The organism is Flavobacterium rakeshii, assembly GCF_009741375.1.
Lineage (GTDB): Bacteria > Bacteroidota > Bacteroidia > Flavobacteriales > Flavobacteriaceae > Flavobacterium > Flavobacterium rakeshii.
In genome coordinates, this window is record NZ_WOWP01000063.1 from 1 (window position 1) to 57671 (window position 57671).

Sequence of the window (57671 nt, forward strand, 5' to 3'; positions counted from 1 at the left end):
TTCATAGTATCTCCATTTGGAGAGATACCTTTAGGAATCATACAGGCAACATTATCAACAGTAAGTTCAAATGATGAAGAACAGATATCACCTCCGGCAGGAGTTACTATTACGGTGTAAACACCAATCTCTGTAGCTGTAGCTGTTAAACCTGTACCTACAGTAGCACCATTAGCATCAGTCCAGTCAATATTAACCGTACCTTCTGTGTAATTTGCATCAAGAGCAACTTCAAGAGTGTAAATTCCGCCTTCACAACCCTGGTTAACACTAATAATAGGTGTTGGAACAATACTAACTTCAAAGCTTGTCTCATCTGTACAATTTGTAGGTGCTGTAGCAGATTCTGCATAAATATATATTACCTGAGAAGTCGTTATCTCATCACCTGCAAGTAACATATCACCTGTAGCAGCCGTACCCGTATAATAATTATTATTAGCACTTAGTTCAGGAAGTACAAAAGCATCACACGATGTTACATTTTCCATTACATCTGCAACAGGGATAGGAGTTACAGTTAGATATACTGACTGCGTAGCCTCACAACCAGAGTTATTAATAGTTACCTCATAAGATCCCTCTTCACTAACCACGATACTTGAACCTGTCTCTGCAAGAGGAGCGTCATTAAATGTCCATGTATAAGTTACATCCGGAGAAGCAGGATCAAAGTTTATAGCAACAATATCTATAGTAGCATCCGTTGTTCCTTCACAAATATTAAAGTCTCCACCCATATCAAAATCAGGTGTAAGATCCTGAATAATTAAATTAAAGTTAAGAACACCTACACAACCTGTTGGTGTGTAAACAACTCTTACATATATTGGCTGAGATCCAGCTACTGTATTATCATATACAGGTCCTACAGGGTTATCACCACTTTCTGCATCAGCCTCATTTTCATGATATGAAATTACAAAATCAGCAACATCATATCCTTCAATTATACCAGCTTCTATTAAGTCAGTATTTGAAGTAAAGTCAAATGAAGCAAATCCACTTGCATCACAAGCTATAAGATCGATAGGAGCACCTACAGTTTCTTCCACAGGAAGATAGAACTCAACACGTTTAGTACCTTCAAGTATACAGTCGGTACCTTCATAGTTAACCACTACTGAGTAATCACCTGTTTGATTAACTACTAAGTCTGGACCGGTTTCATCTAATTGAGTAGTAACACCTTCGTCATCAGTAACAGACCAAACAAAATTGTATAATTCCGGATCTAAACCAGTTTGAATTACTGTTTCCTGCTGATCACAAATAGCATTTCCTCCAGGAACCGTAAGGTCAATACCTAAGTCAAGTCCGCCAATATCAAAACTACCACCTGCTAAGAATACAGCAGAGTTATAAATAGAGTCATTATAATCGGCAATTACAAGCTTAATGTGATAGTTACCACCAGGAACTACAGGACCTGCGGCTGTCATAACAACTGTTTGACCTCTATAACCTATAGCCGAACCATAAGGGTTATCCTGGTTGTAAGAACCAAAGTATTGTGGATTTTGAGAATCACAACCCGTATTATATTGACTATCCCTAATATTTACTACCGATACCGGAATTGTTGTACCAGGAATAACCGCAAGGTTAGTGGTATTAGTTTCAGGATCCGGGTTATCTAAATCTGTAAGTATAAACGCAAACGCATCAGAGAAGTTACACTGGAATGTACCGTACTCCTGAGAAGCAAACATGAAATCAAAAGTGATTTGGTTTGTAAGCGGAGTAAAGTCAAACTCAAGGATAGACGCATTGTTAAGCGTTCCTGTATTACCTCCTTCAGCAATAATAGCCGATAAGTCAGCATCACCTACCCATACATTAGACTGAGTACCTGTGTTATTGTTAGGGTAAGGTCCCGGAGCTTCCTGAACGCTACCTGTAGCAAGTATCACACCATCGGCAAATGGGAATGATGAGTTGTTCTGGCTAAAGTAAGATATACCATTCGCCTGACCAAAGTTAGTACCTGTTTGAGACGTTATATTAGACACAAGCGCACATTCAGAACTAATAAGTACGTTCTCTACTAACTGCTCTACAGTATAATCTTCATTTACAGCGATTGATCCTGCTGGAGTTCCCACACAAATATCAAATGTAGAGGTTTGGTTTGGAGTAGATGTAGACGAGTAAACTCTTACTTTATAAGTAGTACCAGGAGATAAGTTTTCTGCTAAGCTTTGGTTAGCTGTACTACAGTAAACCTGAGTTAAAGTTCCACACTCATCACCCTCATAAACTGCATGATATAGGAAAGTTGTACTACCCTGAACATTGCTTAAAGTAATAAAGTGTATAGTACTTGTAGCTGTAAATTCAAACCATACGTCATCATCTGCAGTACCGCCACATGTATTATCTTCTGCAGAAGCAGTGGCAGAGTAGATAGTACCTGATTCAAACTCTACACATTCAGAACTAGTGTTTACAGTCACCACAGTAGCATCTGCACACTCATCATTAACCGGTGGTGGTGGTGGTGTAGCCACACATACTTCAAATTCTGAAGTTTGAGCAGTTGACGACCAAGAATACACTCTTATCTTATAAGTATTTCCAATAGTTAAGCCGCTGGCAAAACTCTGGTTAGGATCACTACAATATAGTTGAGTTAAAGTACCACATTCATCACCTTCATAAAGTACGTGATATAAATCAGTTGTACCATTTGTAATATTTTGTAATGTAATTACGTGAGTATCGTTTGTAGCAACAAACTCAAACCATACGTCATCATCATCATTACCTCCACAAGTATTATCTTCTCCAGAAGCTGTTGCAGAGAATACAATACCAGGAACAACTTCAACACACTCCTGAGTTGGGTTTACAGGAACCACAGTAGCATCAGCACATTCGTCATTTGCCGGTGGTGGTGGTGGTGTACCTATACAAAGGTTAAAATCAACTAACTGACCTGGAGTAGACGTCCAAGTATAAATTCTTATTTTATAAGTGGTACCAGGGGTTAATCCTGTTACTGTTGTACTGTTTGAAGTTCCACAATACACATCAGTTAATGCTCCACACTCATCACCTTCATAAACCGCATGATATAGGAAAGTTGTACTACCTACAATATCAAGAATTTTAATTAGGTGAGTATCATTAGTAGCTACAAATTCAAACCATACATCATCATCATCTGTACCAAAACATGAGTTTGGTTCTGCAGAAGGAGTTGTCCATGATAAAGAACCAGGAACTACCTGATCACAAACCTGAGTTGGGTTAACCGGTACCGGAACAGCCTCAGCACACTCATCATTTGCCGGTGGCGGTGGCGGTGTACCAATACATAAATCAAACGTGGTAGTTTGAGGTACAACATTGGTTGAACTGTAAACTCTAATGTAATATGTATTACCTACTGTTAAACCACTTGCTAAACTATTATTAGCAGTAGCACAGTATAATTGTGTCATAGAACCACATGAATTACCTTCATAAAGAACATGGTATAGGAAAGTTGTACTACCTACAACATTTATGAAATCTATAGTATGAACATCATTTGTAGCAACAAACTGATACCATACATCATCGTCATCTGTACCGAAACATGAATTAGGCTCTCCAGATTCTGTAGCCCATGCAATAGTACCTGAAACTGTATTACCACACTCAAGATCAGGATTAGTAAACGCCTGCTGAGCATTAGCACAGTCGTCATTTGCCGGCGGCGGCGGCGGCGTACCAATACAAAGATCAAACGTAGTAGTTTGTCCGCTTAAATTCGTAGATGTATAAATTCTTACATAGTAAGTTTGTCCAACAGTTAAACCTCCTGCAATACTTACATTATTAGTAGAACAGTAAAGCTGAGTCATAGCACCACAACTATCTCCTTCGTAAATTGTATGATACATAAACGTTGTACTACCAACAAGGTTAGTAAGGCTAATTTGATGCGTTTCACTTGTTGCCTCAAACTGATACCACACATCGTCATCGGCAGTACCAAAACATGTATTACTTTCCAGGGAACCTGTAGCCCAGGCAATAGTACCCGAAGCAAAGTTACCGCAATCAAGATCAGGATTAGTTAAAACAACCTCAGCATTAGCACAGTCGTCATTTGCCGGTGGTGGTGGTGGTGTACCAATACATAAGTCAAACGCTGATGTTTGAGCCGGAGTAGAAGTCCAGGTATACACCCTTACATAATAGGTTTCACCAATGGTAAGCCCACCTACTATACTGTTATTAGGATCACTACAAACAAGGTTTGTTAACGAGCCACATGAACCAGAGTAAACAGCGTGAAATAAATCAGTTGTACTACCTGTTATATTATTTAAATTAACTGTATGGGTTGTACTTGTTGCAACAAATGAGAACCAAACATCATCATCATCTGTACCTCCGCAAGAGTTAGCATCTATTGACGGAGTAGCCCATGCAACAGTACCTGGTGTGAATGAAGTACAGTTTAAATCAGGATTAACTGTCACAGCAAAAGCATTAGCACAATCATCATTTGCCGGTGGTGGTGGTGGTGTACCAATACAAACATCAAACACAGAAGTTTGAGGAGTTGAAGATGTTGAATATACCCTTACATAATAAGTATTACCAATGGTTAAACCACCCGCAACACTGTTATTAGGGTTACTACAGTAAAGTTCTGTAAATGATCCGCAAGAACCAGAATAAACAACGTGATCAAGAGCAGTTGTACCACCGTTAATGTTGTTAAGGTTAATTGTATGAGAAGTACTTGTTGCTACAAATGAGAACCAAACATCATCATCAGCTGTACCCGAACACGTAAAACCTTCGGCAGAAGCTGTAGCAGAATAAATAGTACCGGTAACAAACTGAGCACAGTCTAAATCAGGGTTAACAGGAACCGAAATCGCATCTGCACACTCATCGTTTGCCGGTGGTGGCGGAGGTGTACCTATACAGATTTCAAAGTTTGAGGTTTGGTTTGAAGCAGATGTCCATGAGTAAACCCTTACATAATAAGTATTCCCTACAGTAAGCCCTGTAGCTGTACTGTTATTAGGATCACTACAATATAATTGTGTTAATGAAGAACAATCGTTACCCTCATAAACAACATGATACAAATCGGTAGTACCGTTTGTAATATTATTTAAGTTAACAAGATGAGTAGTGTTTGTCGCTACGAAAGAGAACCAAACATCATCATCAGCCGTACCAAAACATGTGTTGCCTTCAGAAGAGGCAGTAGCACCATTTATACTACCCGGAGTACTTACCGAACAAATGTTAGTTGGGTTCACCGTTAAAGCAACAGCATCTGCACAGGCATCATTACCCGGGGCAGTGCTAAAGTTAAATGGACCAACCCACTCACTAAAGTTACCATCACCACAAGCAGCTCTAACATAATATTTATAAGCTGTAGTTGGGTTTAAACCATTAATGGTTGTTGAGTTTCCGTCTACCAGATAATCTGCTGTACCATCCGGAGCATCAATAAACTCTACAACCTCAACCTCATACTGAGCAGCACCTCCGGTCCAGCTCAAATCAGCAGTTTCACCTGTAACACCCGTTACATTTAAGTCTGTAGGAGGCAAACATTGCTCAATAATGCTTACGTTATCAACCAACCAACGGTCAGCATTATCACCTTCCATAAGGAAACCAACAAAATAATCCTCTCCTGCTGTACCTGGTAAATCTACCAAAACCTCTACATATTCAGTTTGTGAAGGGTTAATTCCAGGCTCAGTCCATGACTGTACAACGGTATAAGCATCAAGATCATCAAGATCTGCACCAGCTGGCGCAATGATAATCCTGTACATACTACCCTGGTTACCTCCCAGGGTCAAGGCACAGTAAAAACGTAACTGCCCGTTTGCCGGCATTGTAAATTGTGGTGTAACCAGCCAGTCTTTAGCCGGATCTCCGTCATCTGAAACATTTTCACGATCCAGGAAAGCTGCATAATTCCCCTCGTAAGGAGGCTGATAATCATTCCCTAACTGAGATTGCTTCCAGGTTTGGATCGTACCTATCTCATTGTCATGTATTGTCCAGCCGGCCGGGGCAAACGCGCCCTCAAAGCCTTCCAACGGCAGCCCGTCCTGCGAATAACCGCAAAGACTTAACAATGCCATGAAAAATAACAAAGTAATTTTCTTCATAGATAATAAATTAGTAGTTTATGTTTAAGTTACCGAAAGTATAAAAAAAAACACAAGCTTAACCCTAATTAAATAACGAATAATTACATTTTAACCAAAAAAAACAAATTTATTTCGATTTGTTATGAATTTAAAAACATAACGTAATTATAACGCTGTAACACCTTTTTAAAATTGTCTTCATATCTTTGGCATATTATTTAAGAATTTAACATGTCCCAAAGACTCAAAATATACTTTGCTTCCGATCAACATTTAGGTGCTCCAACCCAAGAAAAAAGCTTCCCCAGAGAGAAAAAATTTGTAGCCTGGCTGGACGAGGTTAAGAAAGATGCCGATGCTATTTTTTTACTTGGAGATCTGTTTGATTTTTGGTTTGAATATAAAACAGTAGTACCAAAGGGATTTGTGAGAGTACTGGGAAAACTGGCAGAAATACGCGACTCTGGCACGCCTATATACTTTTTTGTAGGAAATCATGACTTATGGATGCATGATTATTTTGAAAAGGAACTAAACATACCTGTTTACCACAAACCAAAAGAATTTACTTTTAATGACAAAGTGTTCCTTATAGGACACGGTGACGGACTTGGACCCGGCGATAAAGGCTATAAAAGGATGAAAAAAGTATTTACCAATCCTTTTTCAAAATGGCTTTTCAGATGGTTTCATCCTGACCTTGGGGTTAAACTGGCACAATACCTATCGGTAAAAAACAAGCTTATATCGGGTGATGCTGATGTTAGGTTTTTAGGTGAAGATAACGAATGGCTTGTTTTATACTCCAAAAGAAAACTGGAAACAAAACACTACGACTATTTTGTTTTTGGTCACAGGCATTTACCTATGACCATTGATTTAGGACAAAACTCCACCTACATCAATCTGGGCGATTGGATTGGCTATTTTACCTATGGTGTTTTTGACGGAGAGAAATTTGAACTGAAAGAATACAAAAACTAATTTTTGCACACATTATTAATATACTCATTAAGGTTCACTGTAAAAAGCGTACCCTCAAGTAAATCTTTAATATCAACAAGCTCCTGAGCTGAGACAGCCAGTTCAATTTCATTAACCGGAGTTTTAAGTAAAAACCTGTGGCATTTGTTCCTAAAACCACAGCCACCGCAATGGTTTTTATCATACATTTCGTTTACAATACAGGCAAAACGCTGTATCTCTTCACGGGTAAAATAAAAGCCGGTTTCCTTAAATATAACCTGAATTCTGTCGGTTAAAAGAGTATCGTTTTTACGCCAGTAAAATGACACTCCAAAGTCGTTAAAGTAAATTTGTTCAATCTCTTTCATCGTCGTGGTTTTAAACAAAAATATAAATTATTTAAAACCATTCTAAATAAATAGATTGTTTTTAGTAAAAAAGTTTTCAACGGCTACTCTACGGTGCGTATATCGCGCAAACGAAGCTGAGTAGACACATTACCGTTCCACTCATTCTCCTCTATGGAGTACACCGCCTCAAAAGGCTTACCGCTACAGGCTATATTCATTTTTGATGCCAACCCGAAACCAACTGCCGCATAACCTTCGGCGTCACCTTGCTTTACAAAAAGCCTTAAATGGGTTTCATCGGCACCAATAGCCTTACCGTAACCTGTATCCATTAATCCGCGCGACAGGAATACCGGAGTCATATTGCCCGGACCAAATGGCTCAAACTGTTTTAATATCCTGAAGAATTTTGGGGTAATATCGCTGAAATCAATCTCGGCATCCACCTGCACTTCGGGCACTAAAAGTTCGGGAGCTATAGTTTGTCTAACCACCTCTTCAAAACGTTGTTTAAAGCCGGAATACTGCTCTTCTTTCAGCGTAAGCCCCGCTGCATACATATGTCCTCCAAACTGCTCTAAATGATCAGCACAGGCTTCGAGCGCATTATACACATCAAAATCTTTTACTGATCTTGCCGAAGCTGCCAGTTTATCTCCACTTTTTGTAAACACCAGCGTAGGCCTGTAATAGGTTTCCGTTAATCTTGAAGCCACAATACCAATAACCCCTTTGTGCCAGTTTTCATCATACACAACAGTAGTGAAACGCTCCTGCTCATTATTAGACACTATCTGCATTAGTGCTTCAGTAGTAATTTGCTTGTCAAGATCTTTTCTTTCTGCGTTGAGTCCTTCTATCATGGCAGCAAACTCCTGAGCCTGTTCCAAATTAAATTCGGTAAGCAATTCGACCGCTTTATTGCCGTGGTAAATACGCCCGGCAGCGTTAATACGCGGTGCTATCTGAAAGACAACATCACCTATGGTAAGTTTTTGTTTTTTTACGTTTTGGATAAGCGCCTGTATACCCGGCCTTGGGAATGTATTAATCACATCAAGCCCAAATGTTGCCAGTACCCTGTTCTCCCCTGTTATCGGGACAATATCGGCCGCTATGGCCGTGGCAACCAAATCAAGATAAGTAACCAAGTCGGTTATGGTTTGTCCGCGATTCCCTGCAAGTGCCTGTATCAGTTTAAAGCCTACACCACATCCGCAAAGTTCGTCATAAGGATAGGTACAGTCGGTTCGTTTTGGGTCCAGTACTGCTACAGCATCGGGCAGTTCATCACCGGGGCGGTGGTGATCGCAAATTATAAAATCGATACCCTTTTGTTTGGCATATTCAACTTTGTCAATCGATTTGATTCCGCAATCCAGCGCAATGATAAGCGTCATCCCGTTATCATCGGCAAAATCAATCCCCTGAAACGAAACTCCGTACCCCTCTGCATACCTGTCGGGTATATATGTCGCTACATTAGGGTAGTACGAATGCAGGTATGATGACATTAACGAAACAGCCGTAGTACCATCTACATCATAATCGCCAAAAACAAGTATGTTTTCGCCGTTTTCTATAGCTTGCTCAATACGTTTCACCGCCTTATCCATATCCTTCATCAGGTAGGGATTGTGCAAATCACTTAGTTTAGGACGGAAAAAATTCTTCGCTTCCTCAAAAGTTTCAATACCACGTTGTACCAGCAGTGAAGCTATAACTCCATCTACCTGAAGCGCTTGTGATAAATGTTTTATTTTTTGAAGATCGGGGGTTGGTTTTAATGTCCAGCGCATGAAGAATTTTAATTTCTCCAAATGTAATTAATGGCACGGGCTTTGACAACCAAAACGCAAATTTTACAATAAACAATTGCTATGAAAAACCACACCTTATACCTTTTACTGTTTTTTGTTTCGTTTAATACAATTGCACAAACCGCAGTTAAATCAAAACTAACCGATGTTAATAATAATCCGGTTGCGTTTGCTAATATTTATATTCCGGAGAGTAAAAAAACAACCCTGTCAAACGAATCGGGTGACTTTTATATGATGATTAATCCTGAGACAGATAAAACCATAATAATATCTCATCTTAGCTATCAACCTGTACAGATTAAAATAACAAGCAGCTTCCCGAAAAATATTGTTTTGGAAGAAGGATTACTGCAACTTAACGAAGTAGTGATAGGCAAACAAATAACAGGATATGATATTGCTTTAAAGGTTATAGAAAACCTTAAAGAAAACCACGATGTAGATCCGGCATATTACGAATATTTTACACGTGTAGTTCAATATGATGACAACTGGAAAGAAATTGATATGATACAGGAATATTATGGCAAGTTAAAACACAACGGCGAGCATAACACTAAAGCCTTAGTTTACAAAAGCAGGGTTGTACCTTACACAAAAAAGGGAGAAGAGAGATTACAAACTGACTCATCAATTGACTTATGGGGAATAAGAAACAACAACCTATTACTTTATAAGCCTGATTACCTGAAAAAATCCAAGCTAAAAAACTACAACATCTCCATTGAAGGCTCACTCACCATTAACGGACATGAATGTTATATTTTGAAATATGCTTCGGGCAAGGCAAGCTATGATGAATACAAAAAAGCCATGATCTACATTGACAAGAAAACTTTTGGAATAGTTAAACAAATTAGCGGTAGCCATAGTACACTAGCCGAAACATATACCGAAAGAAACTTTGTAAAAATCAATGATAAATGGGTAATGTCGGCAGCAACAAACAAACACCACCTACATAAAGTAATAACAACGTTATATACCTACCTAACAGATAAGAAAGACTATGAAGACATTAACTTTACAAAAACCCCTTTCTTCAAAAAACTAAAACGATTCAATAAAAACCCTAACGATAGTTTTTGGGATAATTACCAGCACATACCATTACCGGAAAATTAATTCAATTAACGTGCACTCTAACAAATTAGTTTTATTGTACTTTTGATAAAAAGTAAACCGCATTAACACCTTACCAAAAACAATTAAATGATAAAAAAAATAACGACTATATTTTTATTATTAGCATTATGTACATCCTGTGCTCCTGCCTATAGAACTTACAATAACACAAACAAAACAGTAAACTTTAAAAATAAAGAAGAAGCTGTTGATTATTTTTCCAAAAAATACAACTATATCAGAGAGAAGATATACTTTATAAATCCAGATGAAACAGGATCTTTCATGGAATATTTAGTATCCCAAAACACTTCTTATTTTTATGGTATAACAGTAAGCGACACCCTTAAAATAAACAGTCCTTCGCTTAAAGCTGACAATTCTTGTTCCGGCGTAGTTTCAAAAGTTATAAATTCAGAAAACATTGACTACAAAACCGAGCCTACCAAGATATCCACATTTGATTTAAAAAACGTTCAGAACAAGGCTATAGACTTTAAAAAAGGAAAGTCTGTTATTTTTATAATCTCAACAAAACTGGGAAACTCAATAAGTAAAACCATTAAGAAATTAAGCACTCAAGTAACTGAGCTGGAAGATCCAGAAACCGATTATTACCTTATATGTATAGATTATTATAACAACTAAATTATAGTTTCTTACTCTTCTTCACCTCGGGCTTTCCGCCCACAATAACCACAATTTCGCCTTTTGGGTCTTTTTTCGTAAAATGCTCCAGTACCTCGGTAGCTGTACCGCGCACGGTTTCCTCGTGCAGCTTACTCAGCTCACGCGATACCGAAACAGGACGGTCTTCCCCAAAATACTGTACAAACTCACCAAGAGTTTTAACCAGTTTGTGTGGCGACACATAAAATATCATGGTACGCGATTCTTCGGCAAGTGCTAAAAATCGGGTTTGCCTTCCCTTTTTATCCGGCAGGAAACCTTCAAACACAAACTTATCATTCGGGAGTCCGCTATTAACCAGGGCAGGCACAAAAGCCGTAGCACCCGGCAGACACTCCACCTCAATATTATTTTCCACGCAGGCGCGTGTAAGTAAAAATCCGGGATCGGATATGGCAGGCGTACCCGCATCAGATATCAGGGCAATAGTTTCGCCCGCCTGCAGGCGTTTCACAATATTCTCAACGGTTTTATGCTCGTTGTGCATATGGTGGCTCTGCATGTGGGTTGCAATTTCAAAATGCTTCATCAGTTTACCGCTGGTACGGGTATCTTCCGCCAGTATCAGGTCGGCTTCCTTAAGCACTTTAATCGCCCTGAAGGTCATATCCTCCAGGTTACCTATAGGTGTAGGTACTATATATAGTTTAGACATTAATCAAATCTTTTTTCAACCAGTTGGAAGAAACGCTCTTCATACTCCTCTTTTCCATCCCAATTGTTGTAATCAGGCTTAATAAGATCGTTTATAAACGATTTTGCCTCACCAAATGTATTAATAGTATTTAGTTGTGAAACCACACGGTTCAAATCATCTGCACTACCGCCAAAAAGATGCTTCTCAAAAGCGATACGGTCATTTAGTCCCAATGTAATGGTTTTAGAGAACTTATCGTTAAGCGACCTTGAACCTGTAGAAGCCGCAGGCGTCCATATCGGTTCTTCCTTTTTAGGTTCTTCTTTCTTCACTTCCTCAACAGGTTCGTTTTTCACCGGTTCAAAAACAGGCTGATTGCTGTAATCAAACTGAGGCTCTTCCTGTTTTGGTTCCTCTTTCGGTTCTTCCTTAACCTCATCTTTCACTTCCTCCTGAACAGGCGCAGCATCAAAATCAGATTTCTTTACAAACTCCGGATCCTTATAATCCCTAAAGTCGTCAATAGTAACCTCTTTCTTAGGTTCTTCCTTTGGCTCTTCGGGCGCTGCTTTTCTTTCAAAAGCAAATTCTATATCAATTTCCGATTCTTCAACTTCAACGGTAGCATCAGGCTCTATGGTAATCGTTTCGGCATCGGTAGCCTGTATCTCTTCCTCATCGCTACTCTCCTGCTCATTTTCATATACAGCCTCAACCGACTCTTCCATTGCCTTGATTTCCTCTTCCGGCTTTTCAAGCTCCGGTACACTTACAGGTTCTTCGGCTTTTTCCTCAACAGCTTCTTCAGCTACAGCCTCCTGTTCGGTCTCACCAAGTTCTTCTTTTGGTTCTCCGGCATCGGCAGGTGCTTCTTCTTCCACTACAGCTTCAGGCACTTCCTGCTCTTTGGTTTCTGCTACACCATAAATATCTTCCAGCTTTTCTTCTGCCGAAGAAAAACCAATTGTTGGCTTCACATCATTAAAGTTTTCCTCAACAAATCTAAGCACCGATAGTTTTTCGTACAGCTTGAGTGTTTCCTGCTGTAACTGCTCAATCTCTGCCTTATTCTTTAGCTTCAATATCCTGTGTGCAATACTTATCAGTTCGGCTTCTAATTTTTTCTTCATAACTTTTGGAATAATAAAGAGTGGCGCAATAGTTTTTTAATAAATTTGTTTCAATACAAAGTAACATAAAACATTTCTGTTTTACAGCCTGAAAAATACAAAATGTTTCTCGAAAATACAGTAAATCATAAAGAACAATTTGGGTGGATAGAGGTCATCTGCGGGTCGATGTTTTCGGGTAAAACCGAAGAACTTATACGTCGCCTTAAAAGGGCAAAGTTTGCCAAACAGCGTGTGGAAATTTTTAAACCTTCCATAGACACCCGCTATCATGATGATATGGTGGTATCGCACGACTCAAACGAAATACGCTCTACCCCGGTGGAATCGGCCTCCATGCTTCGCATCCTGGCACAGGGCTGTGACGTGATAGGTATAGACGAAGCTCAGTTTTTTGATGATGAGATTGTATCGGTTTGTAATGACCTTGCCAATAACGGCATAAGGGTTATTGTTGCCGGGCTGGATATGGATTTTAAAGGCAACCCCTTTGGTCCTATGCCGGCACTTATGGCTACAGCCGAATATGTTACCAAAGTACACGCGGTATGCACCCGAACGGGTAACTTAGCGAATTACAGTTTCCGTAAGGCACAAAACGATAAACTGGTACTACTGGGTGAAACCGAAGAATATGAACCGCTAAGCCGTGCCGCTTTTTTTAAGGCCATGAAAGAACAGGCCAACCCGAAAAAGAAAGATAAGGAAGACGACAGTCTCTTCTAAAAAAATTAAAAAACCTACATCTTGAGCATAAAAACAAACAATATCATTAAGGCCGTTAATCCTTCGTTTGAAGGTATACAGCCCGATATGGAAATTGATAACGTTTCTATAGACAGCCGTTCGCTGCAAAACAATATCGGAACACTGTTTTTTGCACTACCGGGAAAAAACCGTGACGGACACAATTATATTCCCGAACTGATTGAAAACGGCGTTTTAAATTTTGTTGTTACCCATATCCCTAACGGATGTAAAAACAGGGCTAACTTTTTTATTGTTAACGATACCCTGAAAGCATTACAGGATTTTGCTGCCTATTACAGAGGTCTGTTTAATTTCCCTGTTGTGGGTATAACCGGCAGTAACGGAAAAACCATAGTAAAGGAATGGCTTAACTATGCGTTGAGTCCTGATTATAATATCATCCGTAGTCCTAAAAGCTACAACTCTCAGGTAGGCGTACCCCTATCTGTAATCGCTATTAACGAAAAACACAACCTGGGATTGTTTGAAGCCGGAATCTCCACCACCGGGGAAATGGAAAAACTAGCCCAAATTATAAAACCCAACATAGGCATACTTACACATTTGGGTCCGGCGCATGACGAAGGCTTTACCGATATGCTCGAAAAAATTAAAGAGAAACTTAAACTCTTTAAAGATACCGATGTGGTAATACTTCAAAAAAACGCCATAGCCGAACTGGAACTGGAGGGCACAACTACCTTTACCTGGAGCTACAATGGTGATGCCGATGTAAACATTACCAAAACAATACATACCGACACCACCGAACTAACCGTTGATTACAACGGAGACAGTTTTAAAGTAGTTATTCCGTTTTTTGATGATGCCTCGGCAGAAAATGCCATAAGTTGCCTTATGCTGATGTTGCACTTAGGCTACAGCAGTGACTTTATTACCGAAAGGCTTGCAGGGGTATATCCTATTGAGATGCGCCTACAGGTAAAAAACGGCATTAACGGCTGCACCATTATTGACGACAGTTACAGCTCTGACTATCAGTCACTAAAAATAGCACTCGACTTTTTAGAACAGCACAAAACACATAAAAAGAAAACTATTATCCTTTCGGATGTTTTCCAGAGTGGTTTCACCGTAGAGGAACTTTACGAACATGTTACTCAGCTTTTAACTGCTAATAATATTAGCAGGGTTATAGGCATAGGCGAAACCATAAGCACCCAATTAAAGGATTTCCCTAATTTTATATCTTACAAAACCACACAGGAGTTTTTAACCCAATACAATGCTAATAGTTATAGCAACGAAACCATTTTGGTTAAAGGTGCCCGTAGTTTCCGCTTTGAGGAAATAGTGGTATTACTGGAAGAAAAGACACATGAAACAGTACTGGAAATCAACCTGAATTCCATTGCTCATAACCTTAAGTTTTACCGCTCGCGCATTAAGCCCGAAACCAAAATAATGGTAATGGTAAAGGCCTTTGGTTACGGTAGCGGGAGTTATGAAATTGCCAAACTGCTTTCACACCAAAAGGTAGATTACCTTGGTGTTGCCTTTGCCGATGAGGGTATAGCCCTTCGTAATGCAGGCATTAGCACCCCTATCATAGTAATGAATCCCGAAGCCAGTGCATTTAGTGCCATGACGGCCTATAAACTGGAACCCGAAATCTATTCGGTTAGGGAACTAAGGGCATTTATTGAAATTGCCAAACAGAAAAACCTGTCCGACTACCCTATTCACATTAAACTGGACACCGGTATGCACCGCCTTGGGTTTGAAAATTATCAGCTGGACGAACTTATCGAATTACTTAAGCACAACAACTTTGTATCGGTTAAAAGTATCTTTTCACACCTTTCCTCCAGTGATGTACCTCAATACAGAGACTTCACACTGGGACAGATAGATAAATTTACCCAATGGTCACAAAAAATCATCGATACCCTTAGCATAAACCCTATCCGCCATATATTAAACACATCGGGCATTTATCATTTCCCCGAGGCACAGTTTGATATGGTACGACTGGGCATAGGCCTGTATGGCGTGGGTAATGACGCACAGGAACGCAAATCACTGGAAAACGTAGGCACTCTTAAAACGGTTATTCTCCAGATAAAAGACATACAACCGGGAGAAAGCGTAGGCTACAGCCGTAAGTTCATGGCATCGGAGAAAGTCCGCACGGCTACCCTGCCCATAGGTTATGCCGATGGTATACCGAGGAGCTGGGGTAACGAAAAAGGCTATGTAATGATAAACGGTAAAAAAGCCGTAATTACCGGAACCATATCTATGGATATGATGATGGTAAACATTACAGGTATAGACTGTAAGGAAGGTGATAAAGCCGTAATATTTGGCACAGCACCAACCGTTGTGGAAATGGCCGAAGCACTGGGAACCATACCTTATGAAATTTTAACAAGTATTTCACAGCGTGTAAAACGCGTTTTTTATCAGGAATAATCAGTTTTTTGTACCTTAGCCTTAAACAGAAACAATCAATTATATATAACCTAAACTTTAGCCTATGGGATTTTTCAAGGATTTTAAAGCCTTTTTAATGAAAGGTGACATTGTAAATCTGGCAACAGCCGTTATTATTGGTGGCGCCTTTGGTAACATCGTAAAATCTTTTACAAACGACATTTTAATGCCGCCTATAGGCATGTTGCTTAATGGAGTCGATTTTAAAGATCTTAAGCTTACCCTTAAAGAAGCCGTACCCGAAACAGTGGTAGATGGGGTAACACAGCCAGCTATAGATGCCGTTACCATAAACTACGGTAACTTTGTACAAATAACACTTGACTTTGTAATTGTAGGGTTCTGTATTTTCCTTGCCCTTAAGATGTATGAAAGAACCAAGAAGAAAGAAGAAGCGGCTCCTGCAGCACCTCCTGCACCTACAAATGAGGAGAAACTGCTGGCAGAAATCCGTGACTTACTGAAAACTAAACAATAGAGTTACAGAAGTTTCCGCTACATTGCATATTCTTATATTTCTAACAAAACCGTCTCGAAAAGACGGTTTTTCTTTGTTATATTTTTTTATTTTGAAACGAATTTATAACTAATTTTGCCCAAAAATTTAAATAATTCAATAATTAATACACTATGAAAATTGCTGTTGTTGGCGCTACCGGAATGGTAGGCGAAGTGATGCTAAAAGTACTGGCGGAAAGAAATTTTCCGGTAACCGAATTAATTCCGGTAGCTTCAGAGAGATCTGTAGGTAAGGAAATAGAATTCAACGGTAAGAAGTACAAGGTTGTTGGTCTTGAAACCGCAGTTTCCATGAAGCCTGAAATAGCATTATTTTCTGCAGGTGGTGACACATCAAAAGAGTGGGCTCCTAAATTTGCCGAAGCAGGAACTACAGTAATTGACAATTCCAGCGCATGGAGAATGGACGCTACAAAAAAACTGGTTGTACCGGAAATCAATGCCAATGTGCTTACTAAAGAAGACAAGATTATAGCAAACCCAAACTGTTCTACCATACAAATGGTAATGGCTTTGGCTCCGCTACACCAAAAATATACTATTGAAAGAGTAATCGTTTCTACTTACCAGTCTATAACAGGTACGGGAGTTAAGGCTGTACAGCAGCTTGAAAACGAATACACAGGCACTAAGGGTGAAATGGCTTACCCATACCCTATTCACCGTAACGCTATCCCGCAGTGTGACGTGTTTGAAGACAACGGTTACACTAAAGAGGAAATGAAACTGGTACGTGAAACCAAAAAAATTATGGGCGACGACTCTATAAGGGTTACTGCTACTGCTATCCGTATCCCTGTAGTGGGCGGACACAGCGAGGCGGTAAACATTGAGTTTGCAAACGACTTTGATGTAAACCAGGTACGTGCTATACTTCACGACACTCCGGGTGTTACCGTACAGGACAATACTGATACCAAAACTTACCCAATGCCTATTTATGCCGAAGGTAAGGACGATGTATTTGTAGGCCGTATACGTCGTGATGAGAGTCAGCCAAACACACTTAACATGTGGATTGTAGCCGATAACCTTCGCAAAGGTGCAGCAACAAACACGGTACAAATTGCCGAATACCTTGTAGCAAACGGGTTAGTGTAATTCATTACAATATTTAATATATTTGAAAGGCTGCCAAATGGCAGCCTTTTATTTTATGAATAGCAAATCTCCCCTTATCACCCTCATTCTCGTATTTTTAAGCTATACCGGCTACAGCCAAACCTATGCTTTTTTCGGGTCTTTTAACCATAACAAAAATAAGGAAGGCCTATATATTTATGAGTTGGATACCATTAAAGGCAGCCTTAAAAAGGTTACGGTAGCCAAAATAAAGAACCCGTCATACCTTACCCTTTCCCCTGACGGGAATTTTATATACGCCTGTACCGATACCAAAACACCAAACACAGGCAGTGTAAGCAGTTTTGCTTTCAATCCGGCAAAGAAAACACTAACATTTCTAAACAGCCAGTCAAGCAGTGGCGAAAATCCGGTTTATTGTGACACACATCCTTTGGGCAAGTGGCTCATAAACGGTAATTATACTGAAAGTGGTATCTCACTTTACCCTTTAGGCAATGATGGCTTTATTGAGCCTACGACTCAGCATTTTGACTATTTTGAAGGAAGTATTAACCCAAACAGACGGAAAAACTCCCATATACATTCAACAGTATTTTCTCCGGATGGTCAATATCTGTTTGCTTCTGACTTAGGCAGTGATAAAATAAGATGCTTTGAGTTTGACACGCTAAGAAAACAACCCCTTATCGAAACAAACATTATAAAAACTACTCCCGGTAGCGGGCCCAGGCATTTTACTTTTCACCCTAACGGAAAACACGCCTATTGTATAGGGGAACTCTCCGGCACTGTAACAGTTTATGAATACAGCAGCGGTAACCTGAAAACCACTCAGGAGATTGCCACACATAACGATTCCCTTACCGAAGGCTTTGAAAGCTCTGACATCCATATCACACCAAACGGAAAGTTTTTATATACTACCAACAGGGGAAGCGAAAACAACATCGCTATTTTCTCGGTACAGGAAAACGGAACACTAAAAATCATAGGCTATCAGTCTACTCTGGGCAAACACCCCCGCACCTTTGCTATAGATCCAAGCGGTAAGTTTATCATTGTAACAAATGTTAACAGCAGTTTGGCAGTTGTATTCAGTATAAACCAAATAACCGGACAGCTAACCAAAACAAGCGAAACCTCAATAGAGCATGTTAGCTGTGTGAAGATAAAAACCTATTAATACATTTTTAACTGCAACCCTGTTGCAATTGTAAAATCTTTTTCCCTACCTTTGCGGTAATGAAAAGAAAGTTCGCATTATTTAATCTTGCACTTATGGCCCTTGTACTCCTTACAACGGGCTTTCAGTCTTTTCATGCCTTTAGCCATCAGCATCACGCTACGGCACATCACCACAATCATAACGAAGTAAAAAAAACTACTAAACAGTTTAGCGGCATTGAGCATCCACAAAGCCACGAAGACGACGATTGTAGCATTTGTAATTTCCACTTCGATTTCTTTGTAGCTCCGCCGCAGTTTTGCCTAAGGCTAGATTTCCCTTTTAAACAAATACACTACACTTTCAGCAGCATTGAAGGAAGCCCTTCATTTGCCGGAAGCCTTTTTGCCCATCGTGGCCCTCCTGCAGTACTATAAAACTGTTCCCTAATCCTTGCCCTATGGCAAAGGAACTATAACCGGATGTTATACCGGGGATTTCACTTTTATATTACCCAAAATAAATATCCATGCGATTTTACTTACTATTGCTTTTTGCTATTATAGCAACGGGCAACAGCGCCTATTCGCAAAGTACGCTTAGCGGCAAGGTGACTGATTCTAAAAGCCAGCCTCTGGACGGGGCGCATATACACATAGGCGAACTGCATGCCATAAGTACACCACTAGGCACTTATGAGCTACACAATATCCCTAACGGTCAGCAAAGGGTGGTGATATCCTACATTGGCTATACCACACTCGATACCATTATACACTTTAACGGCAGCACCGTTAGGCTAAACGCTACCCTAAAACCTGCAAGCACACAGCTACAGGAAGTGGTACTGAGTGAAAGCACCATAGTATCAAAAAGTACTGTCGTAAAGCAGGATGTAAAACTTATAACACTCGAAAAATACAGTAGTGGTACACTGGGTGATGCCTTAAAGGAAATCCCCGGAGTGTACTCGCTAAAAACAGGGAACAGTATTGTAAAACCGGTAATAAACGGACTGCACAGCAGCAGGGTTCCGGTACTGGTAAACAACGTTAGGCTGGAAGACCAGCAATGGGGCACCGAACATGCTCCTAACCTCGACATTAATTCGGCAGGGAAAGTATCGGTTATCAAAGGCGCTTCGGCATTGCAGTATGGCGGTGATGCCATTGGCGGACTAATATTGGTAGAACCTGTGTCGGTTTTAAAAGACACCCTGTACGGGCGGTCAATCCTGTCGCTTAACTCAAACGGACGTGGCGGCAGCTTTACCAGTAGCCTCCATAAAGGAGCCGAAAAAGGTTGGGCATGGAATGCCGGAGGGACGTTTAAATACTTTGGTGACCGCGAAGCACCAAACTATGTACTGTCAAACACCGGGAATCGTGAAGAGAATTTTTCGGGCGATGTAAAATACATTGGCGACACTTACGACCTTTCGGCAAGCTACAGTTTTTATAATGCTATCATAGGTATTGCATCGGCTACCCATATAGGCAGCACTGCCGATCTTGCCAACGCCATAAACAGCGGCACGCCATACATTACCAATCCGTTTACCTATACCATAGGCGCGCCTAAGCAGGAAATACAGCACCATTTAGGGAAACTTAATTTTAATACACAACTCAATCCGTTTTCTACACTGTCGTTACAATATGCTTTTCAGCTAAACCGCAGAAAAGAATTTGACATTCGTCGCGGGGACTTTAAAGACCAGGCAGCCCTGGACCTTACCCTTATTACCAATTCGCTTCAGGCCGACTGGAAATATGAAAAAGACAACAACACTCTTAAAAGCGGAATAAGTTTTTCCATGCAGGATAACGAGGCAAGTCCTGAAACGGGAATCCGCCCGCTTATTCCAAACTATACCCGCCAAGATGTGGGAGCATACGCCATAGCTGCCCACCGTTTTAGCAACAGCTTTAGCGCCGAAGCCGGACTGCGTTATGATTTTTCGCATATGGATGCCGACAAATTTTATCAGAAATCACGCTGGACAAGCCTGGGATATGAAGGGGAATTTGATAATTTTATAGTAGCTGATTACGGTTCGCAGTGGCTAACAAATCCAAAATTCACCTTCCATAACATATCGGCAAGTCTGGGTATTAAAAAAATACTTAGCACCAACTGGGAACTATTTGCCAATGCCGGACTGGCGATGCGAAACCCTAATCCATCGGAACTGTTTAGTGACGGACTGCACCATTCAAACGGAACTATAGAACTGGGTAGCCTGCGCACCAAAAAAGAAGAATCCTATAAGCTTTCTACAACACTGGTAAAGCACGGCAATACCTTTAGCTTTGAAGTTACTCCTTATGCTAATTTTATTAGCAATTTCATTTTCCTTAAACCTACAGGTGCCGAGTATACCATACGCGGATCGTTCCCTGTATACAATTATGTTCAGGCAGATGCTTTGCTTACAGGTATAGATTTTCATTCTGACCTGTATTTGGGTGAGCATTTAAAACACAGCCTTAACCTTGCTTATGTTCACGGCACTAACAGGGATACTGACGAACCGCTTATTGACATGCCACCGCTAAACATAACCAATACCATAAGGTACTCCTTTAATGACAGGCACAACTCGTTTGCCGAACTGAGAAGCGAAGCCGTATTTACACAAAACCGTTATCCTGATTATAACTTTTATGCCGATGTACCCCAAAACGGAGAACTTGTACCGGTACTCGTAAATGTTAGCACCCCGCCCCCAGGGTACCACCTGCTACATTTCAGTACAGGAACCGAGTTTGATTTAGGAAAAACCAAAGCTTCGGTTAACCTTTCGGTAAATAATATTTTCAATACGACGTACAGAGACTACCTAAACCGCCAGAGGTTATATACCGATGAGGCAGGCAGGAACTTTATGTTACAGATAAAACTCAATTATTAATCATTAAACATTTCAAAAATGAAAAATCTGAAAATTTCAGTATTGGCAATTATTGCCACAGTATCATTCACCTCATGCAGCAGCGACGACGATAATCTTGTTCCGGTAAATGAAGAGGAAGTAATTACAACACTTACAGCAACTTTCACTCCACAGGGAGGTGGTACTGCTATTGTTTTACAGTCTCAGGATTTAGATGGTGACGGGCCTGATGCTCCGGTTATAACCGTTTCGGGCGACTTTACTGCCGGCACTACCTACACAGGTACAGTAGCCTTTTTAAACGAACTGGCTAACCCTGTTGATATCATTAGTGAAGAGGTACTGGAAGAAGGTGATGAACACCAGATATTTTTCCTTCAAAATGGTCTTGGAACATTTACTTACAATGACCAGGATGTAAACGGAAACCCTATAGGGCTAAACTTTACTTATGAAGCAAGCGAAACAGCAACAAATGGCGATCTTACCATAGTACTTAGACACGAGCCTAACAAAACTGCCGATGGTGTAAGTAACGGAGACATTACAAACGCTGGTGGCGGTACCGATGCCTCAGCAACATTCAGCATAAATGTTAACTAGTTTGGGTTAATTTTGTAAACACCCCTTTTCTTTGGGGTGTTTACAAATAATTATTTTTTAGTTAATATTTTATATAATAATTCATTAATTTAGTTAAAACATCACCACAACATCAAAAACACTAAATTATGAATTCACAATTCACTAAAATTGTAAGAATACTTTTAGGTGTGATTCTAATAGTATTCGGATTAAACAAATTCCATCCTTTCATTCCCCTTCCACAACCACCCGAAGCAGCAGCAAACTTTTTAAACTCACTGGCCGATACCGGTTATATTTTAACTGTCGTTGCCATTTTTGAGGTATTTATAGGCTTTATGCTGCTAATTAAAAAATGGGTTCCGTTTGTAATATTGCTACTGGCTCCTATTTCACTAAACATATTGCTGTTCCATATGTTTTTAGACATACCCGCAATAGCAACAGCTATAGTAGTGGTAGCACTTAACGCGATGCTTATATACAAATACCGTCAAAATTACAGTGCTTTGTTTACCTGATAAGCCTATTTCCTTATTTTTGTGTATAATCAAATCAAGCCATAATGAATAAAACCGTTTTAAGCATGGCTTTGGCATGCAGTCTTACCATGAACGCACAATTGCACGAGAATAAGGAAATAAAATATCCGCAAACAAGAAAAGGAGACCAGACAGACAACTACTTCGGTACAAAAGTACCCGATCCCTACCGTTGGCTTGAAGATGACCGTTCGGCAGAAACCGCCGCATGGGTAAAAGCAGAAAACGAGGTTACGTTTAGCTATCTGGAGCAAATTCCTTTTAGAGAAGAAATCAAAAACCGCATGCAACAGCTGTGGAACTACGAGAGGATTTCGGCTCCGTTTAAAAGAGGTGAATACACCTACTATTATAAAAACGACGGACTGCAAAACCAGTCGGTGCTCTACCGCAGGAATGCTACAGGAGCTGAGGAAGTTTTCCTTGACCCTAACACCTTCTCTACCGATGGGACTACATCATTAGGCGGAGTTAGTTTCACTAAAAAAGGCGACCTGATGGCTTATTCCATATCAGAGGGAGGAAGCGACTGGCGTAAGGTTTTTGTAATGGATACCAAAACTAAAAAACTGGTAGGCGAAACACTGGTAGATGTAAAATTCAGTAACATTGCGTGGAAGGATAGCGAAGGCTTTTTCTATTCCAGTTACGACAAGCCTGAAGGTAGCGAGCTATCGGCAAAAACCGATCAGCACAAGCTATACTACCACAAACTGGGCACACCACAAAAATCAGACAAGGTTATTTTCGGAGATTCAGTTAAAAGAAGGTATGTTGGTGCCAGCGTTACCGAAGACCAAAAGTATCTAATTATAACCGCAGCAAATTCGACTTCCGGAAACGAGCTGTACATAAAAGACCTTAGCAACCCTAAAGGTGAAATTATCACGGTTGTAGATAATTTTGATACCGACTCCCATGTAATGGACAATGAAGGCTCAAAGCTTATCATTATGACCAACTATAATGCACCAAATAACAAAATTGTAACTACCGATGCTTCTAATCCGGTTCCGTCAAGATGGAAAGACCTTATTACCGAAACCGAAAATGTACTAAGCCCGTCAACAGGTGCAGGATATATTTTTGCCGAGTATATGAAAGATGCTATCTCGATAATAAAGCAATATGATTACAAGGGAAAATTAATTCGTGACATTGAACTTCCGGGCATTGGATCGGCAGGTGGCTTTGGCGGAAAAAAGGACGAAAAAACATTATACTATTCCTTTACCAACTATACCACTCCGGGAACGATTTACTCTTACAACCCTGAAACAGGAATATCTACCCTATACCAAAAACCTAAGGTAGATTTTAACAGCGAAGATTACATATCAAAACAGGTATTTTATGAGTCGAAAGACGGAACCAAAATACCAATGATTATCACTTACAGAAAAGACCTGAAGCTTAACGGTAAGAACCCTACAATACTTTACGGTTACGGCGGATTCAACATTAGCCTTACCCCGTCTTTCAGCATCACTAACGCTGTATGGATGGAAAACGGAGGTATTTATGCCGTTGCCAATCTTAGAGGCGGTGGCGAATATGGTAAAAAATGGCATGATGCCGGAACCAAACAACAAAAACAAAATGTATTTGACGACTTTATCGCTGCTGGCGAATACTTAATAGCTAACAACTACACCTCGTCTGACTACCTTGCCATAAGCGGAGGTTCTAACGGAGGTCTGCTTGTAGGAGCAACCATGACACAGCGCCCTGACCTGATGAAGGTAGCCCTTCCGGCTGTAGGTGTACTGGACATGCTGCGTTACCATACCTTTACCGCAGGTGCAGGATGGGCTTATGACTATGGTACTGCCGAAGACAGTAAAGAAATGTTTGAATACCTTAAAGGATATTCCCCTGTACATAACGTAAAAGAAGGAGAGAAATACCCTGCAACACTGGTTACAACAGGAGATCATGATGACCGCGTTGTACCGGCACACAGCTTTAAGTTTGCTGCCGAACTACAGGCCAAACACAAAGGTACTAACCCGGTATTAATACGCATTGGTGTTAATGCCGGTCACGGTGCAGGAAAATCGACCACACAGGTTATTGAAGAGTATTCCGATATTCAGGCTTTTGCCCTTTACAATATGGGAGCAAAACCAAACAGAAAGAAATAAAAATAACAGCTCAATAAAAAAGGCTGTCTCAATCGTAATTATCGATTACGATTTGTCATTTTGACGTTAGGAAAAATCTCTTATAAATTTTATGAGATTCTTCACTTCACTACGTTACACTCAGAATGACAAACTTTGAGACAGCCTTTATATTATAATAAATATCCTATACCTATACGACCATAGTAATACCCCTGTATTACATTATTGGTAAGTTCTTTACCCTGATAATTAAACGAGAAAGAAAGGTTCCAGTTATTTTTGCGGTACATTACACCTGTTTCGGCAACAAAACGCCACGGTATAAGTGGAAACGTTACCGGACTGTCATCATTAAACAGACTCCCCTCTATGGTAGCATCATATACCTGATAGTTTAACTTAGGATTTATGAAGAAGAAAAACTCACGGCTTTCATCTCCCTGCTTTTTATCGTGACTCAATGTTGCCCCGTGCAATATAGATTCGTAAACCGGTTTTAAAAGCCGTTTAAAGCTGATACGCATCATAGGCCCGAAAGTAACTCCCGTAAAAATGGTTCCTGCCTGCCCTTTAGCCTGCAGGTGTAAATCAACCTTTTCATGAAACTGCTTAGCCAGTATTTTTTTAGAATAAAAAGCACCAATTTGTACTCCTACAGTAGTAGGTATTTGGTACTGCCACCCTCTTACCTTAGGATAATGAAAAATATGATGCAGTCCTTTCTGTAAATCTTCGGCAAGCGACTCTTTACCCACTATACCCACCTGAAAGTTCAGCTTTAAAACACTCTCACTCTTGTAAAAGGTATTAGTGCCAACTTCTCCAAAAAGGTATCCGGCAAAAGGCCTGTCGTGTACGTTGATATCCTCAGCTTTTACACTTTGTGGATTATACATGTACTGACCCGCTTTTACTTCGGCAATCAGTTTGGCTACCTTTCCGTTATCGGTATCAGCAAGCCAGCGGTAGTAAAATTCAATTCCGTTTGTATAGTAGCGGTCGTGTTTAAAGGAAGTATAAAGGTCGTTATCAGATATTAGCCCGATTTCTGCAGGAGCCTGAGCCCTGATGAAACCGCAACTTAACAGCATTACTGCTGCCAGTAATTTATTTCTTTTTCTCATTTGCGTTATAATCGAGTTGCACGTAGCGCATAAGCCTCACTATTTTCGCCTTTCTTCTGTTTATATACGCCGATGAATTTGTTGCTCTGTATTTTAGGGGGTTGGGTAATATTGCTGCGATTCCGGCAGCCTCATAAGCCGTTAGGTTTTTAGCATCTTTGCCATACCAGTGCTGTGCTGCAGCCTGCACGCCATACACACCGTCGCCCATTTCAATACTGTTAAGGTACACCTCCATAATGCGTTCTTTACTCCACAGAAGCTCTATAAGCATGGTAAAATAAGCTTCGAGCCCTTTCCTGAAATAGCTCCTGCCCTGCCATAAAAAAACGTTTTTGGCAGTTTGCTGGCTAATGGTACTTCCGCCTTTTAGCTTTTTGCCTTTTTTGTTACTTTCATAGGCCTTTTGCATAGCTTCAAAGTTAAAGCCGTTGTGATCTAAAAAGGTATCGTCTTCACTGGCTATAACTGCCTTTTGCATGTTTACCGAAATCTCATCGATAGAAACCCAGTCGTGACTGGAGTGCATTTCGTTACCGTTTGCCTTTTGCTCAAAAGCACGTATAACCATTAATGGGGTACACGGCACCGGAACAAAACGGAACAGTAAAACAGATAATACTGATATAGCGACAAACCAAAGACATAATTTAAAAAGGAAGCGGAATATTTTTCGCATCATGTAGGTAATAGTAAGTTTGATTGATATAGCGAAATTACAAATTAGTTAGATACTAAAACAAACATGCTAAACGAATTACAAAACAAATAACACTAATTGACTATATTTGAAGAAACACACCTGAAATGAAAAAACTATTGTTCTTTATACTATTTATTACCGCCTGCTCAAAAACAAAAAATACAACTGAAGGTTTTTCAAACCTTGATCTTCCCAAATATTCAAAAACAGCTCTTGAAAAAGACTTTCTTCTTTTAATAAACAGTCTAAAAGAAGCACATACCGGTCTTTACTGGTACAACACTCCCATAAAGTTTGACAGTATTGTACAACTACAACAATCTAAGCTAAAAGACAGTCTTAACAGTTTGGAGTTTTACAATATTATAGCACCTATAATTGCGTACACAAAAGAAGATCATTGCGATATCAGTCTTCCTCCGGATGCATCTACTTATCTGACAGAAAAAGGAAAATTCATTCCAATAAATGTAATAGTACTCAATAAAAAAACATTTATACTTAATAATCCTCATGCAAAAACAAATATTAAAGGTTGGCAATTACTCGAAATAAACGGATTAAAAACAGAAGCTATTTATAGGAAAATTTTTCAAACCTTTGCTTCAGACGGTTTTATAGAAATCTCAAAATACCGATTCATGGATATGTATCGCCTAAGTTTAGAATATGCAAAAACCATATCCCAGCCAGACTACTTTAACATTAAAGTAAAAAACCCTGACACAGGCCAGGAAAAACAACTGGTTTTAAAAGCCTGTAACTACAAAAAGCTGGCAGAAATAAGAAAAAAACTAAAACAGGAAAGCATTCTCAAAATACCCCAAGAACCGGCTTCTATATCTATAAATAACAATACAGCTTTACTCACCGTAAACAGCTTTAGCTCTGACAATTTTGAGGAAGCAGGTATAAGCTTTGAAACATTTATTAAAGATGCCTTTTTAAAAATTGAAAAGTCGGGAGTTAAGAACCTTATTATAGATATGAGGGAAAATGGCGGCGGAACAGAAGGTAATGAAGACTTTCTTTTCTCTTTTCTTACTAACAAGCCTTATAACAAATATAAATATGTACAAGCCTCTGCTTTCTCTTATTCTTTTTATCAATACACAGATTATAACTTAGAGGACGATTACAAAGAACTTGAAGCCGATTTAAAGGAAGAACATTATAAAGCTGAAGATGGTAGGATTTTAAGAAAACCAGGAATACAAGCTATTGAACCTCTTAAAAAAAATGCTTTTCACGGAAACATTTTTATTCTAACAAGCGGGTGGACCTACTCGGGTGGAGCAGAATTTTCCAGTCTTATGCGTGAACATACCAACGCTATCTTTATAGGTGAAGAAACAGGCGGCTGTTTTTACGGAAATACAAGCGGATATATTTTCGAGTTAACACTGCCCAATACTAAAACATTAATCGACATACCTATTCTGAAATTTGTGCTCGATGTTAACAAAAACATTCCACAAGGAAGAGGAGTATTACCTGACTATGAGGTTGAGCCAACTATAAAAGAATTTTTAGAAGGAAAAGATATACCGATGGAGTTTACTAAAAAACTGATTTTAAAAACATCATGAAAAAAACAACTCTGCCTGATATCGTCTATTCTTTAAATAAAATCATTATGAAGAAAAAAATATTGCTCTTCATACTACTTACACAAAGTCTTTTATCGTTTGCTCAAATAGACCTTAAAAAAATATCTATTGTAGATAGTTTCAGATGTTACGATTTCTCTGAAGAGGCTCTTCACTTTTATTTTGACCTGACAGAGGTAAAAAACTCATAGTACACTTATCATTTTCGATATAAAAAAAGCACTCAAATAATAGACATTTACAGCAACGATACATTAAATTTTCAGGGTTTTGTAATGAATGTTGCTGCTCAGATTAAAAACAGGAAAGGTTATGATTACAATTATGACTACTGTTTTGAGAAACTACAGCTAAAAGACAGTATTGCTACAAGTGCAGGTAAACTTATATTAAACAAAATCTACAGCTCTCCAAACAGTAATGATATTGAGCAATGGGAGCACAATTGGCTTGATTGCGGAAGATCACATTTTAACCTAAAACAGGTAGACGAATATAAAACAAAAAAATATAGTTGTTACACACAACAACCTTCAACAGTTAAAGACATAGCTAACATAAAATCGGCCATAAGTCAGTTAGACAGCACAATTAATTCGCAGGAAGATTTTTTCAGCAATTTTAGAAACAAACTGGAAAAAGGTAAAAGCTATTATTTAGGTTTCTCGATAATGTACAAAATGTCTGAAAAAGAAACACAACAGCTTGAAGAAAATAAACCTCAAAGAGAGTATCTTTTTTCAATGAAAGAACAAATTGACAACTCCCTTAAAGAGCAGCTTTATGAAATATATGATGGAGCGTATTTTAATGAATGCTACTGTAATTATACTTTCTCTTTTTCAAAAAAAGGGAAACTAAAAAGCTTAAAAGCAAATCATGAAAACTTTATATCCCGCCTCTTCAATAAAGATAAAAGAAAACATTATAAAGAAGCCAAAAAATTGCTTAAGAAACTAAATCTTAGCGACTTAAAATTAAGACACGGATTTACAAGAAGTATACATTTCTATGAAAAAGGATACAACATCCATGATTACACTATATATTAAACCAAATCGGCCAGTTCTGTACCAATCATACTGCCTATAGCCACACCCATACCGCTAAGCCTCACGCCACAGTATACATGTTGTGACACCTGCTCTACTATTGGTTTTTTATGGCTGCCCATTCCCATAATACCACTCCAGCGATGAGCAATTTTAAAATCGGTTTCAGGCAAAATAACCTCACGAAGCAGTTGTTCCAGCCTGTTTTGTATCAGTTCGGTTTCACCAAATTCTATAGTGGTTTCCCCTTCAAAGTCAAGGTTACGGGCCCCGCCAAAAAGAATTCGGTTTTCAATATTCCTAAAATAATAATACCCTTTATCCATATGGAAAGTACCGCGAATATCCAGGTTAGGGATAGGCTCTGTAATAAGTACCTGTGCCCTTGCCGGCCTTACGGCTTTATTGGTAAGCTCTTCGGCAAAACCATTGGTAGCAAAAAGAAGTTTTTTAGTATTGAATGCAAACCCGCCAATATTTACCTGGACATGGTCGGTTTGCTCATGCCATCCGGTTACAGCATGGCTGTTAAGCACATGAATATTGTGGGCAGTAGCCTGCTTTAGTAAAGCCTGCATCATATTACCCGTATCCACCTGTCCTTCAAACGGATTAAAAACAAGATATTCCTGTACCCCTTTAAAGGCAAAACGATCTATCTCTTTATTAAATACTTCCGACTTAAATAACGGACGAAGTACATCGTTCACAAACGGCAGTTTGCGAAGACATTCTTCATAACCATCACTATTATCTTCCAGGAAAAGCTCATACCCGCCAAAAGGTTTATAATCCAAAACATTATCCCCAAGTCGCCTTCTAAGCAGTTTGAGTCCGTTCCAGCGTTTATGGACCAGGTTTATAACCTCCTCTTCGGTATGTGTATTGAGATCTTCAATAATTTCGGATATACTGCCAAAGCAGGCAAATCCGGCATTTTTAGTACTAGCCCCCTGTGGCAAAGGCCCTTTTTCCAGCACCAGTATCTTGCTGTCGGGAAAACGTTCACGAAGACGAAGTGCAGTGTGTAGCCCAACAAGGCCACTTCCCACCACGGTATAGTCTACACCCGTGTACCAGTTTTTAATTTCCCAATAGCTAAGATTCATATTTTAAAAATGCCCGTGCTTTTCGGCCTCCTCTTTAGCTTCTTCTTCGGTAACCTTTTTACCTTTAAGAGCGTTAAGGATTAACGGCACCGTAGTCACGGCAACTATAATTAATATAATATATTCAATATACAATTTAAGATCAATACCCAGTTTACTAAGGAAAAGCTCATACAGGTAGTGCCCTGCGAATATAAGCGTAAACGCCCAAAGTATAGAACTTATGATATTGTACAGCATAAATTTTTTATGCTCCATTTTCACTATACCTGCAATGATAGGTGCAAACGTCCTGATGATAGGGAAGAAACGGGCAAAGATAATAGCCCTTCCGCCGTGCTTTTCAAAAAAGTCGTGCGACTGGATAAGGTATTTCTTTTTAAACCAGAAAGTATCTTTCTTATTGTACAGGAAGTTTCCGCTTTTAGCACCAAACCAGTACCCAAAGGTATTTCCTACAATACCGGCACAGGCTACTAATAATGCTAAAACTAAAACATTTAAAAAATCACCTTCTAAATAAACCAGCGAACGCATAAGTTCTGTACTGTAAATACCGGCAAGGAACAAAAGGCTGTCCCCCGGAAGGAAGAACCCGGCAAAAAGTCCGGTTTCGGCAAAAATGATAAACAATACAACGTAAATACCTACGGCAACACCGCCAACTTCAAGGTTAATGTAAAATTCCGGGTTTAATAACTGCGTCCAGTGGAAACTGTCCATATCTCTTTTTAATTAAATATCGTGTTGGTAAAATAAGCACTAAAAAGTGCCTCTATGCAAAGGCAAAAAACAGCAGATTATTTATCAAAAATCATACCCTGGCATGCCTTTAATTTTAAGTTTGTGAAATTAGCTATATTTTTTTAATCATTGGTTCTCTTATTGTTTTTAAATAGTTCTTTTACGCTTTTTTCAAACATTTAACAGCAACTGGTATTCTTTATTGTTTCCCTAACAAAAAAACAGCTGTTTTTATAAATTTTTGCTATTAAATAAATTCACTACTTTTAAGGCCGTTTAACATAGATTTTAGATGAAAAAGCTACTTATTTTAACCTTGAGTATTATGGGATTATCTGCTTCGGCACAACACATGACTCCCGAACTGCTTTGGAAACTGGGAAGGGTTAGCGCCCTTGGCATTACCAAAGACGGAAAAAACATAGTTTATAAAGTAACCGTACCATCGGTTGAGGAAAACAAGTTTGACTCCAAGTTTTACAGTATACCTGTAAACGGAGGCAATGCTACCGAAGTGGAAGATTACAAAAACCTGCTTAAAGACCGTAACCTGTCGCCAGACGGAAAGTACCTTTTAAGCAGCCAGGAAATTAAGGTTGAAAAAGTTAACGGAGGCGACTACTACCCTGAACTGGACAAGTCTACCGTACAAATATATGACGGACTGGATTACCGCCACTGGGATACCTGGAACGAAGGAAAACACAACCATGTAGGCTACAGCCCGGTAAATGACACTGACAATTTTACCGACATCATGAAAGATGAGCCCTATGATTCTCCTCAAAAACCATTTGGTGGCGAGGAAGATTACACATGGACTCCGGAGGGTAACATTGTTTATGTCTCTAAAAAGAAAGCAGGTACAGCTTATGCTACCAGTACAAATACTGATTTGTATGAGTACAACCTTTCTTCAAAAACCACAAAGAACTTAACTCCTAATAATCCGGGCTATGATACTCAGCCGGCATTTTCACCACAGGGCGACCTTACCTGGTTACAAATGAAGCGTGACGGTTATGAAGCCGATAAGAACGACATTATTGTTCGCCATAAAGGAATGGACATTAACCTTACTGCCGGATGGGACGGAACTGTAGATTCGTTTACCTGGAGTGAAGACGGTAAAAAGGTTTATTTCCTTGCTCCTATTGACGGAACAAAACAATTATTTGAGGTTAACTTCCCGGGGCTTACTAAAATAGCTATCAGAGTAACTCAGTTAACAGACGGGTATTGGGATGTAAACAGCGTTGTAGGTTTTTCCGGCAGAAACATTATCGTAATGCGATCTGACATGAACCATGCAAACGAGATTTACAGCTTTGACCTTAAAAAAGAAAACTGGAATCAGCTTTCTCACGTTAACGATGCTGCTTACGCCACAATTAAACTAAGCAAAACAGAAAAGAGATATGTTACCACTACCGATGGCAAAAAGATGTTGGTATGGGTAATACTTCCGCCTGATTTTGATGCTTCTAAAAAATACCCTACCCTACTTTACTGTCAGGGTGGTCCACAATCGGCACTATCACAGTTTTACTCTTTCCGTTGGAACTTCCAGGTTATGGCAGCACAGGGATACATCATTGTTGCTCCTAACAGAAGAGGTATGCCGGGTCATGGTGTAGAATGGAATGAAGCCATCAGTAAAGACTGGGGCGGACAGGTAATGAACGATTACCTTTCGGCTATTGACGATGTAGCTAAAGAATCTTATGTTGATAAAGCACGACTTGGAGCTATAGGTGCCAGCTATGGGGGATACTCTGTATTCTACCTTGCCGGAAACCATAACAAGCGCTTTAAAACCTTTATTGCACACGACGGTGTATTTAACCTTCAAAGCATGTATGGCACTACCGAAGAGGTATTTTTTACCAACTGGGACGGTGGCGGACCATACTGGGAAAAAGACAACGCTGTTGCTCAAAAAACTTATACTCAGTTTAACCCTATAAATTATGTGGATAAATGGGATACTCCAATTCTTATTTTCCAGGGTGATAAAGATTTCAGGGTTCCTATAGGGCAGGGTCAGGAAGCTTTCCAGGCAGCACAGCTACGCGGTATTAAAAGCCGTTTTGTAATGTTTCCGGATGAGAACCACTGGGTACTTAAACCTCAAAACGGAATGGTATGGCAAAGAGAGTTCTTTAAATGGCTTAAAGAAACTTTGTAATACCTGTAACATTTAAGTACTTTTAGCGACTATTTTGAAAACTATATAATTAATACTACTATGCATAAATTTTCAGTTAAACCATTTCTTGCAGCAACTATGCTGTTGGCAGGTGTTCATGCCGGTTTTGCACAAGACTACCTGGTTAACTCTTTAAAGAACAACCAGAGTGCAAACAGTAAGGATTCGTTTGAATTTACCGAAGTAATAAACATTGAAAACACTCCTGTAAAAAGTCAGGGGTCATCAGGTACCTGCTGGAGTTATTCGGCAAACTCATTCATCGAGTCAGAAATGATAAGAATGGGTAAAGAGCCTATCGAAATCTCTCAGATATATACAGCACGTAATGCTTATATCGAAAAAGGTAAAAACTATGTGCGCATGCACGGTGCTATCACTTTAGGTGACGGTGGTGCTTTACACGATGTAATAAACATGTACCGTCAGTATGGTGCTTTACCACAAAGCGAATATACAGGACTTAATTATGGTACAAAAAGTAACCGATTTGCAGAAATGCAAACAATGGCACAAGGTCTTCTTGAAGCTGTTGTAAAAAACCCTAACGGACAACTTACTCCAAACTGGATTAAAGCCTACACTGCTGTTATCGACTCTTACCTTGGTGAAGTTCCTGAAACATTTAAGTACAAAGGAAAAACCTACACTCCGCAAACTTTTGCTAAAGAAGTTGTAGGCATCAATGCCGATGATTATGTAGAGATCTCTTCTTTCAAAGAGCATCCTTACTACACTAAGTTCACGCTTATGGTACCGGATAACTGGTCTCTTGATCAGGTATACAACGTTAAGATGAATGAGCTTACAGACATTATTGACAATGCTCTTAAAAAAGGTTACTCTGTAGCTTGGGCCGGTGATGTTAGTGAAAAAGGATTTAGCTGGACTAACGGTGTAGCCTATATCCCTGCAAAAGACTACAAAGAAATGAACCCACAGGAAAAAGAGGCTATCTTTAAAGGTCCTCAACCTGAAATGGAAATCACTGAAGATCTTCGCCAGGAAGCTTTTGACAACTACAACACTACTGATGATCACGGTATGCACATTGTAGGTATTACTAAAGACCAAAACGGTAAAGAGTACTACATTATCAAAAACTCATGGGGTGCTACAAACGATTACCAGGGATATATGTACATGACTAAAAACTTTGTGAAGTACAAAACCACTGCTATTCTTTTACACAAAGGTGGTGTTCCTTCATCTATTGCTAAAAAATTAGACATCAAATAAACCTAACAGGTTTTTCTGCAATACAACCCCGAAGCTCATGGCTTCGGGGTTTTTGTTTATAATAAATTCAAATTAATAAAACCTAACAAATACAGGGCTTAAAGTTATATCTTTACTATGCTTAAAAAAGCAATTACTGCATTCAACTAAAAAAACATTATTATTTATGAGAAAGATATTTCTTATATTCTGCGTTACATCATTATCAATTATCGCCCTGCTTACCTACATTGAATGGAAATCCATTTTACTGCTGTTAATATTCCTTCCGTTAATATTTATGGGTTTATATGACATGTACCAATCAAAAAAAACCATTCGAAGAAACTTTCCGTTACTGGGCCGCCTTCGTTATGTACTGGAATCCATAGGACCAGAAATGCGTCAGTATTTTATAGAAACCGATCTTGAAGGAAAACCTTTTAACCGACTGCAACGCAGCCTGGTTTACCAACGCAGTAAAAAAGAACTGGACACCATGCCTTTTGGTACTCAGCTTAACATTTACGACGTAGGTTACCAATGGATAAACCACAGTATAAAAGCTATACCTTTTGCAGATATTAACTTTAATCCAAGAGTTATAATAGGTTCATCACAATGTGAGCAACCTTATTCGGCAAGTCTTTATAACATTAGCGCCATGAGTTATGGCTCTCTTAGCAAAAATGCTATACTTGCCCTTAATGCCGGAGCAAAAATTGGCGGATTTTACCACAATACAGGCGAAGGCGGATTATCACCTTACCACTTAAAGGAAGGCGGCGATTTGGTTTGGAATATCGGCACAGGATACTTTAGCTGTCGTGACCACGACGGTAAATTCAGTTATGATGAATATGCCAAACGAGCCGTTATGGATTCGGTTAAAATGATCGAGATAAAATTCTCTCAGGGCGCTAAGCCGGGACACGGTGGTATACTCCCTAAAGAAAAAGTTACCGATGAAATTGCAGCCATAAGGATTGTAAAAAAAGGACAGGACATTGTATCTCCACCCTACCATTCGGCTTTTACCAATCCGTTAGAACTTATGGACTTTGTAAAGTTGCTTCGTAAAGGTTCGGGTGGAAAACCGGTTGGGATGAAAATCTGTATAGGTAACAAATCAGAGTTTATAGCTATTTGTAAGGCTATGGTTGAAACCCAAACCTACCTTGACTTTATAACGGTTGATGGTGGCGAAGGCGGAACAGGTGCTGCTCCACAGGAATATTCTGACCATGTAGGAATGCCACTACGTGATGCCCTTGCTTTTGTTTATGACTGTCTTGTAGGCTTTGGTATTAAAGACGAGATAAAAATTATTTGCAGTGGAAAAATTGTAAGCGGATTTGATATTGTTAAAACACTGGCTACAGGAGCCGACCTTTGTAACTCTGCCCGAGGGATGATGTTTGCCCTTGGCTGTATACAGGCACTGGAATGCCATGCCAACACCTGCCCTACAGGTATTGCCACCCAAGATCCTACACTTGTTAAGGGACTTGTACCACAAGAGAAAAAAATACGTGTAGCACGCTTTCAGGAAGAAACCGTAAAAAGCGCCATGGAACTTATGGCATCTGCCGGATTAAGGCATCCTGACGAAGTAGGCAGAAGCGCCGTAAGTATGCGAGTAGACCGAATTAAGATAGAAACCTTTGAAGAAACCTACCCTGAGCTTAATAGAGGCTGTTTACTGGACGAATCTACCGTGCCGCAGTCATTTATACATTTTTGGAAAAGAGCATCAGCAGAAAGCTTTTAAACTAAAAAGCCCCTGAGAAAATTCAGGGGCTTTTTTATCTACTTTTATACCGTTAAGCAGCTTGTTTTACCACTTTAAGACTAGAACCTGAGCTTGAATACCTTGAATGCCTTTTTACAGACATTTCAACAAATTTCTTGGCATCCTTCTTATTATCTGAAGAAACCCTTAATTTAAGGTCTTCGCCATCTCTCATTTTTACAAGAACATAGTAGCTCTTTTCACTCATGGCAACTGTAAATACAGAAATACCAATAGCTACAAATGAAAGTAAAAAGAACATAGATGTATCAAGCATTTTACGCTGCATATACAACAAAACAAAAATACTTGTTGGCATCAATGCCCACATAATCGATTTTAAATCGGTGTTCATACCGAATTTAATTTTTTTCACTTCTTTAAATTCAATCTCATTCTCTCTGTGAGCAGAGGCAAGAACGATTTTGTCATTAAAGAGCTTGCCACAACTGTTATTAAACAAGGGCATCTCTAACTTTTTCATAGGTTTTTTTGGTTTTAATTTTTCTTTTTCGCCTACAAAATTAACACCTAATGGTCAAAAAACCCTAATAGATTCTTAAGGTTTATATAACATATAAAATAAAATTAAATAATAAATTACGCGAAGCCCTTATTTACCTTAGCTTCTCACTCTTTTCAATTAAATTTTAAATATGTTAAATTTTTGTTAAATTTATTATTTTAACGCCTCTTTGTACGCGCGTGCGTTGGCAGAACGGTTAGCAATATAAATTTTATACTGTGTCTCATTTAAAACCGACTTCAATTTTTTATCTCTGTCCTCATCATAAGACTTTTTTTTCTTAGCTCTCTGTACCGCAGTAGCACCCGGATTTTCATCTAGCTTTTTAAGATAATCTTTATTGATTGCTAACACCTGCGTGTATTGATTATCATTAAGTGATAACTGAGATTTCATGTGGGTAGTAACCTTAGTCGCTCCTTCAGCAACTTTATCCTGAGCATTAGCAGTTACACAAAACAGTAAAGCAAGAACTAGTGTACTAACAAGGTTTTTTACCCTGCCCGTTAATTTTTTAGTCATGGTTGGAGTATATTTATAGTTAATGATGCAACTAATATAATAAGAAAACATTCTTAAGAAAAAACCCCTCGATTAAGAGATTGATTTTCCCGATGAGTTGCTTTAAAAATAGATAAACATTAAATAAAAAAGCCCCGCTAATAAGCGGGGCTTGTAAAATATGGCTATAGCTTATTGCTTAGGCTCATTCATTTTAAAAGTCTCCATAAACTTAGTGGTATAATCACCTTCTACATAGGCTTGCTCATCCATAAGTTGTCTGTGGAAAGGAATGGTAGTTTTAATACCTTCGATTACGAACTCATCTAATGCACGCTTCATTTTGTTTATAGCTTCTTCCCTTGTTTGGGCAGTAGTTATAAGCTTAGCGATCATAGAGTCATAGTTTGGCGGAATAGTATACCCTGAGTAAACGTGAGTATCTAAACGTACACCGTGACCTCCAGGCATGTGCAGGGTAGTAATTTTACCCGGCGACGGCCTAAAGTCGTTATAAGGATCTTCTGCATTAATACGACACTCGATAGAGTGAAGTTGCGGAAGATAGTTTTTACCTGAAATTGGCACACCTGCAGCTACTAAAATCTGCTCACGGATAAGGTCATAATCAATAACCTGCTCTGTAATAGGGTGCTCTACCTGAATACGCGTGTTCATTTCCATGAAATAGAAATTCCTGTGCTTGTCCACAAGGAACTCAACCGTACCGGCACCTTCATATTTAATAAATTCGGCAGCTTTAACAGCAGCATCACCCATTGCCTGACGAAGCTCATCTGTCATAAATGGAGACGGAGTTTCTTCAGTAAGTTTCTGGTGACGTCTTTGTACTGAACAGTCTCTTTCAGAAAGGTGACACGCCTTTCCGTAAGAATCGCCCACTACCTGGATTTCAATGTGTCTTGGCTCTTCGATAAGTTTTTCCATGTACATACCGTCGTTACCAAAAGCAGCACCGGCTTCCTGCCTTGCGCTTTCCCATGCTTTCAACAGGTCTTCAGCTTTCCAAACAGCCCTCATACCTTTACCACCACCACCGGCAGTAGCTTTAAGCATTACCGGGTAACCAAATTCTTTGGCTAGCATATCTGCCTGCTCAAAAGACTCTAATAATCCGTCTGATCCCGGTACACAAGGTACACCTGCCGCTTTCATTGTAGCTTTTGCAGTAGCCTTATCTCCCATTTTTTCAATCATCTCAGGAGAGGCACCGATAAATTTAATACCGTGCTCCTGACATATTTTAGAGAACTTAGCATTCTCTGAAAGGAAACCGTATCCAGGGTGTATTGCATCTGCATTTGTAATTTCTGCAGCAGCAATAATATTAGACATTTTAAGATATGATAAATTACTTGGAGCCGGACCTATACATACAGCCTCATCAGCAAATTTTACGTGAAGGCTTTCTGCATCGGCAGTAGAATACACGGCCACAGTCTTGATCCCCATTTCCCTGCAGGTTCTAATTACACGTAGTGCAATCTCTCCCCTGTTTGCAATTAATATTTTTTTAAACATTGCTTGAGATTTTTTATTTGAACTGTATATTTTAAATAAAGCAAATGAGGATGTTACTCCTCATTTAGCAATAAGTATTTAAAATTCCTTATGACGGATCAACTAAGAATAATGGCTGATCAAACTCCACCGGAGAAGCATCGTCTACTAATACCTTAACGATTTTACCAGACACTTCAGATTCGATTTCGTTGAAAAGCTTCATTGCTTCAATTACACAAACCACATCTCCTTTAGAGATTGTGCTTCCCACCTCTACAAACGGAGCTTTGTCCGGAGATGGTTTTCTATATAAAGTACCTATTATAGGTGATTTTACAGTTACGTATTTAGAATCTTCTTCTGTAGCAGCAGCGGCAGGTGCAGCAGCAGCCGGAGCAGCAGCTACAGGAGCCTGTTGCGGAACTGCCTGTGGAGCCGGCTGGCTTACAGGAACGTGCTGAACGTAAGTAGTTGCAGCCTCTGTACCAGCTTCTGTAGTTTTGATGGTGATTTTAAAATCATCCATTTCTAATTTTACTTCGGTAGCACCGGATTTTGCTACAAACTTAATTAGGTTTTGAATTTCTCTAATATCCATAATTTCCGAATTTTGTTTAGTCTGTTCTATTTTTTATCGTATGCCCATTTAAGATATATCGATCCCCATGTAAATCCGCCTCCAAAAGAAGCAAACACAAGGTTATCACCTTTTTTGAACTGATGTTCATAATCGCTAAGCAATAATGGTAATGTTGCTGATGTAGTATTACCGTATTTCTCGATATTAACTAATACTTTAGAGTCATCAAGATTCATTCTTGACGCGGTAGCATCAATAATTCTCTTGTTAGCCTGGTGTGCAATTAACCAATCTACATCATCGTGCGAAAGGTTGTTGCGATTCATTATTTTTTCACTTACATCGGCCATGTTAGATACCGCATATTTAAATACGGTTTTACCGTCCTGGAAAACATAATGTTGTTTGTTTGCCACAGTTTCTTCTGAAGCAGGAAGTAGAGATCCGCCGGCATCTATTTTAAGATACTCACGACCAATACCGTCACTTCTTAAATACTCATCCTGAAGACCATAACCCTCTTCATTTGGTTCGAATAGTACAGCACCTGCACCATCGCCAAAAATAATACAGGTAGCCCTGTCAGTATAATCTATAATTGAAGACATTTTATCTGCCCCTACAAGAAGTACTTTTTTATATCGTCCGCTTTGAATATAAGCGGCTGCGGTAGACATACCGTATAAAAAACTGGAGCATGCAGCCTGCAAATCGTATGCAAAGGCGTTAACAGCGCCTATTTGTGTAGCCACATAAACTGCGGTGGCTGCCACAGGCATATCAGGAGTTGCGGTAGCCAGAAGCACCATATCGATATCTTCCGGTTTAGTTCCTGATTTTTGCAGCAAATCCTGTGCTGCTTTTATAGCTAAAAAGGAAGTTCCTTTATCTTTATCTTTAAGTATACGCCTTTCTTTGATTCCTGTACGGGAAGTAATCCATTCGTCATTTGTATCAACCATTGTTTCTAAAACCTGGTTTGACAGGACATAATCTGGCACGTAAGCCCCTACAGCAGTAATGGCGGCTGTTATTTTGTTCATAAGGATAAGTTATTTCTATTCAAATCCGGGAATTTGAAAAAGCGGTGGAAATTACAAAAAAAATACAAAACCCCTTGTAATATTCCTCCTTATTTTCAAATAGATTGCGTTTAACAAAAAAACTCTCACTATGTGAGAGTTTTTCTCTTATATCTTAACAATTAAGCAACCGCTTCCTGTTTGTCTATAACTACCTGTCCTCTGTAGTACATTTTACCTTCATGCCAGTAAGCTCTGTGGTATAAATGCGCTTCTCCGGTTACTGGACATGTAGCGATTTGAGGAACAGACGCCTTATAGTGCGTCCTTCTCTTGTCTCTTCTCGTTTTCGAGATCTTTCTCTTAGGATGTGCCATTTTACTATATTATTTATCCGTTAATAGTTTTTTTAATTCGTCCCATCGGGGATCTGTGTCTTCTTCTTTTTTATGTTCCACTTTAGGAGCCAGCTCCTCAAGTTTGTTTAATATTTCTGCATTCATAGTGCCGTCTTTAATACCCGGATGCACCCTTTTTGACGGAACCGAAAGCACAATCATTTCATATATATATTGCGCTACGTCCACTTGGTACTCTCCGTGTGGTAAAACCAGCATCTCCTCGTTTTCGTCATTAAATTCTTCACCAAATTTTACAATCAGGTCAAGCTTGCCTTTTATCGGCAAATCAAAATCTTCATTAGAAAGATCACAAGGTACATTTACCGTACCCTTATGCTTAAATGTTAACTCAAGCATGGTAAGCTTTTTATCCAAAACAAGGTTCACCTTAATATTGACATCATTATATTCATCAAAATTAAAATGATCAAAGAACGCTTTGTTTATTTCAAACTCAAACTGGTGCTTCCCCTGTTTTAACCCAGCAAACTGGATTAAAAATTCTTTATTAACTTTCATGTGGTGTGTTTTTTAAAAGTTCACATGATATTGCCGAACTGATTATTAAAACAGCCACAACTCACTTCATCACAACAGTTTTGAGCGTGCAAAGATATAAAATTATTGCAAATCCAAACCTGTTATCAACATTTTTTTGTTTATAACTGTTTTTCCTTAGTTTTTAAAGGATTTTGGGTTATTTCCCTATAATCGTTTCGGTTATTAAATATATCTAAAGCCAAATATACGGCTTCTTTAAAAGAATTAAAATCGGCTTCTCCTTTTCCTGCAATATCATAAGCAGTACCATGATCGGGAGATGTTCTTATACCATCCAGCCCTGCGGTGTAATTCACTCCGTTTCCAAACGAAAGTGTTTTAAACGGCACAAGCCCCTGGTCATGGTAAGCAGCAATTACGGCATCATATTTCTCATAGGCACTGCTTCCGAAAAACCCGTCGGCAGAAAACGGACCGAAAGCCAGTATACCTTCATCAAATAATTTCCTCAACGTTGGTTTAAGTACTGTATCATCTTCAGTACCTATTACTCCGTTATCTCCACAATGCGGATTAACACATAGCACGGCTATTTTAGGTCGGTTCACTCTAAAATCCTGTTTAAGTGCCTGATTAACGGTAGTTATTTTTTTTCTTATAAGCTCTTCGGTCAAATGCGAAGCCACCTCATTAACAGGAACATGATCTGTAAGTAAGCCTACTTTCAGGTCATCGTGCACCATTAACATAAGTGCATCACCTTCCAACTGCTCGTTAAGATAATCAGTATGACCCGGGAATTTAAATTCTTCCGACTGTATGTTATACTTATTAATAGGAGCTGTTACCAGCACATCAATCTCCTTATTCTTTAAAGCTTCGGTAGCAGCGGTGAACGACTTAATAGCATATTTACCCACATTTTCATCGTTTGTACCAAATTCAATATTTACACCCTCACGCCAAACATTAAGCACGTTAAACTTGCCATGCACCAACTGGTCAAGGCTGTCTATACCATGTATATGAATATCAACATGAAGTGACTTCCTAATAAAGGATATGATTTTTGCGTTAGCAAAAACCACCGGAGTACACATTTCCAGCATTCGGGCATCCTCAAAGGTTTTAAGTACTACTTCACTACCTATTCCGTTAAGGTCTCCTATAGATATACCTACAATTACATTTTCTGCTTTTTTGGTCATAATGGCGCTTTAATTTGCTACTTTTGAATTGCAAATTTATAAAATTAAATGAGGATGTTTACAGGAATTGTTGAAACACTTGGAACCATAAAAGAAATAAAAAAAGACAACGACAATCTTCACGTTACCATACTATCGGGATTAACACCCGAACTTAAAATAGACCAAAGCGTATCGCACAACGGCGTATGCCTTACTGTTGTTGCCCTAAGCGAAGACAGCTACACTGTAACCGCAATTAAGGAAACTCTTGAAAAAACAAATTTAAAAGACTGGAAAGAGGGTGATATGGTAAACCTTGAAAGAGGAATGAAACTGGGCGACAGGCTGGACGGACATATAGTACAGGGCCATATAGACCAAACTGGGGTTTGCAAAAGTGTTGAAGAAGCAAACGGAAGCTGGTACTATACTTTTGAATACGACAAAAACCTAAGCAACATTACCATAGAGAAAGGATCTATCACAGTAAACGGAGTTAGCCTTACCGTAGTAAATTCAAAACTTAATGAGTTTAGCGTTGCCATTATACCTTATACCCACGAACATACCAACTTTAAATACATACAACCAGGCACGGTTATCAATTTAGAGTTTGACGTTATAGGAAAATACGTTAGCCGTATACACGAGCTAAGAAATTAACTTTTGTTCAACGACCTCTGTTAGATTATTTTCATAGCTTTGTTGAAAATAATCTAACATGAGTGATCGCATACGTGAAAAGCTTTCCATATTAGCCGATGCTGCTAAATATGATGTATCCTGCTCATCCAGTGGCAGTACCCGAAAAAATGACAACAAAGGACTGGGCGACAGCAGCGCCTCAGGCATTTGTCACTCCTACACCGAAGACGGTCGCTGTGTATCGTTACTCAAAATATTACTTACTAACCATTGTATATACGATTGTGCTTTTTGTGTATCCCGCAAAAGCAATGATATAAAACGTGCTGCTTTTACTGTAGACGAGGTTGTTAACCTCACCATTAACTTTTACAGACGCAATTACATTGAAGGTCTGTTTTTAAGTTCGGGCATTTTTAAGGATGCCGATTTTACCATGGAACGGCTGTTGCGCATTGTAAAAAAACTAAGGCTTGAAGAACGTTTTAACGGTTACATACACCTTAAAACCATACCGGGCGCGAGTCCTGAACTATTATCTGAAGCCGGGCTTTATGCCGACAGGATGAGCATCAACCTGGAGATGCCCACCGAAAGAGGCCTGAAACTACTGGCCCCCGATAAATCACACGATGAAGTAAAAAAACCATTAGGTTTTATACAAAACACCATCACTAAGTTTAAAGACGAAAAGAAAACCGGACTCATAAAAAGCATCCCGAAATTTGTTCCTGCCGGACAAAGTACCCAAATGGTAATTGGTGCCACACCTGAAACCGACATGGAAATTATGTACAGCGCCAACCAATACTATAAAGACTACAAGCTAAAACGCGTATACTATTCGGGATACATACCTATAAGTTATGACGATCGTATGCCACAAATAGGCAGCCAACCACCGTTGCTTCGTGAAAACAGGCTGTATCAAACCGACTGGCTTATGCGATTTTATGGTTTTGAGGTACAGGAACTGCTTAACCCCAAAAATCCGCATCTGGATACCGATATTGACCCAAAACTGAGTTGGGCTTTACGCAACCCTGAACAGTTCCCTGTTGACATCAACACTGCCGACTACCGTATGATATTGCGCATACCGGGCATAGGCACACAATCGGCACTCAAAATAATCCAGGCTCGTAAATTCGGGAAACTGCGCAGCGACCAACTCAAAAAAATAGGGATTGCTTATAACAGGGCAAAATTCTTTATACGCTGTGCCGATAGTCCATACCAGCTTAACGACCCCGAACCTCAACATATAAAACATCTTATATTATCTGAAAGCAACAGTAAATACCTTAAAGTGCCCCAAAATCAATTAAGCCTGTTTTAGTATGGTTACCTATGTATTTGACGGATCGATGGAAGGATTGCTAACAGCAATCTTTGAATATTACGAGTACAAACCAGGCAAAATACAACTGGTTTGGAATAAGCATTACCAACCCACAATGCTTGGCGAAACACATACTATTATAAATGACAAAGCAAAAGGTGAAAGGGTTTGGAACGGACTCAAAAAAAAGATGAGTGCCGACTGGCTCATGAAGTTTTACAGAGCTTACCTTAGCGAAGTACCGCAAACCTTTCAGGATCTTTTTGATTTTGCCCGCTATATTTTTGACAATCCTAAGGGTGCCGAAAAAAACTTTGGCAACCCGCATGTAATGGCTGTATCAAAAATGAACCGCATGGTAGGGCGTGAAAGACATCGTTTCACAGCCTTTATACGTTTTCAGGAAACGGCAGACGGTATATTTTATGCACCCGCCGAACCCGATTTTAACGTACTCCCGTTAATAGCCAATTTTTACAAAAACCGCTTTGCCGACCAGAAGTGGATTATTTATGACATTAAAAGAAAATACGGGCTTTATTATGACCTCAACACGGTGCAAACCATATCTTTTGAGTTTATACAAAATATAGATACCTCAAAAAAGAGACTTTCAAACGACCTTGTTAGTAATAGCGAAGAGCTCACTTCCCTACTATGGAAAGACTATTTTAACAGCATTAATATACCCGCAAGAAAGAACATGAAACTCCACATTCAATACCTGCCTAAGCGTTATTGGAAATATTTGAATGAAAAAGACGACAAAAATTAAGTTAATTTTAATCAAATGTTAGGCAAATGCTTAACAAGTCATTAACAAGACTTAAAAACAACATTCAAAAAGTAACTATAACACATCCTTATATTTATTGACACCTGGTGTAATTTATTCAAATTTCAAATCTATTGTTACAAAAATAACATTTTTTACGCTTAATGTTATTTTTAACATTAAGCCCGTTGTTAAAGGATTCACAACAATATTATAAGTAAATCATAAATTTTTAGCTTTTTGTTAACATTTTAACGTCGTTTATACTGATTATCTTTAAATAGCTAAAAACAAGATGTTTAACAATTTAAAAACCATGCCTTATTATGAGGAACTTTTTATGGCCGCTAAAAACGCGGCATATACTGGCATTTGCAATATTTTTTATTGCATTTACACATACAGTAAATGCCCAAGAGGCAATTTCAATCCTTTGGGATAAAGAAACAGGATGTGTAGTATACGACGAGAAAAAACGTGAATACGTAGAAGACATTAACGACGGACCCTGCGTAAGGGTATGTGAAAACAGTACAGTTACCTATTCCTTAACAGGTAATAGCGCTAACTGGAATAATACACAATGGAATGTAGGCGGAGGCACAATTCAAAGCCAGAGCCTTACAGAGTGTGTAGTTGACTGGGGAACATCAGGTGCTGCTACAGTGTCTGCAGAAGTAACTAAAAATGACGGAACAGTACAGGTTGAAGAAATTTGCGTGGAAATTATTGTTTCACCAAAAGCCCTTTTTACTGTAGAGCCTTATAGTCCGGGGCAAACCGTTGAAGCCTGTATAGGTCAGGATTTGTATTTTACTAATCTATCAGACAATATGGGAGGCAGTGAGCTTATCTCTTATTTTTGGGAATTTGGCGACAATACTACTTCTACAGAATTTGAGCCGGTACACGCCTACCAGCATGACGGTTTACACAAGGTATATTTAACAGTAACAAATGCTTGTAACTGTACAAGTACCTTTGAAATAAAAGTTAATGTAGACAAATTTCCGGGCGTTGAAATTGTTTGTCCCGGAGTTGTTTGTGATGGAGGAACAGCTACATACAGTGTTAGCAATGAAGTAGGAGAATTATGTGCAAATGTTGGCTTTAATTGGCATGTAGATGGTGGCCATATTGTATCGCAACCCCCTTATGGACCATCAATTGATGTAGTATGGGATAACGTAGACGAAACAGGATTTGGCTATGTTAGTTTTGATGCCACAGGATGCGAAATTAAATGTGCAGGTGTAACTACCATTAAAGTTCCTGTAATGTTAAGCAACGGTACCATTTTAGGTGATTCTACAATATGTATTGGCGAACAAAACATATACAAATTACCACAATGGCCATCAACTAATTTCAATTGGACCCTCTCCTCAAACGGAACAGGCGCCTCATTAGTAAACACACCCCTAAGCAATGAAGTAGTCGTTTCTGCACCTAGTTCTCCCGGAACTATAATTTTAAGTGCAACTTACAACAACACATTACTAAACTGCGGAGGTACAGCTGAGATACAAATTACTGTTAAACCAAAGGCAGTAATAACAGGAGATACTACATTATGTGTAAATAGTAGTGAAACTTACCAGCTAAGCAATGGTTACACCGGCTCATGGACTCTTACAGGACCCGGCGGTACACAAACCGGAAGCGGAAATACATTCACAAAAACATTTACACAAGCCGGAAATTATACACTAAAAGTTAACGGAAGCACCTTTTGCAAACCAAGCCAGGTATCAATAGTAGTAAGAGACCAAGAGCAAATGCCAGCTTCTATCACAGGACCATCTACAGCATGTCCGGGTATAGCTGAAACTTATTCGGTATCAAACAACATTTCGGGCACAATAATAACATGGGAAGTTACAGGCGGCACAATTAACGGCAGCGATACAGGTAACAGCATAAATGTTACATTTACAGGAGCCGGGCCATATGAAGTAAGGGCCAGGAGAGAAAATTCTACCGATCCAAACTGCCCGTCAGATTATGTTATAAAAACAGTAACTGCACCAGTGGTTAATGCCCCTATATCAGGCGACAATGTTGTTTGTGGTAGTAGCTATGCCACATACCAAACCAGCTATACGGATGGTGAATTTTACTCATGGAGTATAAATCCTGCAAACAGAGGTAGTGTAAGCACAGGAAACGGAACTAATCAGGTAGATATCCTATGGAATCAGGAATCCGCAACTGGTGTGGAACTAAAATTAGTTGTTACAAAATGTGGTATACAACATGAAGAATTTTTCTATGTAGATATTGTACAAACACCACCAGTATCGTTAGTTAACCCTGTTACATCTATATGTGCCGGTGACAACTTCAGCTTAACACTAACAGGTGTAACAACAGGTACGGTTACGTGCGACTTTGGCGACGGATCTACTCCATACACCAACGCTAATCCTTTAGCACCTATACAACATTCTTATGACAATGTAAACAGTTTAAATACTGACTATACTGTACACATCACTATAAGCGATCCTAACGGCTGTCCAATGCCGGCAGAAATTTGGCACACTATTACAGTTATACCGGCACCGGTAGCAACCATTACTCCGGGGGGTAATTATTCTGTATGTCCGGAATCAGCTATAGACGATATACTAACTGTAAATATTCAGGGTGGCTTTGCAAGTGCCACCAGTGTAGTATGGTACCACAATGGCAACATTATAACTTCGGGCGTACCTAGTATTGACCTTGGTGCATTAGGCTTAGGTTACGGGCAGTATCATGCTGAAGTAAGCAATGGTTATTGTACAACTATTACCAACAAAGTAAACTACAACGGTAATTGTAATCCAAACCCTTGTATTATAACTCCGGAACCAACAGTAACAGTGTTAGGAACTAATAACTGTGGCGTTATCTCTGCAACCGCAAGTGCATCAGGAAGCCCTACAGGATATCAATGGTTTTCACAGCCGGCTGCATTATCGGTATCTTCTCCTACTGCAACATCGGCACAATTTACGTTTGCCGAATCAGGTACTTACAGAATATACTACAGAGCAATATACGGCAATTGTATTGTAGATAAATATGATGACGTATTGGTACCTTACATGCCTGATTTAAGATACAACATTACATGTGGTTCTGGCGGTAATTATAATGTTACATTATTAGACCACTCAAATTACCATCCGCTAACCCCTATACAAAACTACACATATACGGTAGATGGTACAGCGATAACTAATAACGTGAATAGCTATACAGTAAGTTTAGCTCCGGGTAATCACACTTTACAGCTTACTATACAAGGTAGCGGCCACCCTTCATGCAGTACAAGTCCTATAACCATAAATCTCCCGGATATGCCGGATGCTACTTTCACAATACCGACTCAAATATGTGAAGGCACACCGTTTGAATTAGAATTAGATAATCCTTTACAAACAGGACTGTCATACATATGGTATTTTGCAGACGGCTCTACAAACCTTCAGCCAAACCCTACCAAGGTTTATGCAGCAGCCGGAAATTATGACACTAAGATTAAGATAACTAATCAGTATGGATGTGAAGCTATATACTACCATCCTATAACTCATGTGATGCAAAATCAATTAGACGGAATTATTGTTGCTAATCCTCCGGTAGCATGCGAGGGAGGTACAAGTACCTTAACCTTTTCCTCAACATCTCCAATATTACCAACAAATTATGAGTGGATGAAAGGCAACCAGGTTATAGGTACTACAACAACAAATACATTTAATGTAACACAACCTGGTAGTTACTGGGTAAGAATAAGTGGTGATTATGACTGTTACAAAGAAATAGGACTTGATAACCCTGTAACCGTAACTTTTGTAGAACCAACACCTGCACATATTTCAGGACCAAGTGAAATTTGCTACAACGAAGGCTTTGGACTATCAAGTCCCGAAGGACCTGCAGGAACCCTGTACACATGGACCAAAAACGGAAATGTTGTAGGCTCAACAAACAGTATTACTGATTATGCAAGTGCTATAACAACCTATACTTACAGCCTTACAGTACAAACTCCTAACGGAGCAGGTGGTTATTGCACAACAACAGATACTCATACAGTAACCGTAAGACCTCTTCCTAGCACCCCGTCTATCACTATAGCAAATGTTGACTGTGACCCATATTCTATTAAACTTGTAGCTACTGCGGGTGAAACAGGTACATTTAACTGGAGTAATGGAGAGTATGCTTCTAACACGTCTTCTGATGTTATAACCGTACATCAGGGAGGTGCATATCAGGTACGCTTCACAAACCAATATGGTTGCTCTAGCACAACACAAATTGACGTACCTAAAGACCCTGCAATATATTTATGGAATGTTCCGGCAGGTTGTTATTCACTTTGTGATTTAGAAACATCTTACCTACAGGGTACTTCGCCTTATTCGTTCCCTGCATGGCAATGGCTACACAATGGTTCGGTAATAAATTCGGGATCAAATTCTCCAGCCGCTAACCAATATGTAGCAAATCCGGGAGCAGGTACTTATCAACTTGTTCTTAACAACGGATACTGTGACAGAGTTAGTAACGAAGTAAATATTGACAAGGAAAAATGTAGCGAATGTAAGTTTGAGATAAGAATAAAAGATCTTAAGCCGGTATATGATCATGGGTACTGTTACTACAATATCTTATTTGACATTAATAACACTTATGGTATGCCGGTTCAAACAACCTTAACTTTACCTGGTAACGAGGGTATATTTGTTCCTTCTTCATTAACCCTTAATCCGGGACCGGCAGTATACCCTGTACAGATGATACCGCTAAACGGATTCTCGGGCGGATATGTAACTGTGATGTTTGAAACTGTAGTAGAAGGCAAAACGTGCAGATTTAAAATGGGGCTTGAATTACCCGGGTGTAAAGCAGGAAGACCTGCCCAAGACTCTGATACTGATACAAACAGTTTAGCCGAAGTAACAGGTTATGATTTAGTTATTGCTCCTAACCCTGCTAAAGAAAATGTAGCGATGAACTACAGCTATGCTTTTGCAGATTCGGAAAAAACTATTCAGGTTTACAATCTTCTTGGAGTTCTTATAGAAACTTATACACCTAAAGAACAAAAAGGAACATGGAACTTTAACTTGGGTCGACTATCAGCAGGTCAATATATAGTAGTAATGAAAGAAGACGGTAATATGCTTATGCAGAAAAACCTTATAATACACTAATACTATTATAATGCAATGAGCCGGCAGTTTTTACTGCCGGCTTTTTGTCATTATATAAATTGCTTAACTAAAATTTATTTTTTATGAAAAAGAGCTACTTTACACTTAACACTTTATTGCTTATCTCTATTTTAAGCCTATCCTACTCTGCCCATTCGCAAAGCTGGCAATGGGGAATTTCCGGAGGTAGTTTTAACCAGATTCAGAATAATGAAAAAACAGAATCTATAGTTACTGATACTGATGGGAATGTATTTTTCCTGGCATCTGTAGGACGTAACGGATTACATCTTGAAGATATGGAACTCACCCCATATGATGCCGGAAGCAATCGAGATTATGTTATTGCAAGCTACACCTGTAGTGGTGATTTCCGCTGGTCTAAAGTCATTGGAGGAGGAGAAAAAGACTTTATCAAAAATATACAATCAGATGCTGAGGGTAATATCTATGTAGGAGGTACAGTATACCGTACTTCCCAAAATTATCCGGTTCATTTTGATACCGACACAATTTTACCTCAGGCTCAACCTAATAACTTAGACGAACACAAAAGAAACCTTTTCCTGCTGAAATACAACAATACAGGCGAGATGCAATGGTTAAAAATGCCACAGTCTGAAGATGTGACTTTAGTAGAAGCCGTGAGCCACAGTTTAGGGGCAGATATACAAACAGACGCTCAGGGTAATACTTATTGGCTATGTACACTACCACCCGGCACTTATGCTGACGGAAACTTTGTAAACACTACCGAGGGAGACAACCTTTTTATTTTAAAGTATGATACTAACGGTAACTTTACAGAAGCCATTACACCAGACATTCAATTCTCAGGCGTTTTTCCAACATATAAATTAGTACGAAACCACAACACCGGTAACTTTTACATCGCTGGACGAAAAGATTCTCAGGGAACGCTTACAGCCGGCGGAGAAACTATAACACATAATATGTATCTTATTGCTTTTAGCCCAGAAGGCGAAATGCTATGGAAAAAAGAAAATAGTAACGAAATAGGAGGCTACCTTAATGATATTGTTATTGACGACCAGAATAACATTTATATAGCAGGCTCAATATATGATGGAGACACCTTTGCAGGAATAACTTTTACCTATCCTAACCCTTCTTCTTCTCCGTTTTTAATGAAAATAAATCCTGAAGGTGTAGCGACTTGGGAAACCCATGCTGTAACAGAAAATTCAAATACCATGATATATGGTATAACAATAAATAATAATGAAGTAGCCGTTACCACGGGCTATGGAATTATAAGTTGGCAGGGCGAAGAGCTGGCCATTGAAACCAATCAAGGTTATGACGTGCTGTTTGCCCGATTTAACAAAAATGACGGAAATATTATAGAAATGACAAATATTCCCGGCAATTTAGGCTATTATGACTACGGGCAAAGCCTGGCGGCAGACGGTTTTAACAACTATTATGTAGGTGGCAGGTTTGGTAATTTCCTTTATGTTGGCGATGATACATTAATAAACGGATCATCAGGAACAGATTTCTTTTTAGCAAAATACGGTACAAACAATTGTAATTGCACACTGCCACAACCTAGTTTTGGGTTTGAGCCAGACACCGAAAACCAGCTCAGCTATACATTCACCTATTCAGGATCTCAACCCTACAATAGTATTGAATGGAATTTTGGTGATGAAAATACATCTAGCGACGAAAACCCAACCCATGTTTACACACAAGACAACACTTACAATGTATGTGTAACTGTAACCAATGATTGCGGAAGCGAAACCTATTGTGATGAAATTGAAGCCGTTTTAGATACTGACAACTATGCGCTAGCCAAAACATATATTTACCCAAACCCGGTGAAAGACATACTTAACATTACGGGCAATACCACGTTAAAGTACACTATCTATTCCATAACAGGTGCAATTGTAAAAACCGGAGAACTTGTTAATGGAGACAACAGCATCAATTTGTCGGGGTATCAGGCAGGTAGTTATATACTGGAATTACAAACAGAAAGTGGCAACAAAAAGACTGTTAAAATATTTAAAAAATAAATACCACTTAATATATTAACATTTAAGAAAACAACAAAAAGCCCAAAAATACTTAGATTTGTAGCGGCACACCTTGCCTCCGGCATCTGTGCCAAGAAACTACTTTTTAAATACAGCCCCTCCAAGGGCTGTATTTTGTTTTTAGGCAAATAGGTATATTTGTGTAAAAACACCATGCCATGCAAAACCGATATTTTATTGCGTTAATACCCCCGCAGGAAATTTGCGAACAGGTAACCGGCTTTAAAAAAGATATTGCTCAAAACTACAATAGCCATAAAGCCCTGCGTGTAATACCACATATCACACTAAAAACGCCTTTTCATCTTGAAGAGAAAGAGCACAGCCTATTAATACAATGGTTTCACAACATCAGTTTTAATATTAATAAATTCGAATTAGGATTAAATAGGTTTGGGTGTTTTAATAACAGTAAAGCTCCGGTTATATATGTACAGCCTGAATATTCTACTCAATTATTATCTGTTCAGCAAAGCATTATAAAACAGTTTAGCCAGGCATTCCCTAACACCCAAATACAGTTTCATGATAACGACTATCATCCGCATATGACTATTGGCTACCGTGACCTTATCTATCCCGAATTTGAAAAAGCATGGGCGGTGTATAAAAACAAACCTTACCGGGTACAGTTTGAAGTACAGGGAATTTACCTCCTGCAACACGACTCAAAACAATGGAATATCATTGCCGAGCACCTTTTAGAGGAATAAAAAAAGACAGCCAATCGGCTGCCCTTAGTGTTATTTAGATTTCAGATACAATCTTAATGCATTGAATCCATTTCTACATCTACTTTTGTTGAATCCTGATCAACATCTACGTCTACATCCACATCCATACTTTCGTCAGGAGCGTCCATAGTTTCAGTGTTTTCCATTTCAGCATCTTTGTTTTCTTTCTTCTCACCGCAAGAAGTTAAGCTTAATGCTGCTACAAATAAACCGGCAAAAAGCGTGTTTTTAAGCAATCTCATGTTCATAATGTTTAGTTTTAATTAGTAATGTGTTTAGTATTCAAATATAAAACTCTCAACATCAGGTTTTTCCCATAAAATTATTAAAAAAACATCTGTAAATGTTAAAATAAGCTACTGGTTTTTAACATATTCGCTTGGTTTCACCTTCTTATGCTTCTTAAAATAGTTGGTAAGATGGCTTTCATCGGTAAAACCAAACTCATAAGCAATTTGTTTGATGGGCATGTTTTTACCTGCTATCCTTTTCTCTATAAGTTGTACTTTAAGGTTATTTACATAATCCCTGTAGGTAATCCCGAAATTCCTTTTAAAATAAGCACTAAAGTAGGTTTGGGCAATATTAAAATGCTGAGCTATAGCTTTACTCTGTATACTTTTAGGACTGTATATATTTTCATGAATGTATGATATTACCTGATTATCATTAAAGGTACATCCGCGTATAGGCAACTCCATCCCCTTCACGGTTTCCCTTATAAGCCCGAAAATGGAAAGTATCTGATAAAAAACAATAGGCGAAGTAGAGACATCCTTACGGCAGTTATAGGCAGTAATATTATTAACCGTATTTTTGAGGATAGTGGCACAGGGCTCATCAAGCTTAAGCAATGTTTCCTTTAACATCTTTTCCCGCATAATGGACTGTGGCGTGTTTAGTACCAAATCATCGGTCACCAGGTTTTTCTTGGAACTGAAATAACTGTCGGTAAACTTAATATATACAAATCGGGTTCTGGATTTAATATCAAAATAGTGGTGATCTTCAGGTGCCAGGGCAAATAAATCGCCCGCCTTATACGGAATCATATTATTGTTAAGTTCGTGTATTCCGTGTCCGCTTACTATATAAATAAGTTCATAATAGGTATGGGTATGTGCCGGAAGATGAAATTTATCTTCCTCAAATTCATGTATTACCAACGTCTCAAACTGATTAAGCCTTTTCATATCACATTATTACAATTATGTATCACAAATTTACAATTTAATTGAGATATATCACCCGAAATTTGCACCTTCACTTTTAGAGAGATTAGCTATGAAAAAGAGTCTTTTCGCCTTATTGCTTGGCGGACTAACCATTGGTATTACCGAGTTTGTGATTATGGGGCTGTTGCCCGATATCGCTGCCGACCTTAAGGTATCCATACCAAAAGCCGGATATTTAATATCAGCTTATGCACTGGGAGTAGTAATTGGCGCCCCTATTTTAGTAATTGCCGGAAGAAACCTTCCGCCTAAAAAAATGCTGCTTATACTCGCAATAATGCTTGCCGTTTTTAATGCGCTTTCCATTTTTGCACCAAATTACAATATACTGTTAGCCTCCCGTTTACTGTCGGGCTTACCACACGGAGCGTTTTTTGGCGTAGGTGCCGTAGTAGCCAGTAAACTTGCCGATAAGGGTAAGGAAGCACAATCTATCGCCATTATGTTTTCGGGGTTAACCATTGCCAATGTTGTGGGCGTTCCGTTAGGGACATACATAGGGCAGCACTTTAGCTGGCGCTATACCTTTGTGATTATCGCCGCTATAGGGCTCATTACCTTTTTGGCACTACTATTATGGATGCCTCACATGGAAGCCAATAAAGACAACAGGATTAAACACCAGTTAAAATTCTTTGGTAAGCTGAATTCGTGGTTAATAATCCTGCTTACTGCTATTGGTTTTGGCGGACTGTTTAGCTGGATTAGCTACATTGCCCCGCTGCTTACTAACATCTCAGGATTTGCTGCCGAGAATATTCCGTACATCATGATACTTGCCGGACTGGGTATGGTTGCCGGAAACTTTTTAGGTGGTCGTCTTGCCGACCGCTTCTCTCCTGCCCCAACAGCCCTGGCACTTTTATTGGCAATGACAGCCGTGTTACTAACGGTTTATTTTGGATCGGCTAACCAGTACCTGTCGTTAACCTTGGTTTTCCTTACCGGATGTATATCATTTGCACTTATTGCCCCCATACAGATACTAATGATAAAAACGGCAAAGGATGCCGAAATGATAGCTTCTGCCACACTACAGGCCGGGTTTAATATTGGTAATGCCCTTGGTGCCTTTTTAGGAGGTTTACCGCTTGCTGCAGGTTTTAGTTATGCTTCGCCAAACCTTGTAGGTGCGGCTATGGCTACGGCAGGGATAATTATTATCCTGATTTTAATGAGCCGAACCAAAAACGAAGTACCGATGCAGGCAACCTGCTAATATTACCGTACAATAAAATTCACATTATCAGGAGGTAAAAAATTTATGACCGGTTTTATAAAATAATCCTGTAAAATTATTTGGTTTGAATTAAAAATAGTAGTAATATTGCAACCTCAAAACTGGTCCTATAGCTCAGTTGGTTAGAGCACCTGACTCATAATCAGGTGGTCCCTGGTTCGAGCCCAGGTGGGACCACAACTTGAAAATAAAGCGCTTACAAAGAAATTTGTAGGCGCTATTTTTTTGTTCATTGCACACAACTCACTAAAAAGCACAAAAAAAGCCGCTACAAAAATACTTTAACGGCTTTTTTTAATTAATATGGTTATTTTACATTAGACCGTTTTGTAAAAAACACTGTTTATTTAACATTTTTTTATATCAACATTAACTTTTGCCAATTAAGTTGTTTCTTACTTTTATTAAAACCTTTTTATAAACCTTAATTTTTAATAAACCTATAAAAAAACTAAAATTATTTTTAGGAGTATTCTTATTTACCCTAGGAGTATCCGCAGGTGAGAAAGACACAAAACTAACCACAACAACACATAAAGAAGGTGACGTTACCAGATGCTGCACAAGAACTGTAACCTCAGGAGAACCAAAAAGCCTTAGTTATGTTTCTGTAACAGTAACAAAATGCAATCAGTCTAGCGACACAAACACTGCTGCAGTAGCTACCTGTAACAATGCGCAAATTGCTGTAAATAATGCAGTCGCCGCTCTCAAAGATACTAGTGTTACTGTAAAACCAAATTAACTTTTTTATTATGAAAAAACTTATTTTAATATGTTTAGTTGCTGGCACTCAATTTTGTATTGCCGGTGAGAAGGAAAATGAAAACAAAACTTCTGAAAACAGCAAAAAAGAAACAAACCCTGTAATGTGCTATACAAGACGAGCAGCTTCGGGAACTTATGGCCAAGCTAACTACAATTCAGTTACTGTTACAAGATTTGCAACTTCTGATATTTCTTATCAGGATGCACAAGCTAGAGCTTGTGTTTTAGCAGATGCTTCAGCTGAAAAAGCTTTAAGCATATCACAATCAACCAATGAATCACTTACAATTGGGGGGTAAAAATTTATGAAAATACCTGTTTTTATTTATAGCGTATTAATTTGTTTAATTTCAAATACTATTTATTCTCAGGCCTACCAAGTAGTATACAATTATTCTATTATTGACACTAAAGATGAATATGGTATAATTGGCTTTGGAAAAGAAAAGCTAATAACCAGTGAGATTGAAAGTCTTAGTTTTAGCAGAAATATAGATACCGTTGCTGTTATCAAAGGAATAGAAGAACCTCATGTTCAGGAAGCAAGTGAATATAGTGCTTCCATATACAAAGAGTTCATGAAAGGTTTGAGGTATTGCCCAACTTTTTTTAATTATGACCTAAAAGATCATGACTATTCAATTGAGTGGGAAATAGGAGAAAGCACAAAAAATATTTTAGGCTATAATTGCCAGTCAGCTATTGGCAACTATCGTGGAAGAAATTACATTGTGTTTTTCACTACAGATATTCCTGTACAAAACGGCCCGCACACTTTTGACAATCTCCCAGGGTTAATCCTTGAAATTTCCTCAAGTGACAATGTAGTACATTTTTTAGCAGAAAGCATTAAACAAGTAGACGAAAAA

Annotated in this window: 47 protein-coding genes and 1 tRNA gene (1 of these 48 running past the window's edge); 29 read left to right on the forward strand and 19 right to left on the reverse strand. The window is 39.0% G+C overall.

Annotated elements, in window-relative coordinates; genetic code table 11:
* The coding region (locus GN157_RS16920; protein WP_157484659.1) for a choice-of-anchor L domain-containing protein at nt 1–6146 on the reverse strand (6146 nt) is incomplete at its 3' end.
* A gap of 213 nt (nt 6147–6359) precedes the next feature.
* Here GN157_RS16920 and GN157_RS16925 point away from each other — a divergent pair.
* Nucleotides 6360–7112, forward strand: coding sequence for a UDP-2,3-diacylglucosamine diphosphatase (locus GN157_RS16925; RefSeq protein ID WP_157484660.1), 753 nt, complete (start codon nt 6360–6362; stop codon nt 7110–7112).
* On the opposite strand, the gene GN157_RS16930 is transcribed toward GN157_RS16925, so the two are convergent.
* Together GN157_RS16930 and recJ are read right to left on the reverse strand one after the other, a co-directional pair.
* Nucleotides 7109–7462, reverse strand: a complete 354-nt coding sequence (locus GN157_RS16930) for a hypothetical protein (RefSeq protein ID WP_157484661.1) — start codon at nt 7460–7462, stop codon at nt 7109–7111. The genes GN157_RS16925 and GN157_RS16930 overlap by 4 nt on opposite strands.
* 83 nt (nt 7463–7545) lie before the next feature.
* The gene (gene recJ / locus GN157_RS16935) at nt 7546–9243 is read right to left on the reverse strand and encodes a single-stranded-DNA-specific exonuclease RecJ (protein ID WP_157484662.1); all 1698 of its coding nucleotides are present in this window, start codon (nt 9241–9243) and stop codon (nt 7546–7548) included.
* A gap of 81 nt (nt 9244–9324) precedes the next feature.
* Here recJ and GN157_RS16940 point away from each other — a divergent pair, with 81 nt between their 5' ends.
* Together GN157_RS16940 and GN157_RS16945 are read left to right on the forward strand one after the other, a co-directional pair.
* Nucleotides 9325–10392 (forward strand): carboxypeptidase-like regulatory domain-containing protein, encoded by a 1068-nt coding sequence (locus tag GN157_RS16940; RefSeq protein ID WP_157484663.1) that lies wholly within the window; start codon nt 9325–9327, stop codon nt 10390–10392.
* 87 nt (nt 10393–10479) lie between these two features.
* A complete protein-coding gene (locus tag GN157_RS16945; protein ID WP_157484664.1) occupies nt 10480–11040 on the forward strand; it encodes a hypothetical protein in 561 nt (186 codons plus the stop codon).
* Between the two features lies 1 nt (nt 11041).
* On the opposite strand, the gene rsmI is transcribed toward GN157_RS16945, so the two are convergent.
* Both rsmI and GN157_RS16955 read right to left on the reverse strand, forming a co-directional pair.
* Nucleotides 11042–11737 carry a 16S rRNA (cytidine(1402)-2'-O)-methyltransferase gene (gene rsmI / locus GN157_RS16950; protein ID WP_157484665.1) on the reverse strand — a complete coding sequence of 232 codons (696 nt, stop codon included), beginning with the start codon at nt 11735–11737 and terminating at the stop codon, nt 11042–11044.
* Nucleotides 11737–12849, reverse strand: coding sequence for a hypothetical protein (locus GN157_RS16955; RefSeq protein ID WP_157484666.1), 1113 nt, complete (start codon nt 12847–12849; stop codon nt 11737–11739). The genes rsmI and GN157_RS16955 overlap by 1 nt, the downstream gene beginning before the upstream one ends.
* 102 nt (nt 12850–12951) lie before the next feature.
* Between GN157_RS16955 and GN157_RS16960 the strand changes: the two genes are divergently transcribed.
* The 10 genes from GN157_RS16960 to GN157_RS17005 all read left to right on the forward strand — a co-directional run bounded on the left by GN157_RS16960 (nt 12952) and on the right by GN157_RS17005 (nt 24993).
* A complete protein-coding gene (locus tag GN157_RS16960; protein WP_157484667.1) occupies nt 12952–13575 on the forward strand; it encodes a thymidine kinase in 624 nt (207 codons plus the stop codon).
* Between the two features lie 21 nt (nt 13576–13596).
* The gene (locus GN157_RS16965; protein WP_157484668.1) at nt 13597–16035 is read left to right on the forward strand and encodes a bifunctional UDP-N-acetylmuramoyl-tripeptide:D-alanyl-D-alanine ligase/alanine racemase; all 2439 of its coding nucleotides are present in this window, start codon (nt 13597–13599) and stop codon (nt 16033–16035) included.
* 64 nt (nt 16036–16099) lie between these two features.
* Nucleotides 16100–16534: a large-conductance mechanosensitive channel protein MscL gene (gene mscL, locus GN157_RS16970; protein WP_157484669.1), complete on the forward strand. Its 435-nt coding sequence runs from the start codon at nt 16100–16102 to the stop codon at nt 16532–16534.
* 152 nt (nt 16535–16686) lie between these two features.
* Nucleotides 16687–17676 carry an aspartate-semialdehyde dehydrogenase gene (locus GN157_RS16975; protein WP_157484670.1) on the forward strand — a complete coding sequence of 330 codons (990 nt, stop codon included), beginning with the start codon at nt 16687–16689 and terminating at the stop codon, nt 17674–17676.
* Between the two features lie 55 nt (nt 17677–17731).
* Complete coding sequence (locus GN157_RS16980; RefSeq protein ID WP_157484671.1) at nt 17732–18844, forward strand: lactonase family protein; 1113 nt, start codon at nt 17732–17734, stop codon at nt 18842–18844.
* Nucleotides 18845–18903: 59 nt separating this feature from the next.
* A complete protein-coding gene (locus GN157_RS16985) occupies nt 18904–19263 on the forward strand; it encodes a hypothetical protein (RefSeq protein ID WP_157484672.1) in 360 nt (119 codons plus the stop codon).
* Nucleotides 19264–19355: 92 nt separating this feature from the next.
* The gene (locus GN157_RS16990) at nt 19356–21740 is read left to right on the forward strand and encodes a TonB-dependent receptor (protein WP_157484673.1); all 2385 of its coding nucleotides are present in this window, start codon (nt 19356–19358) and stop codon (nt 21738–21740) included.
* 18 nt (nt 21741–21758) lie between these two features.
* On the forward strand, nt 21759–22325 hold the full coding sequence (locus GN157_RS16995; protein ID WP_157484674.1) for a type 1 periplasmic binding fold superfamily protein: 567 nt from the start codon (nt 21759–21761) through the stop codon (nt 22323–22325).
* Nucleotides 22326–22453: 128 nt separating this feature from the next.
* Nucleotides 22454–22828: a DoxX family membrane protein gene (locus GN157_RS17000; protein WP_157484675.1), complete on the forward strand. Its 375-nt coding sequence runs from the start codon at nt 22454–22456 to the stop codon at nt 22826–22828.
* A 44-nt stretch (nt 22829–22872) separates the two neighbouring features.
* On the forward strand, nt 22873–24993 hold the full coding sequence (locus GN157_RS17005) for a prolyl oligopeptidase family serine peptidase (RefSeq protein ID WP_157484676.1): 2121 nt from the start codon (nt 22873–22875) through the stop codon (nt 24991–24993).
* A 152-nt stretch (nt 24994–25145) separates the two neighbouring features.
* Here GN157_RS17005 and GN157_RS17010 read toward each other — a convergent pair whose 3' ends face one another.
* Nucleotides 25146–26099: a lipid A deacylase LpxR family protein gene (locus tag GN157_RS17010; protein ID WP_157484677.1), complete on the reverse strand. Its 954-nt coding sequence runs from the start codon at nt 26097–26099 to the stop codon at nt 25146–25148.
* The gene (gene mtgA, locus GN157_RS17015) at nt 26083–26781 is read right to left on the reverse strand and encodes a monofunctional biosynthetic peptidoglycan transglycosylase (protein WP_157484678.1); all 699 of its coding nucleotides are present in this window, start codon (nt 26779–26781) and stop codon (nt 26083–26085) included. The genes GN157_RS17010 and mtgA overlap by 17 nt, the downstream gene beginning before the upstream one ends.
* Before the next feature lie 125 nt (nt 26782–26906).
* On the opposite strand from mtgA, the gene GN157_RS17020 reads away from it, so the two are divergent.
* The 3 genes from GN157_RS17020 (at nt 26907) to GN157_RS17030 (ending at nt 29464) form a co-directional block, all read left to right on the forward strand.
* The gene (locus GN157_RS17020) at nt 26907–28391 is read left to right on the forward strand and encodes a S41 family peptidase (protein ID WP_157484679.1); all 1485 of its coding nucleotides are present in this window, start codon (nt 26907–26909) and stop codon (nt 28389–28391) included.
* Nucleotides 28388–28603: a hypothetical protein gene (locus GN157_RS17025; RefSeq protein WP_157484680.1), complete on the forward strand. Its 216-nt coding sequence runs from the start codon at nt 28388–28390 to the stop codon at nt 28601–28603. The genes GN157_RS17020 and GN157_RS17025 overlap by 4 nt, the downstream gene beginning before the upstream one ends.
* Nucleotides 28604–28687: 84 nt before the next feature.
* Complete coding sequence (locus tag GN157_RS17030) at nt 28688–29464, forward strand: hypothetical protein (protein ID WP_157484681.1); 777 nt, start codon at nt 28688–28690, stop codon at nt 29462–29464.
* On the opposite strand, the gene GN157_RS17035 is transcribed toward GN157_RS17030, so the two are convergent.
* Nucleotides 29461–30573 carry an NAD(P)/FAD-dependent oxidoreductase gene (locus tag GN157_RS17035; protein ID WP_157484682.1) on the reverse strand — a complete coding sequence of 371 codons (1113 nt, stop codon included), beginning with the start codon at nt 30571–30573 and terminating at the stop codon, nt 29461–29463. The genes GN157_RS17030 and GN157_RS17035 overlap by 4 nt on opposite strands.
* Before the next feature lie 3 nt (nt 30574–30576).
* Complete coding sequence (locus GN157_RS17040; RefSeq protein WP_157484683.1) at nt 30577–31296, reverse strand: DedA family protein; 720 nt, start codon at nt 31294–31296, stop codon at nt 30577–30579.
* A gap of 313 nt (nt 31297–31609) precedes the next feature.
* Between GN157_RS17040 and GN157_RS17045 the strand changes: the two genes are divergently transcribed.
* The 3 genes from GN157_RS17045 to GN157_RS17055 all read left to right on the forward strand — a co-directional run bounded on the left by GN157_RS17045 (nt 31610) and on the right by GN157_RS17055 (nt 36515).
* A complete protein-coding gene (locus GN157_RS17045) occupies nt 31610–33505 on the forward strand; it encodes a S9 family peptidase (RefSeq protein ID WP_157484684.1) in 1896 nt (631 codons plus the stop codon).
* 60 nt (nt 33506–33565) lie between these two features.
* Nucleotides 33566–34765, forward strand: a complete 1200-nt coding sequence (locus GN157_RS17050) for a C1 family peptidase (RefSeq protein WP_157484685.1) — start codon at nt 33566–33568, stop codon at nt 34763–34765.
* Nucleotides 34766–34931: 166 nt separating this feature from the next.
* A complete protein-coding gene (locus tag GN157_RS17055) occupies nt 34932–36515 on the forward strand; it encodes an FMN-binding glutamate synthase family protein (RefSeq protein WP_157484686.1) in 1584 nt (527 codons plus the stop codon).
* A gap of 52 nt (nt 36516–36567) precedes the next feature.
* On the opposite strand, the gene GN157_RS17060 is transcribed toward GN157_RS17055, so the two are convergent.
* From GN157_RS17060 to pdxA, 8 genes are all read right to left on the reverse strand, one after another.
* A complete protein-coding gene (locus GN157_RS17060; protein ID WP_157484687.1) occupies nt 36568–37020 on the reverse strand; it encodes a hypothetical protein in 453 nt (150 codons plus the stop codon).
* A 195-nt stretch (nt 37021–37215) separates the two neighbouring features.
* Nucleotides 37216–37584, reverse strand: coding sequence for a hypothetical protein (locus GN157_RS17065; protein WP_157484688.1), 369 nt, complete (start codon nt 37582–37584; stop codon nt 37216–37218).
* Nucleotides 37585–37755: 171 nt separating this feature from the next.
* Complete coding sequence (gene accC, locus GN157_RS17070) at nt 37756–39105, reverse strand: acetyl-CoA carboxylase biotin carboxylase subunit (protein WP_035133360.1); 1350 nt, start codon at nt 39103–39105, stop codon at nt 37756–37758.
* Between the two features lie 88 nt (nt 39106–39193).
* Nucleotides 39194–39685 (reverse strand): acetyl-CoA carboxylase biotin carboxyl carrier protein, encoded by a 492-nt coding sequence (gene accB, locus GN157_RS17075; protein ID WP_157484689.1) that lies wholly within the window; start codon nt 39683–39685, stop codon nt 39194–39196.
* A 26-nt stretch (nt 39686–39711) separates the two neighbouring features.
* A complete protein-coding gene (locus tag GN157_RS17080) occupies nt 39712–40710 on the reverse strand; it encodes a beta-ketoacyl-ACP synthase III (RefSeq protein ID WP_157484690.1) in 999 nt (332 codons plus the stop codon).
* 161 nt (nt 40711–40871) lie between these two features.
* Complete coding sequence (gene rpmF / locus GN157_RS17085; protein WP_035133354.1) at nt 40872–41066, reverse strand: 50S ribosomal protein L32; 195 nt, start codon at nt 41064–41066, stop codon at nt 40872–40874.
* Nucleotides 41067–41075: 9 nt separating this feature from the next.
* Nucleotides 41076–41609 carry a YceD family protein gene (locus GN157_RS17090; RefSeq protein WP_157484691.1) on the reverse strand — a complete coding sequence of 178 codons (534 nt, stop codon included), beginning with the start codon at nt 41607–41609 and terminating at the stop codon, nt 41076–41078.
* A gap of 140 nt (nt 41610–41749) precedes the next feature.
* Nucleotides 41750–42799, reverse strand: a complete 1050-nt coding sequence (pdxA, locus tag GN157_RS17095; RefSeq protein WP_157484692.1) for a 4-hydroxythreonine-4-phosphate dehydrogenase PdxA — start codon at nt 42797–42799, stop codon at nt 41750–41752.
* A gap of 54 nt (nt 42800–42853) precedes the next feature.
* Here pdxA and GN157_RS17100 point away from each other — a divergent pair, with 54 nt between their 5' ends.
* From GN157_RS17100 to GN157_RS17125, 6 genes are all read left to right on the forward strand, one after another.
* Complete coding sequence (locus GN157_RS17100) at nt 42854–43444, forward strand: riboflavin synthase (RefSeq protein WP_157484815.1); 591 nt, start codon at nt 42854–42856, stop codon at nt 43442–43444.
* A gap of 58 nt (nt 43445–43502) precedes the next feature.
* Nucleotides 43503–44765 carry a putative DNA modification/repair radical SAM protein gene (locus GN157_RS17105; protein WP_157484693.1) on the forward strand — a complete coding sequence of 421 codons (1263 nt, stop codon included), beginning with the start codon at nt 43503–43505 and terminating at the stop codon, nt 44763–44765.
* Nucleotide 44766: 1 nt separating this feature from the next.
* Nucleotides 44767–45543: a TIGR03915 family putative DNA repair protein gene (locus GN157_RS17110; RefSeq protein WP_157484694.1), complete on the forward strand. Its 777-nt coding sequence runs from the start codon at nt 44767–44769 to the stop codon at nt 45541–45543.
* 326 nt (nt 45544–45869) lie between these two features.
* Entirely contained in the window at nt 45870–50756 is a 4887-nt protein-coding gene (locus GN157_RS17115; RefSeq protein WP_157484695.1) for a PKD domain-containing protein, read from the forward strand.
* Between the two features lie 83 nt (nt 50757–50839).
* A complete protein-coding gene (locus GN157_RS17120; RefSeq protein WP_157484696.1) occupies nt 50840–52804 on the forward strand; it encodes a PKD domain-containing protein in 1965 nt (654 codons plus the stop codon).
* A gap of 179 nt (nt 52805–52983) precedes the next feature.
* Entirely contained in the window at nt 52984–53538 is a 555-nt protein-coding gene (locus tag GN157_RS17125; RefSeq protein WP_157484697.1) for a 2'-5' RNA ligase family protein, read from the forward strand.
* A gap of 53 nt (nt 53539–53591) precedes the next feature.
* Here the strand turns inward: GN157_RS17125 and GN157_RS17130 are convergent, their stop codons facing one another.
* Both GN157_RS17130 and GN157_RS17135 read right to left on the reverse strand, forming a co-directional pair.
* Entirely contained in the window at nt 53592–53807 is a 216-nt protein-coding gene (locus GN157_RS17130; RefSeq protein ID WP_157484698.1) for a hypothetical protein, read from the reverse strand.
* A gap of 108 nt (nt 53808–53915) precedes the next feature.
* The gene (locus GN157_RS17135; RefSeq protein WP_157484699.1) at nt 53916–54752 is read right to left on the reverse strand and encodes a helix-turn-helix domain-containing protein; all 837 of its coding nucleotides are present in this window, start codon (nt 54750–54752) and stop codon (nt 53916–53918) included.
* A 91-nt stretch (nt 54753–54843) separates the two neighbouring features.
* Between GN157_RS17135 and GN157_RS17140 the strand changes: the two genes are divergently transcribed.
* The 4 genes from GN157_RS17140 to GN157_RS17155 all read left to right on the forward strand — a co-directional run.
* Nucleotides 54844–56013 (forward strand): MFS transporter, encoded by a 1170-nt coding sequence (locus GN157_RS17140; RefSeq protein ID WP_157484700.1) that lies wholly within the window; start codon nt 54844–54846, stop codon nt 56011–56013.
* Between the two features lie 124 nt (nt 56014–56137).
* Nucleotides 56138–56211: transfer RNA gene (locus GN157_RS17145), tRNA-Ile, on the forward strand.
* Between the two features lie 578 nt (nt 56212–56789).
* Nucleotides 56790–57101 (forward strand): hypothetical protein, encoded by a 312-nt coding sequence (locus GN157_RS17150; RefSeq protein WP_157484701.1) that lies wholly within the window; start codon nt 56790–56792, stop codon nt 57099–57101.
* A 6-nt stretch (nt 57102–57107) separates the two neighbouring features.
* On the forward strand, nt 57108–57671 hold the 5' portion of the coding sequence (locus GN157_RS17155; RefSeq protein ID WP_157484702.1) for a GLPGLI family protein. Its footprint extends 159 nt past the window's final position; 564 of the gene's 723 nt are visible here — the first part of the coding sequence; it begins with the start codon at nt 57108–57110; the stop codon falls past the right edge of the window.

Bases quoted from the DNA above. Each gene is read 5' to 3' on its own strand.
- GN157_RS17090 (WP_157484691.1), bottom strand. From the start codon at position 41,609: ATGAAAGTTAATAAAGAATTTTTAATCCAGTTTGCTGGGTTAAAACAG.
- recJ (WP_157484662.1), bottom strand. From the start codon at position 9,243: ATGCGCTGGACATTAAAACCAACCCCCGATCTTCAAAAAATAAAACAT.
- GN157_RS16960 (WP_157484667.1), top strand. From the start codon at position 12,952: ATGTTTCTCGAAAATACAGTAAATCATAAAGAACAATTTGGGTGGATA.
- GN157_RS17065 (WP_157484688.1), bottom strand. From the start codon at position 37,584: ATGACTAAAAAATTAACGGGCAGGGTAAAAAACCTTGTTAGTACACTA.
- GN157_RS17050 (WP_157484685.1), top strand. From the start codon at position 33,566: ATGCATAAATTTTCAGTTAAACCATTTCTTGCAGCAACTATGCTGTTG.
- GN157_RS17010 (WP_157484677.1), bottom strand. From the start codon at position 26,099: ATGAGAAAAAGAAATAAATTACTGGCAGCAGTAATGCTGTTAAGTTGC.
- GN157_RS17045 (WP_157484684.1), top strand. From the start codon at position 31,610: ATGAAAAAGCTACTTATTTTAACCTTGAGTATTATGGGATTATCTGCT.
- GN157_RS17025 (WP_157484680.1), top strand. From the start codon at position 28,388: ATGAAAAAAACAACTCTGCCTGATATCGTCTATTCTTTAAATAAAATC.
- GN157_RS17115 (WP_157484695.1), top strand. From the start codon at position 45,870: ATGAGGAACTTTTTATGGCCGCTAAAAACGCGGCATATACTGGCATTT.
- GN157_RS17055 (WP_157484686.1), top strand. From the start codon at position 34,932: ATGAGAAAGATATTTCTTATATTCTGCGTTACATCATTATCAATTATC.
- GN157_RS16980 (WP_157484671.1), top strand. From the start codon at position 17,732: ATGAATAGCAAATCTCCCCTTATCACCCTCATTCTCGTATTTTTAAGC.
- GN157_RS17135 (WP_157484699.1), bottom strand. From the start codon at position 54,752: ATGAAAAGGCTTAATCAGTTTGAGACGTTGGTAATACATGAATTTGAG.
- GN157_RS17040 (WP_157484683.1), bottom strand. From the start codon at position 31,296: ATGGACAGTTTCCACTGGACGCAGTTATTAAACCCGGAATTTTACATT.
- accB (WP_157484689.1), bottom strand. From the start codon at position 39,685: ATGGATATTAGAGAAATTCAAAACCTAATTAAGTTTGTAGCAAAATCC.
- GN157_RS17140 (WP_157484700.1), top strand. From the start codon at position 54,844: ATGAAAAAGAGTCTTTTCGCCTTATTGCTTGGCGGACTAACCATTGGT.
- GN157_RS17150 (WP_157484701.1), top strand. From the start codon at position 56,790: ATGAAAAAACTTATTTTAATATGTTTAGTTGCTGGCACTCAATTTTGT.
- mscL (WP_157484669.1), top strand. From the start codon at position 16,100: ATGGGATTTTTCAAGGATTTTAAAGCCTTTTTAATGAAAGGTGACATT.
- GN157_RS16945 (WP_157484664.1), top strand. From the start codon at position 10,480: ATGATAAAAAAAATAACGACTATATTTTTATTATTAGCATTATGTACA.
- GN157_RS17120 (WP_157484696.1), top strand. From the start codon at position 50,840: ATGAAAAAGAGCTACTTTACACTTAACACTTTATTGCTTATCTCTATT.
- GN157_RS17105 (WP_157484693.1), top strand. From the start codon at position 43,503: ATGAGTGATCGCATACGTGAAAAGCTTTCCATATTAGCCGATGCTGCT.
- rsmI (WP_157484665.1), bottom strand. From the start codon at position 11,737: ATGTCTAAACTATATATAGTACCTACACCTATAGGTAACCTGGAGGAT.
- GN157_RS17030 (WP_157484681.1), top strand. From the start codon at position 28,688: ATGAATGTTGCTGCTCAGATTAAAAACAGGAAAGGTTATGATTACAAT.
- GN157_RS17100 (WP_157484815.1), top strand. From the start codon at position 42,854: ATGTTTACAGGAATTGTTGAAACACTTGGAACCATAAAAGAAATAAAA.
- GN157_RS16990 (WP_157484673.1), top strand. From the start codon at position 19,356: ATGCGATTTTACTTACTATTGCTTTTTGCTATTATAGCAACGGGCAAC.
- GN157_RS16940 (WP_157484663.1), top strand. From the start codon at position 9,325: ATGAAAAACCACACCTTATACCTTTTACTGTTTTTTGTTTCGTTTAAT.
- GN157_RS17020 (WP_157484679.1), top strand. From the start codon at position 26,907: ATGAAAAAACTATTGTTCTTTATACTATTTATTACCGCCTGCTCAAAA.
- GN157_RS17080 (WP_157484690.1), bottom strand. From the start codon at position 40,710: ATGAACAAAATAACAGCCGCCATTACTGCTGTAGGGGCTTACGTGCCA.
- GN157_RS16995 (WP_157484674.1), top strand. From the start codon at position 21,759: ATGAAAAATCTGAAAATTTCAGTATTGGCAATTATTGCCACAGTATCA.
- GN157_RS16985 (WP_157484672.1), top strand. From the start codon at position 18,904: ATGAAAAGAAAGTTCGCATTATTTAATCTTGCACTTATGGCCCTTGTA.
- rpmF (WP_035133354.1), bottom strand. From the start codon at position 41,066: ATGGCACATCCTAAGAGAAAGATCTCGAAAACGAGAAGAGACAAGAGA.
- GN157_RS16955 (WP_157484666.1), bottom strand. From the start codon at position 12,849: ATGAAGAAAAAATTAGAAGCCGAACTGATAAGTATTGCACACAGGATA.
- GN157_RS16975 (WP_157484670.1), top strand. From the start codon at position 16,687: ATGAAAATTGCTGTTGTTGGCGCTACCGGAATGGTAGGCGAAGTGATG.
- GN157_RS17005 (WP_157484676.1), top strand. From the start codon at position 22,873: ATGAATAAAACCGTTTTAAGCATGGCTTTGGCATGCAGTCTTACCATG.
- mtgA (WP_157484678.1), bottom strand. From the start codon at position 26,781: ATGATGCGAAAAATATTCCGCTTCCTTTTTAAATTATGTCTTTGGTTT.
- GN157_RS17110 (WP_157484694.1), top strand. From the start codon at position 44,767: ATGGTTACCTATGTATTTGACGGATCGATGGAAGGATTGCTAACAGCA.
- pdxA (WP_157484692.1), bottom strand. From the start codon at position 42,799: ATGACCAAAAAAGCAGAAAATGTAATTGTAGGTATATCTATAGGAGAC.
- GN157_RS16930 (WP_157484661.1), bottom strand. From the start codon at position 7,462: ATGAAAGAGATTGAACAAATTTACTTTAACGACTTTGGAGTGTCATTT.
- GN157_RS16925 (WP_157484660.1), top strand. From the start codon at position 6,360: ATGTCCCAAAGACTCAAAATATACTTTGCTTCCGATCAACATTTAGGT.
- GN157_RS17035 (WP_157484682.1), bottom strand. From the start codon at position 30,573: ATGAATCTTAGCTATTGGGAAATTAAAAACTGGTACACGGGTGTAGAC.
- GN157_RS17060 (WP_157484687.1), bottom strand. From the start codon at position 37,020: ATGAAAAAGTTAGAGATGCCCTTGTTTAATAACAGTTGTGGCAAGCTC.
- accC (WP_035133360.1), bottom strand. From the start codon at position 39,105: ATGTTTAAAAAAATATTAATTGCAAACAGGGGAGAGATTGCACTACGT.
- GN157_RS17125 (WP_157484697.1), top strand. From the start codon at position 52,984: ATGCAAAACCGATATTTTATTGCGTTAATACCCCCGCAGGAAATTTGC.
- GN157_RS17000 (WP_157484675.1), top strand. From the start codon at position 22,454: ATGAATTCACAATTCACTAAAATTGTAAGAATACTTTTAGGTGTGATT.
- GN157_RS17130 (WP_157484698.1), bottom strand. From the start codon at position 53,807: ATGAACATGAGATTGCTTAAAAACACGCTTTTTGCCGGTTTATTTGTA.